Annotated in this window: 40 protein-coding genes (1 of these 40 only partly in view); 15 read left to right on the forward strand and 25 right to left on the reverse strand. The window is 50.6% G+C overall.

Translation table 11 applies throughout. The features are described 5' to 3' along the window. Positions 1-1,084: the 5' end (the start) of a SusC/RagA family TonB-linked outer membrane protein gene (locus tag DRJ53_RS12805; RefSeq protein WP_114236036.1), read on the reverse strand. 1,940 nt of this gene lie to the left of the window's left edge; 1,084 of the gene's 3,024 nt are visible here — the first part of the coding sequence; its start codon is at positions 1,082-1,084; the stop codon falls past the left edge of the window. A gap of 456 nt (positions 1,085-1,540) precedes the next feature. On the opposite strand from DRJ53_RS12805, the gene DRJ53_RS12810 reads away from it, so the two are divergent. From DRJ53_RS12810 to DRJ53_RS12820, 3 genes are read left to right on the forward strand one after another with little or no spacing between them, the layout of a single operon-like run. Further along, positions 1,541-3,232 carry a M1 family metallopeptidase gene (locus DRJ53_RS12810; RefSeq protein WP_114236114.1) on the forward strand — a complete coding sequence of 564 codons (1,692 nt, stop codon included), beginning with the start codon at positions 1,541-1,543 and terminating at the stop codon, positions 3,230-3,232. Between the two features lie 51 nt (positions 3,233-3,283). Then, entirely contained in the window at positions 3,284-5,476 is a 2,193-nt protein-coding gene (locus DRJ53_RS12815) for a S9 family peptidase (RefSeq protein ID WP_114236037.1), read from the forward strand. 27 nt (positions 5,477-5,503) lie between these two features. Continuing rightward, positions 5,504-6,736, forward strand: a complete 1,233-nt coding sequence (locus DRJ53_RS12820; protein WP_114236038.1) for a multiheme c-type cytochrome — start codon at positions 5,504-5,506, stop codon at positions 6,734-6,736. Positions 6,737-7,090: 354 nt separating this feature from the next. Here the strand turns inward: DRJ53_RS12820 and DRJ53_RS12825 are convergent, their stop codons facing one another. The 13 genes from DRJ53_RS12825 to DRJ53_RS12890 form a co-directional block, all read right to left on the reverse strand. Beyond that, entirely contained in the window at positions 7,091-8,038 is a 948-nt protein-coding gene (locus DRJ53_RS12825) for a sugar phosphate isomerase/epimerase family protein (RefSeq protein ID WP_162303868.1), read from the reverse strand. A gap of 295 nt (positions 8,039-8,333) precedes the next feature. Continuing rightward, positions 8,334-10,121 carry a DUF885 family protein gene (locus DRJ53_RS12830; protein ID WP_204743387.1) on the reverse strand — a complete coding sequence of 596 codons (1,788 nt, stop codon included), beginning with the start codon at positions 10,119-10,121 and terminating at the stop codon, positions 8,334-8,336. Between the two features lie 96 nt (positions 10,122-10,217). Continuing rightward, entirely contained in the window at positions 10,218-11,462 is a 1,245-nt protein-coding gene (locus DRJ53_RS12835; protein ID WP_114236040.1) for an NAD(P)/FAD-dependent oxidoreductase, read from the reverse strand. A gap of 25 nt (positions 11,463-11,487) precedes the next feature. Beyond that, positions 11,488-12,489 carry a 4-hydroxyproline epimerase gene (locus DRJ53_RS12840; RefSeq protein ID WP_114236041.1) on the reverse strand — a complete coding sequence of 334 codons (1,002 nt, stop codon included), beginning with the start codon at positions 12,487-12,489 and terminating at the stop codon, positions 11,488-11,490. A 62-nt stretch (positions 12,490-12,551) separates the two neighbouring features. Further along, positions 12,552-14,171 carry an aldehyde dehydrogenase (NADP(+)) gene (locus DRJ53_RS12845; protein WP_114236042.1) on the reverse strand — a complete coding sequence of 540 codons (1,620 nt, stop codon included), beginning with the start codon at positions 14,169-14,171 and terminating at the stop codon, positions 12,552-12,554. Continuing rightward, complete coding sequence (locus DRJ53_RS12850) at positions 14,147-15,100, reverse strand: dihydrodipicolinate synthase family protein (RefSeq protein ID WP_175580753.1); 954 nt, start codon at positions 15,098-15,100, stop codon at positions 14,147-14,149. The genes DRJ53_RS12845 and DRJ53_RS12850 overlap by 25 nt, the downstream gene beginning before the upstream one ends. Positions 15,101-15,461: 361 nt before the next feature. Then, entirely contained in the window at positions 15,462-16,769 is a 1,308-nt protein-coding gene (locus DRJ53_RS12860; RefSeq protein ID WP_114236044.1) for a malic enzyme-like NAD(P)-binding protein, read from the reverse strand. Positions 16,770-17,009: 240 nt separating this feature from the next. After that, the gene (locus DRJ53_RS12865; protein ID WP_114236045.1) at positions 17,010-17,864 is read right to left on the reverse strand and encodes a glycoside hydrolase family 16 protein; all 855 of its coding nucleotides are present in this window, start codon (positions 17,862-17,864) and stop codon (positions 17,010-17,012) included. A gap of 399 nt (positions 17,865-18,263) precedes the next feature. Continuing rightward, positions 18,264-20,675, reverse strand: a complete 2,412-nt coding sequence (locus tag DRJ53_RS12870) for a glycoside hydrolase family 2 TIM barrel-domain containing protein (RefSeq protein WP_241558541.1) — start codon at positions 20,673-20,675, stop codon at positions 18,264-18,266. 218 nt (positions 20,676-20,893) lie between these two features. Continuing rightward, positions 20,894-23,746 (reverse strand): TIM-barrel domain-containing protein, encoded by a 2,853-nt coding sequence (locus DRJ53_RS12875; protein ID WP_114236046.1) that lies wholly within the window; start codon positions 23,744-23,746, stop codon positions 20,894-20,896. Between the two features lie 214 nt (positions 23,747-23,960). Continuing rightward, positions 23,961-24,731 carry an SDR family NAD(P)-dependent oxidoreductase gene (locus tag DRJ53_RS12880; RefSeq protein WP_114236047.1) on the reverse strand — a complete coding sequence of 257 codons (771 nt, stop codon included), beginning with the start codon at positions 24,729-24,731 and terminating at the stop codon, positions 23,961-23,963. A gap of 16 nt (positions 24,732-24,747) precedes the next feature. After that, entirely contained in the window at positions 24,748-25,884 is a 1,137-nt protein-coding gene (locus DRJ53_RS12885; protein WP_123893548.1) for a DUF4861 family protein, read from the reverse strand. Between the two features lie 65 nt (positions 25,885-25,949). Next, positions 25,950-26,855 carry a diacylglycerol/lipid kinase family protein gene (locus DRJ53_RS12890; RefSeq protein WP_162303869.1) on the reverse strand — a complete coding sequence of 302 codons (906 nt, stop codon included), beginning with the start codon at positions 26,853-26,855 and terminating at the stop codon, positions 25,950-25,952. A gap of 58 nt (positions 26,856-26,913) precedes the next feature. On the opposite strand from DRJ53_RS12890, the gene surE reads away from it, so the two are divergent. From surE to DRJ53_RS12910, 4 genes are all read left to right on the forward strand, one after another. Beyond that, entirely contained in the window at positions 26,914-27,687 is a 774-nt protein-coding gene (gene surE, locus DRJ53_RS12895; RefSeq protein ID WP_241558543.1) for a 5'/3'-nucleotidase SurE, read from the forward strand. 241 nt (positions 27,688-27,928) lie between these two features. Continuing rightward, positions 27,929-29,092, forward strand: a complete 1,164-nt coding sequence (locus DRJ53_RS12900) for a zinc-dependent alcohol dehydrogenase (RefSeq protein WP_114236050.1) — start codon at positions 27,929-27,931, stop codon at positions 29,090-29,092. A 131-nt stretch (positions 29,093-29,223) separates the two neighbouring features. Further along, entirely contained in the window at positions 29,224-30,834 is a 1,611-nt protein-coding gene (locus DRJ53_RS12905; protein ID WP_114236051.1) for an alpha-amylase family glycosyl hydrolase, read from the forward strand. Positions 30,835-30,923: 89 nt separating this feature from the next. Beyond that, a complete protein-coding gene (locus tag DRJ53_RS12910; RefSeq protein ID WP_114236052.1) occupies positions 30,924-32,552 on the forward strand; it encodes an alpha-amylase family protein in 1,629 nt (542 codons plus the stop codon). A gap of 249 nt (positions 32,553-32,801) precedes the next feature. Here DRJ53_RS12910 and DRJ53_RS12915 read toward each other — a convergent pair whose 3' ends face one another. Both DRJ53_RS12915 and DRJ53_RS12920 read right to left on the reverse strand, forming a co-directional pair. Then, positions 32,802-34,526 carry a glycoside hydrolase family 13 protein gene (locus tag DRJ53_RS12915; RefSeq protein WP_206609783.1) on the reverse strand — a complete coding sequence of 575 codons (1,725 nt, stop codon included), beginning with the start codon at positions 34,524-34,526 and terminating at the stop codon, positions 32,802-32,804. Positions 34,527-34,602: 76 nt separating this feature from the next. Then, on the reverse strand, positions 34,603-36,741 hold the full coding sequence (locus DRJ53_RS12920; protein ID WP_114236054.1) for a glycoside hydrolase family 97 protein: 2,139 nt from the start codon (positions 36,739-36,741) through the stop codon (positions 34,603-34,605). A 129-nt stretch (positions 36,742-36,870) separates the two neighbouring features. On the opposite strand from DRJ53_RS12920, the gene DRJ53_RS12925 reads away from it, so the two are divergent. The 4 genes from DRJ53_RS12925 to DRJ53_RS12940 all read left to right on the forward strand — a co-directional run bounded on the left by DRJ53_RS12925 (position 36,871) and on the right by DRJ53_RS12940 (position 40,711). Continuing rightward, positions 36,871-38,100, forward strand: coding sequence for a glycoside hydrolase family 43 protein (locus DRJ53_RS12925; protein WP_241558545.1), 1,230 nt, complete (start codon positions 36,871-36,873; stop codon positions 38,098-38,100). Positions 38,101-38,320: 220 nt separating this feature from the next. Next, positions 38,321-38,869 carry a YceI family protein gene (locus DRJ53_RS12930; RefSeq protein ID WP_114236056.1) on the forward strand — a complete coding sequence of 183 codons (549 nt, stop codon included), beginning with the start codon at positions 38,321-38,323 and terminating at the stop codon, positions 38,867-38,869. A 10-nt stretch (positions 38,870-38,879) separates the two neighbouring features. After that, positions 38,880-39,815 carry a ring-cleaving dioxygenase gene (locus DRJ53_RS12935; RefSeq protein ID WP_114236057.1) on the forward strand — a complete coding sequence of 312 codons (936 nt, stop codon included), beginning with the start codon at positions 38,880-38,882 and terminating at the stop codon, positions 39,813-39,815. A gap of 257 nt (positions 39,816-40,072) precedes the next feature. Continuing rightward, a complete protein-coding gene (locus tag DRJ53_RS12940) occupies positions 40,073-40,711 on the forward strand; it encodes an alpha/beta hydrolase (protein ID WP_114236058.1) in 639 nt (212 codons plus the stop codon). Between the two features lie 28 nt (positions 40,712-40,739). Here DRJ53_RS12940 and DRJ53_RS12945 read toward each other — a convergent pair whose 3' ends face one another. Continuing rightward, a complete protein-coding gene (locus tag DRJ53_RS12945) occupies positions 40,740-41,465 on the reverse strand; it encodes a DUF72 domain-containing protein (protein ID WP_114236059.1) in 726 nt (241 codons plus the stop codon). Positions 41,466-41,817: 352 nt separating this feature from the next. Then, positions 41,818-44,343: an excinuclease ABC subunit UvrA gene (locus DRJ53_RS12955; protein WP_114236061.1), complete on the reverse strand. Its 2,526-nt coding sequence runs from the start codon at positions 44,341-44,343 to the stop codon at positions 41,818-41,820. A 167-nt stretch (positions 44,344-44,510) separates the two neighbouring features. Between DRJ53_RS12955 and treS the strand changes: the two genes are divergently transcribed. Next, positions 44,511-47,816: a maltose alpha-D-glucosyltransferase gene (gene treS, locus DRJ53_RS12960; RefSeq protein WP_114236062.1), complete on the forward strand. Its 3,306-nt coding sequence runs from the start codon at positions 44,511-44,513 to the stop codon at positions 47,814-47,816. Positions 47,817-47,907: 91 nt separating this feature from the next. On the opposite strand, the gene DRJ53_RS12965 is transcribed toward treS, so the two are convergent. Together DRJ53_RS12965 and DRJ53_RS12970 are read right to left on the reverse strand one after the other, a co-directional pair. Continuing rightward, complete coding sequence (locus tag DRJ53_RS12965) at positions 47,908-49,608, reverse strand: GMC oxidoreductase (protein ID WP_114236063.1); 1,701 nt, start codon at positions 49,606-49,608, stop codon at positions 47,908-47,910. A 62-nt stretch (positions 49,609-49,670) separates the two neighbouring features. Then, entirely contained in the window at positions 49,671-50,588 is a 918-nt protein-coding gene (locus DRJ53_RS12970) for a sugar phosphate isomerase/epimerase family protein (RefSeq protein ID WP_114236064.1), read from the reverse strand. A 200-nt stretch (positions 50,589-50,788) separates the two neighbouring features. Here DRJ53_RS12970 and DRJ53_RS12975 point away from each other — a divergent pair, with 200 nt between their 5' ends. Continuing rightward, entirely contained in the window at positions 50,789-51,196 is a 408-nt protein-coding gene (locus tag DRJ53_RS12975) for a hypothetical protein (RefSeq protein WP_114236065.1), read from the forward strand. A 108-nt stretch (positions 51,197-51,304) separates the two neighbouring features. Here the strand turns inward: DRJ53_RS12975 and DRJ53_RS12980 are convergent, their stop codons facing one another. The 4 genes from DRJ53_RS12980 to DRJ53_RS13000 form a co-directional block, all read right to left on the reverse strand. Then, the gene (locus DRJ53_RS12980) at positions 51,305-51,901 is read right to left on the reverse strand and encodes a YceI family protein (RefSeq protein ID WP_123893550.1); all 597 of its coding nucleotides are present in this window, start codon (positions 51,899-51,901) and stop codon (positions 51,305-51,307) included. Positions 51,902-52,132: 231 nt separating this feature from the next. Then, positions 52,133-52,927 (reverse strand): SDR family oxidoreductase, encoded by a 795-nt coding sequence (locus tag DRJ53_RS12990; protein WP_114236068.1) that lies wholly within the window; start codon positions 52,925-52,927, stop codon positions 52,133-52,135. A gap of 168 nt (positions 52,928-53,095) precedes the next feature. Beyond that, positions 53,096-54,205 carry an SGNH/GDSL hydrolase family protein gene (locus DRJ53_RS12995; protein WP_114236069.1) on the reverse strand — a complete coding sequence of 370 codons (1,110 nt, stop codon included), beginning with the start codon at positions 54,203-54,205 and terminating at the stop codon, positions 53,096-53,098. Positions 54,206-54,380: 175 nt separating this feature from the next. Next, entirely contained in the window at positions 54,381-54,863 is a 483-nt protein-coding gene (locus tag DRJ53_RS13000) for a pyridoxamine 5'-phosphate oxidase family protein (protein WP_114236070.1), read from the reverse strand. 143 nt (positions 54,864-55,006) lie between these two features. Between DRJ53_RS13000 and DRJ53_RS13005 the strand changes: the two genes are divergently transcribed. Continuing rightward, positions 55,007-55,660, forward strand: a complete 654-nt coding sequence (locus DRJ53_RS13005; protein WP_114236071.1) for a YdcF family protein — start codon at positions 55,007-55,009, stop codon at positions 55,658-55,660. 106 nt (positions 55,661-55,766) lie between these two features. Next, complete coding sequence (locus DRJ53_RS13010) at positions 55,767-56,630, forward strand: phosphatase PAP2 family protein (RefSeq protein ID WP_123893552.1); 864 nt, start codon at positions 55,767-55,769, stop codon at positions 56,628-56,630. Between the two features lie 50 nt (positions 56,631-56,680). On the opposite strand, the gene kduI is transcribed toward DRJ53_RS13010, so the two are convergent. After that, on the reverse strand, positions 56,681-57,568 hold the full coding sequence (kduI, locus tag DRJ53_RS13015; protein WP_240040786.1) for a 5-dehydro-4-deoxy-D-glucuronate isomerase: 888 nt from the start codon (positions 57,566-57,568) through the stop codon (positions 56,681-56,683). Positions 57,569-57,671: the final 103 nt, after the last annotated feature.

Genomic DNA, 57,671 nt, shown 5'->3' on the forward strand with positions numbered 1-57,671 from the left:
GGTTTACATCGAGGCGGCCAATGATCTGGCGGTTATCTGAGCGAAGGAAAATGCCCTGCCAGTCGCGGTAGTTGAGCGATGCGGTGTAGTTTGTTTGCCCGTTGCCACCTTGCAGCGTAAGGTTGTGGGTGTGGCTGATGGGTGTGCGGGTAATGGTTTCAAACCAATCAGTGTTGGCGCCATATTCGTCGTTTGAACCGGCTACATTCGAATAACCGGGCTTGGTTGGATCCTGGTCCTGGTTGAAGCCTTTTACGCCCTGGCTGATCAGGCGGCGGTAATCATCGGCATTCAGAAACTCCATTTTACGGGCAATTTGCTGCACCGTTACATAGCCATGATAGTTAAGAGTGGGCGGACGGTTGCCGCCTTTGCGTTTTACGGTAGTGATCAGGATCACACCATTGTTGCCGCGGGTACCATAAATGGCCGCAGCTGAACCGTCTTTCAAAACATCAATCGATTCAATGTCTTCCGGTGCCACCGTGTTCAGGTTGCCAGGGATACCATCGATCAATACAAGAGGTGCGTTGTTACCTAAGATACTGTTGGCACCACGCAAAGAAATTTGTGCAGTTGCATTGGGGTCGCCGCTGGGTGTGGCTACCGAGATACCGGCAACTTTGCCCTGGATCAGTTGTGCAGCATCACGGGCAAAGCCTTGTGTAAAATCTTCAGCCTTTACGCTGGACACAGCACTTGTAACCTCTCCCCTTCTTTGCGTGCCATATCCTACCACCACTACTTCGTTCATGCTGGCAATGTTTTTCTCCAACTGAATGGTGATCGAAGCCTGGTCTTTGATGGGAAACTCCTGTACGGCATAGTTGGCATACGACACAACCAGCGTTACGTTTCCTTCCACATTCAGGCTAAAGCGCCCAGCGGCGTCGGTGGTGGTACCAACGGAAGAATTTTTAACCTGAACCGATGCACCAGCCAGAGGTTCCTTTGTTGTGGCATCTGTAACTACGCCTGTTAAGGTGCGGTAAGCTACATAACCCGGTGGAACATAAGGAGCCGCATGCAGCGGTTGGTTAGTAAGCAAGGCACAAGCTAATATACATTGTACCATTCGTTTCATATACGATGACTTTAGGGGGTGAGAGGAAGTTCAATGAAACACTAAATTATGCGGCTTCAACAGCGATGTGCAGAAGCATATTATCCTGATGTTTACAAATTTTAACCCTTTACCCTGCTGCATAAATTATGGGCATTATTTGTGTAAAATGCTGCAACAAAAGCCGCTACAGGCGCCCATCACATCGATTTTCAGCAGCAACGTTCCAAGGTTAAAATATGGGCATTATTTGCAAAATGCGGCGCAGCAGTTTTCTTTAATGAATATTATTTTAGCAGGTTTAGCCTGCGGTAAAATGGATGGGTTGTGATGTAAATAAAGATGAGGAAAAGTGCAAGGATTTCTGCAGCAGGCCACTTCATTTTTATACCCAAACGCAACGCCGCCAAAACGCTACCGGTTCATATCTATATGTTATCTTGTCGCATTACTACCTTCATGATCAAACCCACCTATATGAAGCCTATTTATTGGTTGGCCGGCCTGGCCCTTAGTTGCGGCTTACAGGCCGCACAGGCACAATCCAAGCCCCAGACTTTTACCCGTGCCGATACCCTGCGCGGCAGCATTACGCCACAACGTGCCTGGTGGGATGCGCAGCATTACGCCATTTCGGTGCAGCCCGATTTTGAAACCAAATCTTTAAAAGGCAGCAACACCATCGGCTATAAAGTGTTGGATGAAAAAGGTGCTGCCGAAATGCAGATCGACTTGCAAACGCCGCTGCATATTGATAGTGCTGTGTTAAATGGCAAACAAAAGCTACGCTTTCGCAACGATGGCAATGCCTGGTTCATTGCAATGCCACAGCAAAAGAAAGGCGCAACCAATAAACTCACTGTTTTTTATTCGGGAACACCAAGGGAAGCTGTACGTGCACCATGGGATGGCGGCTGGACCTTTACGAAGGACTCACTAAACCGGCCCTGGATGACCGTTACCTGCCAGGGCCTCGGCGCATCGGTTTGGTACCCGTGTAAGGATCACCAAAGCGACGAACCGGACAGGGGCGCAACACTTACTATGATCGTTCATGATACATTGATGGCAGTAGGCAACGGACGATTGAAACAACAGCAAAAGCTACCCGGCAAGCTCGCCAGTTTTACATGGGAAGTAACCAACCCGATCAACAACTACAACATCATCCCGTACATCGGCAAATATGTTTCGTTTAAAGAAGTGTATCCCGGCGAAAAAGGCAAGCTGGATGTAACCTATTGGGTGCTGGATTACAATTTACCTAAAGCAAAAAGCTACTTAAAACCGGAGGTGCACAACACGCTGAAAGCATTTGAACACTGGTTTGGCCCCTACCCTTTTTATGAAGATGGCTACCAACTGATTGATGTGCCGCACACCGGCATGGAACACCAAAGTGCTGTGGCTTATGGCAACCATTACAAACCCGGTTACCGCGGCCGCGATGGCTCGGGCACGGGCTGGGGCATGAAATGGGATTTTATTGTGATCCATGAAAGCGGCCACGAGTGGTTTGGCAACAACATCACCACCCGCGACCTGGCCGACATGTGGGTGCATGAAGGTTTTACCAATTACAGCGAAACGCTTTTTGTGGACCATATTTTTGGCGTGCAGGCCGGCAACGAATACAATAGGGGCACCCGCCAGGGCATCCGCAATGATAAGCCCATCATTCCGCCCTATGGCGTAAATGCACAAGGCAGCGGCGATATGTATCCCAAAGGCGGCAACATGTTGCATGCCATCCGCCACAGCATGGCCAACGACGTCCTGTTCCGCGACATCCTGCGTGGTTTGAATAAAACATTTTACCACCAAACCGTTTCCAGCAAACAGGTGGAAGAATACATTTCAAAGCGGGCCGGTTTTGATTATACCAAAGTATTTGACCAGTACCTGCGCACAACGCAAATACCCAAACTCGAATTTTATGTAAGCGGCAATGGTCAAAAGCTTATCTATCGTTGGACCAATTGCGTAGCCGGTTTCAACTTGCCTATTTCCATGCAGAATGCTACTGTTTCTATGCGCATTGAACCCACAACAGGATGGAAAACATCCGAACTGAAAGCGGGCGCTGAAGCACTGTTTACAAAAGAAGCCATTGAGAAAATGTATTACATCGTTGCCGAGCCTTCGGAGGGCAAAACTGCATTGCGCTAAACACGCTGCGCCATTTCAGCAAACAACCATCATTCCCGATTCAATTTTATTATGCGTTATACAAAAATCCTTGTTGCATTTTTAGCTATTGCCACGGTCTGCCAGGTGGCCATTGCGCAATCTACCCGCGGCATGGTGTGGGCCAAAGAAGGCAACCGTTATTATGCCATTGAAGACAACGGTATTGTGGCCTATCAGTTGCCCGCCTTTACCAAAACAGTGGTTGCCGATTCGGGCACTTTAAAACCCGCAGCAGGCCAGCGTTCCATTCCCATCCGGTCGTTTGCCTTTTCAGATGATGGCAAAAAAGTATTGCTCTACACCAACACTAAAAAAGTGTGGCGGCTCGATACCCGTGGCGATTACTGGGTGAAAGATCTTGCATCCGGCACATTGAAACAATTGGGGCAAGGAAGGCCGGCATCATCACTGATGTTTGCAAAATTTTCACCGGATGCGAGCTCCGTTGCTTATGTTTCAGAGCACAACATTTTTGTAGAAGACCTTGCATCCGGTGCGATCAAACAACTTACCAAAGACGGCACGGACCGCCTCATCAACGGAACTTTTGATTGGGCTTATGAAGAAGAATTTGATTGCCGCGACGGCTTTCGGTGGAGCCCCAATAGCAAAAGCATTGCCTACTGGCAAATTGATGCGCGGCAGATCCGCAATTTCCTCATGATTAACAACACTGATTCGGTGTATTCGTTTACCATCCCGGTTGAATATCCGAAAGTGGGCGAAGCGCCTTCGCCTGCAAAAGTGGGTGTTGTCAATATTGCATCGGGGGCTACCACATGGATGCAGGTGCCCGGCGATCCGCAACAGCACTACATTCCGCGCATGGAGTGGGCTGCCAACAACACCGAGATCATATTAGAACAACTGAACCGCAAACAAAATGTAGCTAACATTTTTATTTGCGATGCTGCAAATGGAACCGCTAAAAAAATCTACACCGAAAACGACAACGCATGGATTGATGTAAAAGCCCGCTGGAGCGATGACTTTGCGGGCTGGGATTGGCTCAATGGCGGCAAAAACTTTTTGTGGGTTTCGGAAAAAGATGGCTGGCGCCATATTTACCTGCTCGACCGCAATGGTAAAGAAACACTCATCACCAAAGGTGATTACGATGTGATCTCGGTAAATGCAATTGATGCAAAAAACGGGTACGTGTATTTTATGGCGTCGCCGCAAAATGCAACGCAGCAATACCTGCACCGCATTTCGCTAAAAGGCGGCGGAAAGTTGGAGCAATTATCGCCTGCAGCGCAGCGCGGCACACACCAATACCGCACCAGCCCCGATGGTAGTTTTGCCATGCACAATTTTTCCAACCACCGCAACGAACGCTTGTCGGAATGGGTGCAACTGCCTGCGCATAAATCCATTAAAACGCTGGCGCAAACTGCAGCCGGCGGTGGCCCGAACGTAGAAATGTTTACCATCACCACTGAAGACGGCATTACAATGAACGGCTGGATGGTAAAGCCCAAAAACTTTGACAGCACCAAAAAATACCCGGTGGTTTTCCAGGTGTATGCCGAGCCCGCAGGCACAACAGTGCGTGATGCTGCAGGAATTGGCAACAATGGCCTTTACATGGGCAACATGGCCGACGACGGATACATTTACATGAGTGTGGAAGGCCGCGGAACGCCGCAACCGAAAGGTGCTGCATGGCGCAAATCCATATACCGGAAGATCGGTGTCATCAACATCCGCGACCAGGCAATGGCGGCAAAAAAAATAAGGCAATGGTCGTTTGTAGACAGCAGCCGTATTGCGGTGCATGGCTGGAGCGGCGGTGGCTCAACCACGCTTAATCTGCTGTTTCAATACCCTGATATTTACCAAACCGGTATATCCATTGCGCCGGTGCCCAACCAGTTGTTGTACGACAATATTTACCAGGAACGCTATATGGGTTTGCCGCAGGAAAATATGGAAGACTTTGTGGCCGGATCGCCTATTACACACGCCAAAAACCTGAAGGGCAACCTGCTGGTGGTACACGGCACCGGCGACGATAATGTGCATTACCAAGGCACCGAAATGCTGATTAACGAACTGGTGAAATGGGGCAAACAGTTTCAGATGATGAGCTATCCCAACCGCACCCACTCTATTAACGAAGGCGAAGGAACGAGCAGGCACCTGGCTGGTTTGTTCACCAAGTTTTTAAAAGAACAATGTCCCGGCGGACCTAAACGGGAAGGCGGCAACAAACAATATTGATCGCACAAAAACGCGTTTACTTTTAGCATGAAAAACAGGACCATGCGCAGCAACCGGGGTGTTTGGATGGTGACCGCTATTGCTGCGCTGGTAACCGTCTTTGTGCAATGCATGCAGCAGCCCGCAGCAGCCGGCACCGACCTGCGTGGTGCAGGCTACGCGGGTGCTGAGGCGTGCCGTAGTTGCCATGCAAATATTTACGACAGTTACCTGCACACAGCACATAACCGGAGCACAGCACCTGCAAACGAAGGCACGATCAAAGGCAGCTTTGAAAGGGATTCAAACGAGTATTACTACCAGCCGCATGTAAAGGTGGCCATGGAGCGCCGCGACAGTGGCTTGTACCAGGTGGCTTACCTCAATAACCAGGAGCAACAGGCATTCCGGTTTGATTTGGTTGTGGGCTCCGGCAGAAAGGCGCAAACTTTTTTGTATTACCAAGACGACAAGGTTTTTCAACTGCCCGTGTCTTATTTTGTGCCGATGCAGCGCTGGGCCAACAGCCCAAACTATCCGGCTAAGCAAGTGCGCTTTGACCGCAACATTCCCATTGGTTGTTTTGAATGCCACAGCTCTTATATCCGCCGCACCAATGTAAGTGCACAAGATGGCTTTCGTGTGGATCATTTCGATCAGGGCAAGATCATTTATGGCATCGATTGCGAACGATGCCATGGACCGGCTGCGCAGCATGTGCAGTTTCACCAGGCAAACCCAACAGAAAAAACAGCGCAGCACATACCGGTGCAGGCATCGCTTACACGCCAGCAGAAAATGGATGTTTGCGCCACCTGCCATTCGGGTTTGCGGGAGTCAATCAAACCAACATTCCGCTTTACACCCGGTGCACAGTTGTCCGAATTTTTACCGCCGGATACGACGAAGCCAGACCCGAATGCTATAGACGTGCACGGCAACCAGGTGCAGCTATTGCAGGCCAGCGCCTGTTTTGAAAATAGCATCACCATGGATTGTTCGTCCTGCCACAATCCGCATACTACTGAGCGTACAAACATGGCCGTTTTTTCGCAGCGTTGTATGAGCTGCCACCAGCAATCGGGCAATGCCTTTTGCCCCAAGGAAAAAGAGCTGGGTGCCGGCATCCGGGCCAATTGTATCGATTGCCATATGCCGGCAAAAGAATCGCATGTGATCTCATTGCAATCGCAGGGCAGCATGCAGCCCACGCCTAATCTGGTGCGGACGCATTTGATTGGGATTTACCCGGGAGAGGGGAATAGGTTTAAGAAGTTGTAGGGAACTGATCTTTGCTGCGAATGGGGTGTCAATCTTCTACTCGATCAGTCAATTGCAATAGGCTTGTGTAAAATTTTCTCTCGCAGAGAATGATACCTTCCTATACGCTTCTCGTATAAATTTCCACATGAGCATTTTTGCAACACGTTCGGCACCGCTGCTTGTCATCCTGAGCGCAGCGAAGGATCTGAACGTTGTGTTTTAGAAAATGTCAGCATTGGCGAGACACTTACAATTGTCAACATTAAAATTGAATGGAAACTCAGATCCTTCGCTGCGCTCAGGATGACAAAGGCAAGTGCATTTACATTTGCAAAGAGCTTATAAACAAAAGTGCTTTAAAAAAAATTAATATCACGGAAACAACTTTTCTTTCCTGATATAAGCAATCGACGAATCCACCGCGGCAAACACATCACCACCGTATTTATCCATTTCCAAAATATACCATTCCACACCTATCTCTTTGCCCTTTTGAAAAATAGGCTTGTAGTTAATCTTGCCCTGGCCCAGCGGTACCCAGTTTGATGCAGGCATATCAGGAGGCATAAAGTTGGCACCGGTAAAAACGCCGGTGGATACGGATGGTGCCATGTCTTTGATGTGCAAAAAGTCAATGCCGCCGCGGTATTGCTGCATAAATTGCACCGGGTCCTGCCCGGCATAAGCCACCCAATACATATCGGCTTCCAGCCGCACACAATTGCCATCAATGCGCTCCATAAAGCTGTCGAAAAACGTTTTACCACTGCCCATCGGCTGCAATTCATAGCCATGAATGTGATAATACAATTGCAGGCTCTCTGCCTTTGCCGCGGCGCAGGATTGTGTGAGCAAATCAGCAGCTTCGTTTACAACTGCCAGTGTTACCGTGTCTTCTTTTGTGTTCTTCAACCACGCAATGCCCACATATTTGGCACCCAGTTTTTTCGCTGTCTGCATGATCATGGCGGGATCGTTTCGCCAGTCTTTCATTTCGCTCCAATGGAGTGCAAACAGTTGCAGGCCCGCTGAATCCAATGCCGATTTAAATGCTTCCGGGTTGCCGGTGATATAAGGTGCATCAAAGCCTTCCACATAGTCAATGCCGAGCCCTTTGATCTTGTTTAATGTGCCCCGCACATCTTTCTGCAGTTCATAACGAAAGGTCCAGAGTTGTGCGGCAAGTTTGGGTTTCATGGCGGGCTTTTCCTGTGCGATTGGTGTTGAGGATTGAGGCGCATCGGCGCAGGAGAAAAGAATAGTGAGCAGGGAGAAAGCTACACAAAGAAATGCGTTGGTATTAAATACACCTTTCAGCATGAGTAGGGGCTTTGTTGGAAACAACTTATTACCTAATAAACAGGCAGAGTGGGTGATACTTGAATGGATTCGCATGGCATGCATTTAATTGATCAAGCGTGTACAAAGCTGTACGAATGAATAAAACTTTAAACAACGCGATCATTTAAAATACACATTAATTGCTTTGTTTCCAGATTGTCGTTTCTAATTAATAAACTTCCCAACACATCGTGCAGCGATAAACCATAAAAAAAGCAACGACCTTTTAGGCCGTTGCTTTTTTATACCATGATCAATAATAATATTGCTGCTTTTAAAACTGCTTCCCTTCTACTTCCCCACTTTTATAAAACTTCCATTTGGTCTTATAATCTTCCGTCAGCGGCTGGTTGGTAAGGATGGCACGGATCATTTCAACAGGCATTGCATTGAGGCGCATCACCGCATCGTGGTATTGTTTCGCGGTCATTTTGCCGCTATCCACCAGCTCCTTTTTCAATGCATAAAACTGGCGGCCGCCGGTAAGGTAAGCCAACTGGTACAGCGGCGGGTAACGGCCTACAAACGAACGGCGAACTTCGCCTTCTGCATTGGCCCGCTCATGCCCTACGCGGTCCACCAGGAAATCGATGCACTGCTGCGGCGTCCATTTGCCCATGTGGTAGTTGAGCGAAAAAATGATGCGGGCACAACGGTGCATGTGCCAGAACAACATACCGATGCGGTCTTCAGGGCTTTTGGCAAACTGCATATCCCACAACAGCAGCTCCCAATACAGCGCCCAGCCTTCGGTCCAGAACGGCGTGCTAAAGTTGCGATAAGTGCGGTGGCGGCTGTTCATAAAATATTGCAGGTTGTGGCCGGCAATCAATTCGTGGTGCACCGTTGCTTTCGAAAAATGCGGGTTGTTGCCCCGCATGCTCATCATGCGGTCGGCCTCGTCCATGGTATTGGTGGGGTACGAAATAATGATATCAAGCCCGCCCAGGAAAAACGGGTTTACCAGTTGGCGCTCCGGCGACATCATCATCATCCCCCATGTTTCTTCGGCCAGTGGCGGAATGGTAATGAGGTCATTTTTCTTTAAAAAACCAATCGCTTCATCGTACAATTTCAGGATGGCTTCAGGTTGTTTGCCGGCAGGCACATAACTGTTCTTTACCTTTTCCATCGCCGCTTTCCAGTCGGTACCAAAACCCATTTCCTTGGTAGCTTTCAGCAGCTCTTTATCGCACCAGGCAAACTCTTTGTTGGCAATATCAATCAACTCCTCGGGGCTATAAGGAATCATTTCGTAAGCCAGTTGGCGCACCAGCGCATCGCGGCCTGCAGGTTGGCCTACAATGCCGCTTTTATCCGGCGCAGTAAATGCAGCTGCTTTGCCTTTGATGTCTTTTGCATAACGGGCCAGCGTTGAATCAAGTGCCTGGTACGTTTTGGGTACTGACCAGGTAAACATCGGATCATAGCCATTGTAAAATTCATACACGCTGGTAGCCGCTTTGCGAACGCCTTCCACCGCTTCGGATGCGGTATATATATTTTCCTGCGTCAGTCCTTTTTCGTCTTTTAGTTTTTGCTGCAGTGCCGATACATCCCGCACAATAGCGGTCCATTCTTTTGCCAGTGCATCTGCATTGGGCTGTGTGCCACGGCGGCGCAGCTTTTCGGCGGCCCATATTTTATCTGCGAACGGAATCCATTGCTGGATTTTAGCGTACTCCTTTTCTTCATCGGCACCTTGCCGCAGCTTTTCTTCTAGGTCGCGTTTAAATAGGATATAATCCACCTTGCATTCCTGTGGCAAAGCCGTAAAAGATATTTGCGACAACTGCTTCAGGTAGTCGTTATACAGCTTTGCCAAACGAGCCCGCTTTTCAGGCGAGCCTATGCTGCCCTCACCGCCTGCGTTGCGAAAAGTGTTGCCGGTAGCAGGTGTGTAAAAACGTTGCACAGCGCGGAGGTCTGCATTGAACTGCACCATCATGTCGGGCATTTCCTGGCAGGGCACAAAAGAAGCTTTGGGTTGCGCCACCGCCTGCAACGCCACAAAAGAGCAGGCAATGAAAAAAGGCTTTTTAAGCAGGCCAAAATGGTTCATACAGATCGTTTAAACAGCGAGTCAATAAAAAGAAAACGGGTGCAAAAAACAAATGCATGTGCCACATAAGACACATGCATTCGATAAAGTTTTTTATCAGGAAAAACGATTGGCATCAAAGGCCGCAACATCTACCTGCGGCTTTTTACCGCCAGCTAAATCGGCCACCACTTTTCCGCTGGCCGGCCCCAAGCTCAGGCCCATCATGGCATGGCCACCGGCAATTATTAAGTTCTTGTACTTTTTGTTGTAACCCAGGTAGGGCAAGCCATCCGGAGAACAAGGCCTGAAGCCATACCACACATCTTTTTCGTTGGGCAACTCCAGTTTTATACCTGGGAAATATTTCGGCACCGATTCCACAATGCCCTGCACCCGGTTCATGTTGATGCGGCTGTTGACCGGCGCAATTTCCATAGTACCGCCATAACGCATGTAGCCATTCATGGGTGTGATGGCCACACGGGCTTCGCACAAAATGGCGGGAATATTGAGTTTTTGCCGCGGCTCGTTGTAGGTAAACGAGTAGCCTTTACCCGGCATCAGCGGAATGGTTACACCAGCCATTTTTGCCAGTTGCGGCAGCCACGATCCATTGGCCATCACAAATACATCGCCGTCAATTTCGCCTTTGTCGGTCACCAGTTTTTTTACCGCACCACCGCTGGTTACTACATCGGTTACTGTATGATTTTCTTTAAACACAACGCCTTTGTCTTTGAGGTGCTGTATTAATTGCGGCATCAGTTTGCCAGGGTATAAATGCGCATCACAACGGTAATGCACAGCGCCTAAAATATCGAGTTCTATGCCCGGCTCCCACTCCTGCACTTCCGATTTATTTAATGCAACAACATCCAGTCCCAGGCTCCTTGCCTTGTCAGCCAGGTGCACTTCCTCCTCACCTACTTTTTCAGTTTTGTAGTACATGAGAATGCCTTTTTTTTCATAGGCAAAATCAAGCCCCGGCTCCTCCTGCCATTCTTCGTACAACTGCTTGCTGTATTTATTGATCTCAAGCAGCGGAAGTGCCGAATCCTCCACATGCTTGGTGGTGGCGCTTTTTACAAACTTCAATCCCCAGTTAATAAGGCTTGGGCTCAGCGAAGGTTTTACATAAAAAGGGCTGCGGCTGTTGAACATCCAGCGGATGCCCTGCGCCACCATGCCCGGTGCCGCCAGCGGCACAAAATGACTGGGCACCACCATGCCTAAGTTGCCGTAGGAGCAACTGTCGGACAAGTCTGTTTTATCAACAACGGTTACATCCCAACCGTCTTTTTGCAAATAATAGGCGGCACTCAAACCAATGATGCCGCCACCGATCACTACTGCTTTCATGAAAGCTGTTTGAAAAATTAAAACGTTAGATCACCTGAAAGCCATGTGCATACGGGTCATCATCGTCGATGATGATGGTATTGTAACCGGTTACCACCGCCCAGCCTTCAATGCTGGGTACAATGGCCGGTTTACCGCCAATAGTTGTTTCCGCTTCGATGCGGCCAATGAACTTGGAACCAATGATGCTTTCGTGTATAAACTCGTCGCCTTTTTTAAGCTGGCCTTTGCCATACCACTGCGCCATGCGTGCCGATGTGCCGGTGCCGCAGGGCGACCGATCAATGGCTTTATCGCCATAAAAAACAGCGTTGCGTGCAGTGGAAGTTGGGTCCAGCGTGGCGCCGGTCCACATCATGTGGCTGCACCCCTTAATGTGCTCAATTTCGGGATGCACAAATTCATACTTTTCGTTGATGCGCTGCCGGCAGGTGCGGCTCCACGAAATGATCTGGTCGGCAGTGTAATGTTCGAGTCCCTTGAAGTTCGTTTGTGGATCAACGATGGCGTAAAAATTACCACCGTATGCCACATCAAATTTAATGGTGCCCAAATCAGGACATTCTACTTCCAAACCTTCGGCCGCCAGGAATGATTTTACGTTGGTCAGTTTTACCGACTTTACTTTTTTTCCTTCCTGCTTGTATTCGATCAACACCAATCCTGCCGGTGCTTCCATGCGCAGTTGGCCCGGTGTTTTTGGCGTTACCAATCCTTCTTCAATAGCAATGGTGATGGTGCCAATGGTGCCGTGCCCGCACATGGGCAGGCAGCCGCTTGTTTCAATAAACAACACACCAATATCATTCGCCAGATCAGAAGGTGGGTACAGGATGCTGCCACTCATCATGTCGTGGCCGCGGGGTTCAAACATCAGCCCCTTTCGGATCCAATCGTATTCGGCTAAAAAATGCAGGCGCCGTTCCATCATGGTGGCGCCTTGCAGCAACGGGCCGCCCCCTGCCACCAACCGCACCGGGTTGCCGCAGGTATGGGCATCTACACAAAAAAACTTTTTTGAAGCCATATAAAGGTGCCGGGCTTGCCGGCAAAAACAATTGAGTGAACAAAGCAGCGCAACCGTTGCGGTTACGCTTTTGCGGTTTGCATGGCCACGGCCAAGTCAACGGGCCCCCTGGTGAGCACGCTATTTATTTTGCGCATAATGCCTAGTGGGTTTGCATCTTTCAATGCATCGGGCAGATGCTCCTGCGGGCAATCCTGGTAGCACACGGGGCGCACAAAACGCTTGATGGCATCGGCACCAACAGAGGTGCTCCGCGAATCGGTTGTGGCCGGGAACGGACCGCCGTGTACCATGGCCTGGCCCACTTCCACACCTGTGGGCACACCGTTGAAAACTAAGCGGCCAACACGGTCGGTGAGCAAATCAATGGTTTCCGCAAAAACAGCTACATCGGTGTCAGTACCCATCACCGTGCCGGTAAGCTGCCCGTGCATGCTGGAAACGGCCTCGTTTAACTGGTGCACACTGCTGCAGCGAATGATGAGCGAACTGGGACCAAATACTTCTTCCTGCAGATCGGGGTTGGCAATAAATGTATCGGCAGCCACTTCAAACAGCGTAGCGGTGGCGGCGTATTCATTGGCGGCATCGCGGCGCTGCACCAGGGCACGTACACCCTGCAGCGCCAACAGTTTTTCAATACCCGAATTATAGCTGCCGCAAATGGTTTTATTGAGCATGGTGGCTTCGGGTGCAGCCTTCAGCAGGTCGGCAAGTTTTTGCACCAGCAGGTCGGTAGTGCTGTTTTCTAAAACAAACAACAAACCGGGGTTGGTGCAAAACTGGCCTGCGCCCAATGTAATGGATGCAGACAATTGCGCCGCCACTGTATCCCACTCCTGCTCCGATTTTTCGGGCAGCACCAGCACGGGGTTGATAGAACTCATTTCGGCATACACCGGAATGGGTGCCTTGCGGTCGTTGGCCGAGGCTTTATACAAAGCCATACCTGCACGGTACGACCCGGTAAAACCAATAGCTTTTACATCGGGATGCTTGGCCAGCATTTGTCCGAGGGTGCTGCCTTCACCAATAAGCGAAGAAAAAACGCCATCGGGCATGCCGCATTTTTGCGCAGCCCGCTGTATGGCACCAGCCATCAGTTCGTTGGTACCCAAATGCGAGGTATGTGCTTTTACAATTACGGGGCAACCCGCTGCCAATGCAGACGCGGTATCGCCGCCGGCGGTAGAAAAAGCAAATGGGAAATTAGACGCTGCAAACACCAGCACAGGGCCCAGTGGTTGCGCCACTTTGCGGATGTCGGCGCGGGGCAAAGGCTTGCGGTCGGGCAGCGCGGTATCAATCACGGCTTCCACCCAAGATCCTTCGCGGAGCAGTGCTGCAAACATGCGCAACTGGCCCGTGGTGCGGCCTTGTTCGCCCAAAAGGCGCTGCTGCGGCAGGCCGGTTTCCTGCATCGTACGCTCAATCAGGTCGGTCCCTAGGGCTGCAATTTCATCGGCAATGGTGTCCAGAAAGTGGGCACGTTCTTCGGGGGTTGTTTTTTTATAAACAGCAAAAGCGGCCCTTGCCTTTGCAAGGGCCTCCAATGCTTCTGCTTCGGTAGCGATGGTAAAATTTCCGGGCAAAAAATCGCCGGTAACGGTACTGAAGGCGCGGAGTGTTTCGCTGCCTGCAGCACTGGTTTTGTTACCTATGAGATTGCTTCCATGGAGCATACTTCTGTTGGTTGTAGGTTAAGATAATCGGGCAATTGCGGCCTGTTGTTCAGTGCTTCATTGATCACCGCCTCAACCGATGCCCGCTCGGCACCTTTGAGCCGCAGGCGAGGCTTGCGCACATACTCGGTACCAATGCCCGTGCTTTGCGCAGCCAATTTAATGTATTGTACCAACTTGGGATGAATATCGAGGTCCAAAAGGGGCATAAACCAGCGGTAGATCTTCAACGCCTCAGCCAGCTGGCCTGCTTTTACCAACCGGTAAATGGCCACCGTTTCCCTTGGGAACGCATCCACCAGACCGGCCACCCAGCCATCGGCACCGGCGCACAGGCTTTCCATCGCCAGCGGGTCAACACCACACAACACTTTATAGCGATCGCCAAAGCGATTGTGCATGCGGATCACATTCGATGTATCGCGGGTCGATTCTTTTACCGAGCAAATGTTGTCCACCTTTGCCAGCTCCTCGAACATTTCGAGGGTGATCATGATCTTATAATCCACCGGGTTGTTGTAGAGCATAATGGGCAGCGAAGTGCTGGAAGCAACGTCCTTGAAGAACTGCACGGTTTCCGCATCATCGGCTTTGTAGCGCATGGGCGGCAGCAGCATCAGGCCATCGGCGCCGTTGGCCTCGGCATCCTGTGCAGCCTGTACGGCCACACGGGTTGCCTGTTCGGCAATGTTCATGATCACCGGTGTGGTGGCCCCCACCAGCTCTTTTGCATATACCAGCAGGGCATCTTTTTCCGCGTTGGCAAGTGTGCTTGCCTCTCCCAGCGATCCACCCAGGATGATGCCATCCACGCCGGCCGCTATTTGGGCCTGTGTATTCAGCTTAAAGGTTTCAAAATCGATGGACTCATCTTCATTAAAGGGTGTCAGAACAGCAGGGTACACGCCCTTCCAGGTAATATTGGTCATAATTTGCTTTTTACATTGAAACAAAACTAACACCGCCCCACGGGTTTAGGTGTTCAGCAATTAATGCATTGTTTACATATTTTAACTGGCCCACATTATAAAGAAAAAACATCCGTGTAAACAGGCCAAAAAGCCTTGTGGCGGGCAATTGGATAAATGACTTCAATTTTAATGCACCTAATTTAAGAGATTCGATAATTACGGCAGTTGACTTACAGCAGGAACCGTCAATATTCAATTGAGGCTTTTTTGTTGCTATGTAAAAATGCCACCGCCGCATGCTACCATACACCATAATAACAAAGGCCGGAGCTATTGAGCCCCGGCCTCGTCTAATATTAAATCATCACTGATTGTTCTGCTACAACTGGCCTGCCAGGCGCTTGCCGCGGGCTGCCAGTTCCTGCTCGTATGCAGCCCAGTCGGTAATCTTTTTCCGCGCTACCCCCGACTCCACAGCAGCCATCGCTACCTGTAGCGAAACGGTTGTGAGTAGCCGCTTATCGGTGGGTTTGGGAATAATATAAGTGCTGCCGTAATGCAGGTGCGGTTCGTGGTAAGCCTCTTTCACATCGGCGGGTACGGGCTCTTTTGCCAATGCGGCAATAGCTTTTACCGCAGCCATTTTCATGGCTTCGTTGATGGCTGTGGCCTGGACATCCAGCGCACCGCGAAAGATGTATGGAAAGCCCAGTACGTTGTTTACCTGGTTGGGAAAATCGGAGCGGCCTGTGGCCATAATCACGTCTTTGCGGGTAGCAACCGCCAGCTCATAACCAATTTCCGGATCAGGGTTTGCCATGGCAAAAACAATGGGCCGCTCGGCCATCGACAGCAGCATTGGTGCCGTTAAAATATTAGCCGATGAAAGACCTACGAATACATCGGCGCCGGGCAAGGCATCTTCCAACGTATGTATGTCGCGGCTGGTGGCAAATTCAGCTTTGGTGGTATCCAGTCCTTCCCTGTCGGCACGAATCACACCCTTGCGATCGAGCATCACAATGTTTTCTTTTTGCACGCCCAAGGCACGGTACAACCGGCAGCAGGCAATGGCAGCGGCACCGGCTCCGTTTACAACCAGCTTTATTTCGTACAAATGTTTTTGCTGCAGCTCGCAGGCATTGAGCAATGCTGCTGCGGAAATAATGGCCGTGCCGTGCTGGTCGTCGTGCATTACCGGGATGCCCAATTCGGCCTTCAACCTGTGTTCTATTTCAAAGCATTCTGGCGCCTTAATGTCCTCGAGGTTGATGCCGCCAAAAGTGGGTGCCAAAATTTTTACAGTACGCACAAATTCATCTACGTTGGTGGTATCCAGTTCCAGGTCAAACGCATCTACATCGGCGCAGATCTTAAACAGGAGTGCTTTGCCTTCCATTACCGGTTTGCTGGCTTCGGGACCGATATTGCCCAACCCCAATACGGCGGTGCCATTGGAAATAACAGCCACCAGGTTTCCTTTGGCGGTGTATTTATAAACATCATGTATGTTTTCGGCAATCTCCAGGCAGGGCACTGCCACACCCGGTGAATAAGCCAGCGACAGATCGCGCTGTGTTTTGGTGGCCTTGGTGGGCAATACTTCAATTTTACCGGCCCTGTTGTCCGAGTGATATGCTAAAGCAGCTTCCCTGTCTTGTTCAGGGGTGTGCAACGTGTTTTTCATAAGCCTTACTTAGTGAACCTCCTGCACCAGGAGTTCGATCTTACTGTTTAAAAAAACCTGCAAACCACATACAGCGGCGCAGGCAAAGGGCTGCAAACATATAAAAAAATAAATGCCCGGAACTTGAGTTTGCGCATCCATGCAAACGAGCAAGCAGCGCTGGCGGGATGACCAGCGTTAGGTGCGCATTGTTTTAAAATGTTTGCTGTTTAAAAAAGCCAAGCGCATGCAAAAACGCCATTACTTTTTCTGATACACCCTAACATAGTCTACTTCAAAACGCGAAGGAAAAGTGGTGTTTGATGGATCGCCGCCATTGTCGCCACCAATAGCCAGGTTGAGCAACATGTAGTGTGGCTGCTTAAAAGGATTGATGCCGGAACCATCTTTATTTTCCAGTTGGCTTAGTGGCACTCGGTTCAACAAGATATCATCCACATACAATGCGACGGCTGTTTCATCCCAATCCATGCGCCATATGTGAAAAGAATCGGCCCAGGCCTTTCCGCCCAATGAGTCTACCGAAAATGTTTTGGTAGACCAATGCGCTTTGTAAGGCGTTGCAGTGCCGGTGGCCACGTTGGCCAGCAACATGCCGCGGTAATATTCCATGATGTCGATCTCGCCATTGGAGGGCCACTGTCCCCGAACACCGAGGGTCCACCATGCAGGCCAGATGCCTGCACGAGCATCGATTTTTCCACGCATCACAAAGCGGCCGTACTGCCACTCGTGCCGGCCCCTTGTGTTGATGCTCGACGATGTGTATTCAATGTTTTTGCGGCGCTGCCGCCAATTATCGCTGCCTTGCTGAAACGCAGGATTGGCCTTGTTTTCGCGGCGTGCTTCAATGGTTAGCATGCCACTGCTGCAGGTTGCATTTTGCGGCTGGTACCATTGCGCTTCATTGTTGCGCACAAAGCCTTCTTCGTGGCGCCATTTGCTGCTATCGGGCGGACCGCTTCCATTGAATTCATCTGCCCAAACCAATTGGTATCCATCGGTTGCATAGGCATCGTTGCGGGTGGCTTTTTGTGCGGTGTTGCAGGCGCTGAATAGTATGGCGGCGGGAAGCAGGTATTGTAAGAGGTGCATGTCAAACGTTGTTGTTCTTTGTTTTGCAAAACAAATTTTAAAGTAAAGAAATAATTGTAAAATGAGCGGAAGTAGTTGGTGCTGGTTGATGTAATGCATGCTATTGATGCCCGGCTATTTATATCTGCAATTTTTTTTGCAGGCTCACTTCGTGATGCATGTTGGCTTTTTACTTGCCTAAAAAAGGAAAAAAAGGGCATCCGCAACCAATGACAGCGTGGGTGCGGATGCCTTCCCCAATGTAGCTATTGTGCTATTGTGATAAAGCGTTATTGATTTTTGTTCAGCTACTTTTAAATGGTGTCGAAATTGTTTTCACTACACCTTCGCTGATAGTTGTTATTGCATTCTTTATTTAAAAAATAAAACCCGGAGTAAAACTGGCACTGGCTAACTTTTTCATTTCGCAGTCAGTTGCACAGTAGTGTCTTGCAAACCCGCAGCGGTGGCTGTTACAGTTATTTTTCCCGGTTTTCCGGTCGATTGAATGATGCACAAGACCTTTCCTTTTGCGGCTTTGTGTTGCGTTGCTTTGAATGGCTCCATGCTAACCGGGCTGCCATTATCTACAGCGGCAATAAAGCCTGCGCCGGTTACTGTAAACTGCACCATGTTGTCGGCATAGGGAACCGGCACACCATCGGCATCGAGCACTTCAACAGTGATAAAAGAGAGAGCAGTTCCATCGCTTTTAATCACTGTCCGGTCGGGTTTTGCAATGAGGCGTGCAGGTGCACCTGCAGTTTTTACTTCTTTTACCAGCACAGTGTTGCCGCCTTTTTTCGATACCGCTCTCAGTGTGCCCGGCTGGTAAGGCACCCGCCATTTCAAATGCAGCGCACCATCCCGCTTTGCCGCCACACCAAATGATCGATCATTTACAAACAACTCCACGGCATCGGCATTATTGTAATAGGCCACCACATCAACCGTGTCGCCGCTCTGCCAGTTCCAATGCGGGTACAGGTGCAATACGGGTTTGCTGGTAAAAATGCTTTGATAGAGATAGTACACATCTTTTGGAAAACCTGCCAGGTCGATGATGCCGAAGTAAGAACTGCGTGCCGGCCAGGGATAAGGTGTGGGCTCGCCCAAGTAATCAAAACCGGTCCAGATATACATGCCTGAAACATGCGGGTACCGCAACAATTCTTTGATGCTTTCTTCATGCGTGGAGCCCCAAGGCGCACTTACATGGTCGTATGCCGACACAGTAAAATCGGTATTGCCGCCATTTGGTATCGGCTTGTCCCAGGCTTCGGGCCACCTGCGGATGGAGTCGGCAGGCACCAGGTCGAAGTGGCCGCGTGTTTGCAGCGCCGATGTACTTTCCGTAACAATAAAAGGCTTGCCCGGCCAGCGTTGCAGCGCACTACCCCACTCCTGGTGGTGGTAATTATACCCTACCAGATCAAAGGCTCCGGACTGCAGTAAAAAATTATGTAAGCCAGTTTCGTTATTGGCTGTTGTAACGGGCCTCGTGGTATCCAATGCACGAACAATGGCAGCCAGTTCGCGGCTGATGTTGCGGCCACTGCTGTCGCCCTTGGCTGCATCGCCCCACTGTTCCGGAATTTCGTTGCCTACACTCCAAACAAAAATCGAAGGATGGTTGCGGTCGCGGCGGATAAAGTCTTCGAGGTCCTGCTTGTGCCACTGGTCCCAGGCCAGGTGATAATCAAATGGATTCTTTGCTTTGGCCCACATGTCAAACATTTCGTCCATCACGATAAAACCCATTTTATCGGCAAGCTGCAGCAGCTCCGGCGCAGGCGGGTTGTGCGATGTGCGGATGCCGTTGCAACCCATGGCTTTTAGCAACTCTAATTGGCGCTCCAATGCCCTAGTATTAATGGCAGCACCCAGCGCACCCAGATCGTGGTGGTTGCATACACCCAATATTTTCAACGGCTTGCCATTCAGGAAAAAGCCCTTGGCCGCATCAAAATAAAAACTGCGGATACCGAAAACTGTTTCATATTCATCCAACACCTTACCTGCTGCAACGATCTGCGACACCGCTTTGTACAGGTATGGCCGCTCCACCGACCAAAGCTGCGGCGTTTTGACCTTTATCTGTTGTTCGTTTTTCGGCTGTGCATCAACGGTAGCCGTTGCCACTTTGCGGCCAGATGCATCAAAAATGGTAGTGACCAATTGCGCGGCTGTATTTGTGTTTGCAGCAACATCAGTGGTGATGGCAATTGTGGCTTCAGCATTGGTTACTTTAGGCGTGGTGATGAACGTGCCCCAATGTGCAATGTGCGCCGGGTTGAGGCTGGTGAGCCACACGTTCCGGTAAATGCCTGAGCCACTGTACCAGCGTGAATTGGGCTGCTTTGAATTATCCACTTTTACCGCGATGACATTTGGCTGGGCGCCATAACGCAAGTGCGGCGTCAGTTCGTAGCGAAACGAAATATAGCCGTTGGGCCGTATGCCCAATGAGTGCCCATTAATGAACACTTCGCTGTTGCAATACACGCCGTCAAATTCAATAAAGACCTGCTTGCCCTTTTCGGTTTCGGGGAGGGTAAATGTTTTGCGATACCAGCCCAGGCCGCCCGGCAATGCGCCACCACCGGTGCCGGCAGGATGGTCTTTGCTGAAACTTCCTTCAATGCTCCAGTCGTGCGGTAGTTGAAGCGTACGCCAAGATGCATCATCAATGGCAGGATCGCTAAAAGCCGCTGTGCTATCCAGCTTAAATTTCCAATCCGCATTGAACGATTTCCGGCCCTTGTGTTGTGCCGATGAATGCAGAAAAGCAAACGCGATACAAAAAGCCAACAGCATACAAAATTTGTACATACCCATTCATTTTTGGTGTGCAAAAAATCGGCGTTGGCGTTCGTTTCAACAACCGGCAGAGTATCCGGCGTATATCATTTTCTTGGTGTAATTTTTAGTCAATGCTGCAATGATTATCTGCTGCAAAAAGGGCCATCGTTTTTACCGAACACATTCAAGCAACCGCAGTAGCCCATTTGTTTACTGGCACGAAAACCCTTGGTACAAACTCGATGTAGCTACAGTTTAACCGTAATTTTCTTCCCTTCATAAACTACCGCTTTATCAGCTGGTGCTTCGAGATTAAAAGGCTTCGCAGCCGCTTTTAAAAATGCTTTGATGCGAATAAATCTTTTAGCGATCATACCGGGAAAGCTTCCCTTTCGATCGCCAATAGTGAGTGTTCCTGCGGCTTCGTTGTAAGTAAATGGAATCGTCGAAAACTGGCCCTTTTCATAATCGTAAGTAGTGCCGCCATCTTCATACAGGGTAAAGCTTCCATCCTTTCCACGGTATACCTGCAGCGTCAGCGTATCCGCAGGTTTTTCGTCGGTGTATTGCAGCTCCGGACCAAAAGGAATAATGGCACCTTCAGGCACAAACAGCGGCATGCGTTCATAGGGTGCAGCAGCAGTAACCATTTGTCCTCCAGCTTGCCAGGCACCGGTGTAGAAGTTGTACCAGCCTTTGCCTTTGGGTAAATAAACGGTCCGGCTTTGCAGCCCCGAAGCCCACACCGGCGCTACCATCAGCGAAGGGCCAAACAGGTACTGGTCATCAACAATCCATACAGCGCTGTCCCCGCCAAAATCCATGGCCAGCCCGCGCATAATAGTGCCATCGCCGTGGTATGCATTGCCCGCCAGCGAGTACACATAAGGCATCAGCCGGTAGCGCAGTTTGTTGTAGTACAGCATGCTTTGATAAGCTGCATGGTTTTCCGGCGCTATGTTAAACACCTCGCGAAAAGGAAATTGTCCATGAGCCCGGAACAAGGGCACAAAAGCGCCGAACTGGAACCACCGGGTTTGCAGTTCGCGCCAAGCTTCGGTGTTGGCAGCGGTTGGTTTTTCAAAATGCGCCGGCACCACAAATCCGCCAATATCCATGGTCCAGTAAGGCAGGCCCGACATGGAGAAATTAACGCCGGCCGCTACCTGTGCTTTCAGGTCGTGCCAGGTGCTGCCAATGTCGCCGCTCCATATGGCTGCGGCATAGCGCTGCGAACCCGCAAAGCCCGAACGGGTTAGTAAAAACACCCGCTTGTTGGGGTCGGATGAACGCTGGCCTTCGTAAATGCCTTTGGCATTTTGCAGCGGGTATGCGTTGAGGTATTCGGTAGCGGTACCCAGCGCAGTGGGCTGCATTTGCAGCTTGCGTTTTTGCGGCGATACGTTCGATAAAATATCTGGCTCGCTGGCGTCCATCCACCAGGCATCAAATCCCTTGGTGTATATTTTTTTATAAATAAGATCCCAGAAACCTTTGCGGGCATCTGCGTTAAATGCGTCGTAGAAAGTTGACGTGTAGCCTTTCCCAATCCAATCGCGCTGCCGGTCGGCAATGTTGCGGCGGTACAACCAGCCTTTTTCATTGAATGCATGGTAAGCCGGGATGCCTTCGTAAAACTTGGGCCACACCGAGATCATGATTTTAGTGTTGTATTGCCGGTGCAGCGTATCGTTCATGCCCTCGGGATTGGGGAAACGTGTTTCATCAAACTCCTGGCTGCCCCATGCGTCTTCTTTCCAATAACTCCAGTCGAGCACAATATTATCCAATGGAATGTTGCGTTTGCGAAACTCGGCCACCGTTGCCAGCAGTTCTGCCTGTGTTTTATACCGTTCACGGCTTTGCCAAAAACCCATCGCCCATTTGGGCATGATGGGCGCCTTGCCGGTAAGCGTACGATAACCCGCAATAACGGAATCCATGTTTTGCCCGCTGATTACATAATAATCAACCTGGCGACCTGCTTCTGATGCGAAGCTAAAATTGTTGCGGGCTTCTGCTGCTACCGGCTCCTGCCATTTTACCGCCAGGTACGATTCAGTTCCTTCGGGTATCCATTCCATGCGCAGCTTTACTTTTTTGCCAGGTTGCATATCAATAGGAACCAGTGCAGGTGCAGGGTTCCAGGCTTTGCGCCAGCGATCGAGCACCAAACTATCGTTGAGCCACAACCGAATAGTACCGCCATACACAAACCTGAGTTGGTGCCGGCCCGAAAGGCCACTTTGGATGCTGCCTTCCCAAGCCACCACGCCGGTGGCTGGTGTAAATTGGGCAGGCAATACCTTAGCAGACTCACCCAAAAACTCCATGCTGATCTCCGACTCGGCACGTTCCATCAACGAAACTTCGGGCTTTGTTTTATCGTTGCTGTAGGTGGCCGTCAGCCAGCCTTCTTCGCCATTTTTTGAAAACAGTTTCAGGTCGGAAAGGGGACGCAGCGGCCGTACATCGCCGGCTTTGGTCAGCGAGTAATTGTCCCACAAAATGCCATAGCCCTTTGTAGAAACTAAAAAAGGAACAGCCACTTCCGTATTGTTTTGAAAAAACTGCACCTGCTGCCCGCGGTAATTCATCACGCCATCCTGGTGTTGTCCAAGGCCATACCATGCTTCATTAGCGGTGGCTGTAAATGTTTGCGCCACGCTGTACATGGGCTCGCCTTCATGCACCACGGGCTTTATCTCGCGGCCATTGTCGGCTGCTTCGGCAACAAGCTTTTTGCCAGCCGCATCAAAAAACTGCACGGCGCCGGTGGCCAGGTTTACTTCAGCGGCAATCTTTGCCGCTTTTATGCGAACAGCGCCTTTGCCCTGCGTCACGCTGAATGTTTGCGATTGCGCCCACTGATAATTGACCACGAGGCTTTGAGTTGCGGGCAAATCCTTTTCGGGACTAGACGAAACACGAATGATGTTGGGCGCAACCACCTGCAGGCGCACTGCAGTCGCGTTGCCGGATGGCTTTTGTTGCGGGTAAACAATTAGGCCGTCTTTTGTTTTAACGAAAGGAGCTGTGGATTGGGCAGCAACAGCAAGCGCACTACACAACAGTAGCAGCATAAAGAAGTATCTGGACATGGGCAATCAGTTTAGCAGAGGGGCGCAGTTACGCCGGTGCAACAAATCTACCTAACAGGGATGGTCCGGCGGCCAAATCATTGTTGGCACCGGGGCTGACCTTTGTTAACTTTTCATTGAAACAGCCAACACTTTTACCAAAATAAAAGCAGCGATTAAAAGAAAACGAATGCCCAACTCGTGCCCCATCGATGATTCAAGACATGCAATAAGATCATCGCCCCATCCATCCGCCATCAACCGTAAGAATAGTTCCGTGCACATAATCCGATGCTGCGGAAGCCAGGAAAAGAAGCGGGCCTTGCAGGTCTTCGGGGTTGCCCCAGCGTGCAGCCGGGATGCGGCTCAATATGGCGGCACTCCGCTCCTTGTCGGTTATCAGCGGCTGCGTATTGTCGGTGGCAATATACCCAGGCGCAATAGCATTTACGTTCACGCCTTTGGCTGCCCATTCGTTGGCAAATGCTTTCACCAGTGATGCAATGGCGCCTTTGCTGGCAGCGTATCCCGGCACATTGATGCCGCCCTGGAAACTAAGCAGCGATGCCGTAAAAATGATCTTGCCACTACCCCGTTCGATCATACCCTTGCCTATTTCGCGGGTTAGTATAAACTGCGCCGACTGGTTTACCGCAATCACCGTATCCCAATATTCATCGGAATGTTGCGCGGCAGGCTGCCGCAAAATGGTACCCGCATTGTTGACCAAAATATCAACATTCGCATGTTGCGCCTTCACTGCTTCTATAAACCGGTAAATGGATTGCCGGTCGGCAAAATCGCATTGGAAGGGATAAAACTTTTGGCCCATGCCCGTCACCGACTGTCCCACGGCACCGCCATCTCCGGGCATGCTGGCCGATACGCCAATGATATCAGCGCCGGCCGCTGCAAGTGCCTCCGCCATGGCTTTACCAATGCCGCGGCTGCAACCCGTTACCAATGCTGTTTTGCCCTTGAGGCTAAATTTTTCCAGGATGTTCATATGCTAATGTAGGATGCTATTGAATGGAAACAACCAGCGGCTGCTGCAAGTTGGTGCGAAAGGTTTTCACATGCGCAAACCAATCTTTTGCCGATGCAATTCTGCCTCCCTTATCCCAGGCCGCGCCATGGTAATACACAAAAGGTTGCTGCGGTGCTGCTACCGAATGGGCCAGCAGGTGAGTCTTATCCACCTGCATCCCGGCTACCAACGTCTGCATTATACAGGCCACACCAGTAGTTCCATCATTGCCATGTTGCGCCTCCCAATACGCCAGCAAACCTTCCTGCTCATTCAGTAACATAGCACCCGCCTCTTTTCGTTTAATGATGCCTGTTACTACCGGTAAAACTTCGTTATCGTTGGTGACAAAATTCACCTCAGTGCGGGTAAACTGGCTGCCGGCATCAATGGAAACGTTTTTGGTCATGCGCAGCTTTTTGTTGCCGGCCTTCCATTCATCGTACACCAATTGAAACGTGGAGCGCAGCGGCCCGTTGTCTAAAATCTTCCAACTGCTGAAGGTGCCTGCGTAGCGAATGGTATCAGCCATAAATGGCGCAATGCCTCCGGCACCCAGCGTGAGGCCCACATGGTAATAGTCCAGCCCATCGCCGGCATCTTCGTGGTAGTTGCCCCGCCTGTATCTTTTGTTGATCACGAGGCTGTCGGTGCGCTTTACCCAAACATCAATACCAAAAGCCATTTCGTTGGGTGTTTGTTCCAACGCTTTTCCATAAACACGGAACGCAATGCGGTCGTTTTCCCAGGCAAAATCATCTTTCCGCTCAGGCACAAAGCGGCAATATGTTCTGGACGCAATTGGCGCCCGCTTGCCCTTTACCAACTGCAGGTTGATGGCGCCTTTTGCCGGCACGGCAACATATACCAACAACTGCTGCACACTGTCCGTGCCGTTCGATGCTAGTTGAACAGGATACTCCTTTTTAGTTCCAGCGTTTACCACTTTAAAAAATGCAGTATCAAGGTTTGGATAATGCTGCAACACGGTGCGCCAGGGAAAAGCCACCACTTCTTCACGGGCATGGGCACTTTTGTTGGTGATCGTGATCACACCCTTTTGTGCCCGTAAAAAGGCGCAGGTAAACAGCAGCAACAGGATCATTGCAGCTCGCTTGGTATTGTTTGCCATTGTTGCTGTAAAATAGGCATCAATCGCTGCATGGCAGTCATTGCTTTTCCACAAAATGCTACTTGCTACTCCGAAGGATTTTGGGGTACCAAAAAAGAAAGTGCACCGGGCACCAGCTCAATCGACACATCAATGCCCTTTTCCAGTTGCACCATTTTATCATCCACATGTATGCGGGTGCCGCCCCAGTTGATGTTGATCTTTTTTCCTTTCAAGGTGTGGAAATGATAAGCTTCGGTTTCTGCTTCCATGCGGCCTTCGAGGTATTCCGAAAACTTTTCGCGTTGCGCTTCGGGAATCAGCACCACTTCAAACTCGCCATCGCCGGGATCGGCCAGCGGCGAGAGCATTACATTGGGCCCAATGGATTTGATGTTCATCACCTCAACCATGTAAAACTTGCCCGAGTGGTCGGTGCCGTCAATTTCAAGGTGGCAATGCCGCGGTTCGTACTCCCACAATATGCGGTGCATTTGTTTTAATGCCTCGGCCAGCTCGGCTTCCGGTGATTCATATTCCCTTTCGTTTTCTTTCATGTACTCCATCAGGTACGGGAAAATGCCGAAGCCCATACCTTCAATGAAGTACGACATGTCGGGCACGTTGGTTACTTTTCCCGCATCAACGTGTTGCACCGTAGCGCCGTGCCAGGCTGCAATGGCCGCGGCAGTATCAGGGTTTGCATTGAACGTTTTGGCAATATTGTTGGCCGTGCCCAGGGGCAACACACCAATCGGTGTGGCATTGCTGTCCGCCTCCTTTAGCAGGTGGCGGGCCACTTTGCCAATGGTGCCATCGCCGCCGGCCACGGCAATAATATCGGCTTTGGTGTCCGCTTTTTTCCAGCTATCTTTTTTGGCCGAGTGGTAGTCAACCTCCCAGCCGGCGGCGGTTAGCTGGCTCACCAGTTCTTCTTTGCTGTGCGCTTCATCGCCGGCTGTAGGATTATGGATCAGGAGAACTTTTCCCATGCGCTTTTTTACGGCTATTGCAGGCCAAAAGCATACCACCCCAAAACATGGCACAAAAATGTTGGTAGTGGATGCAATGAAGATCCTGATCACAAACGACGACGGCATTTACAGCCCCGGGCTGGCTGCGCTTGCCAAAGTGGCCAAGCGCTTTGGCGAGGTTACCGTAGTGGCCCCCGATGTGGAGCGTTCTTCGGCTTCGCATGCCATTACATCGCACCTGCCCATTTCATTCAAGAAGGCAAAGATTGACGTGGACGGCATACAAGCATTTAAAGTAAATGGCACGCCTGCCGACTGTGCCGCACTGGGCCTGCACCTTTCGAAAATAGACCTGGTTTTGTCGGGCATCAACATGGGCCCCAACCTGGGTAATGCCATGTGGCACTCGGGCACGCTGGCGGCCGCCAAACAAGCGGTACTGCTGGGTGTGCGGGGCATTGCACTGAGCACACCGGTAGGCAAGGACGACCCTGACTTTGAAGCCTTTGAAAGCTATGTGGAAGAAACCCTGCACCTGCTGACCAAAGACGATGCGCTGACGCTGTATAATGTAAATTTTCCGCCCAAACCCAAAGGCATCATGTGGACCCGCCAGTCGAACCGGATGTACGACAACCAGATTGTGCCCAGCGTGGACCCCATGGGCCGCAAGCACTACTGGTTTACCGTGATACCGCTGGAGGCAGCCGAAGAAGGCACCGACCGGTGGGCTGTAGAAAATGATTATGTGTCCATCACCCCGCTTCGGTTAGACCTCACCGATGAGGCATTGCTGCAACAACACCTTAAGGAAAAGGGCGGCACTGCACAGGCCAAGGGGCAGCAATAAATAGGTTTTTTTGCCAAAAAACTGAACCAACGGACCCGCCCTTTGTAAACAGGTATGACACAAGATTACTTGTCACCACTGCCCTAGTGCAAGCCTTTTTGGTTTTGCAAAAAGATCAAAAGCATCATCCCTGCCCTTTGCTTTCCACCACCTGTTTGCAACAAGTATTTGCATACTGGCGCATTTGTTCGGGTAAAAAAATAACAGCATAAACGCCTTTTAACAACCCAAAAAAACAACAATGAAAGCAGCACGGATTCATGGTCCCAGGAATGTACAATGCGACAACGTAGAGGACCCCAAACTCCAGGACGACCGCGATATTATTTTAAAAGTAACAGCCACCGCCATTTGTGGCTCCGACCTGCATATTTATTCAGGCGGGTTGCCGCAGCCCCGCCCCATGACGCTAGGCCACGAGTTTATGGGCATTGTGGAAGAAGTAGGCAAAGGCGTAACCAACCTCAAACGCGGCGACCGCGTAGTGGTGCCCTTCCCCATTGCCTGCGGCCATTGCTTTTTTTGCAATCATCATTTGCCCGGTCATTGCGAGAACTCGAACCCCGAGCACTACGGTCCGGAAGGCGGGCTGCTCACCGAAAAAGGCGGCGCCCTTTTTGGCTACACCGACCTGTACGGCGGCTACGACGGCGGCCAGGCCGAGTATGTGCGGGTGCCTTATGCCGATTTTGGTCCCCGCATTGTACCGGATAACCTGAGTGATGAGCAGGTGCTTTTTCTCACCGATATTTTTCCAACAGGCTATACCGGCATTGATTGGGGCGAAGTCAAAGGCGGCGAAACGGTGGCCATTTTCGGCTCAGGGCCGGTGGGCATTATGGCGGCAAAAAGTGCCTGGCTGCGCGGTGCAAAAAGAGTGGTAATCATTGACACGCTGCAATACCGCCTGGACAAAGCCAAAGCCTCGGCCAACTGCGAAACCATTTTGTGGGAAGACGGCGCCAAAGGTGTGGTGGAACAAATAAGGGCCATGACCGAAGGCCGCGGTGCCGATGTATGCGTGGAAGCAGTTGGCTTTGAGCCCGACCGCAACCTGCTGGACCGTGCCAAGGCGGTGATCAACCTGGAAAAAGGTTCACCCAAGGTGCTGGAAGCCTGTATGAGTGCAGTGCGCCGCGGCGGCATTGTATCGGTGCTGGGCGTGTACCCCACCACTTACGACAATTTCCCCATCGGGCAGTTTTTTGATAAAGGCATCACGTTGAAGGGCGGACAGGCACCGGCACACAAACACATCGACACGCTGCTGAAATATGTGCAGGAAGGCAAAGTGCGCCTCGACGACATCATTACCCACCGGTTACCCCTAACCGAAGTGGCACATGCATACAAGATCTTTAAAGACAAGGAAGAAGATTGCGTGAAAGTGGTGCTGACACCATAATCGATCGTTATAATCATTTACCAAAACGCCATACCTGGCCGGGATACTTTCCTGCCGGGTATGGCTTTTTTATAAAAAATGGCTGCGGCAGTTGGCTGTGGCAATTTGTTTTCACTAAAAGCATTCAGGATATGACCCATGAACAACTATTGTGGTGGCAGTCGGGCATTATTTACCAGATCTATCCCCGCTCTTTCCAGGACAGCAACGGCGATGGCATTGGCGACCTGCAGGGCATTATTCAACGGCTTGATTACCTGCAATGGCTGGGTGTAACGGCCATCTGGATTTCGCCCATCTATCCATCGCCCATGGCGGATTATGGTTATGATATTTCCGACTACCGCGGCATTCACCCGCTGTTTGGCAACATGGACGATTTTGACCAATTGCTGCAAGAAGCACATAATAGAGGACTGCGCATTATACTCGACCTGGTGCCCAATCATACATCTAACCAGCATCCGTGGTTTTTAGAATCCCGTTCTTCGAAAGAGAATCCCAAACGCGACTGGTATATATGGGAAGATGCCCGCCCCGATGGAACGCCACCCAATAACTGGCTGTCGGTTTTTGGTGGGCCGGCCTGGGAATGGGACGAGCAAACAGGGCAGTATTATTATCACGCATTTTTAACCGAACAACCCGACCTGAACTGGCGCAACCCCGAAGTGCAGCAGGCTATGCTCGACGTGATGCGGTTTTGGCTGGATAAAGGTGTGGACGGCTTTCGAGTGGATGTGATGTGGCATATGGTAAAAGACAAGGAGTTGCGCGATAACCCTGTGAACCCGGACTACCAGGTGCATATGGCCACTTACGAACAGCTCACGCCTATTTACTCCACCGACCAGCCCGAAGTGCACGACTTGGTGCAGCAAATGCGTGCCGTGCTCGACAGCTATGGCGAACGCATGATGATCGGTGAAATTTATTTGCCCATACAAAAGCTGATGACCTACTACGGTCCTGATAACAACGGGGCACACCTGCCATTTAATTTCCTGCTGTTGTCGATGCCTTGGGATGCACAAAAAATTGCATCGGCAATTGATGAATACGAACATGCGCTGCCGCAGCGGGGCTGGCCCAACTGGGTGCTGGGCAATCACGACCAGCCGCGCATTACCAGCCGTGTGGGGACTGAACAGGCACGCATAGCCGCAATGTTGTTGCTAACCCTTCGGGGCACGCCTACCATCTATTACGGTGAGGAAATTGGCATGCGTGATGTGCCCATTCCGCCCGATGAAGTGCAGGACCCGCAAGGGCTGAACATGCCCGATAAAAACCTGAGCCGCGATCCCGCCCGTACGCCCATGCAGTGGGATGGCGGCGAGTTTGCAGGTTTCTCGGCCACGCGGCCATGGCTGCGCCTGGGGCCGCAATACAAGCGGCCGCATGTGGCGGCGCAAAAAGAAGACCCGCACAGCCAACTGCATTTTTATAAAAAACTGATTGCCCTGCGCCAAAGCCAGCCTGCGCTGCTGGTGGGCGATTATATACAGGTACATGCCGACCACCAGGCACTGGCTTATATACGTGAGGCCAGCGGTGCGCCTGCACTGCTGGTGGTGCTGAACCTGAGCCACAAGCCCTGCTACCTGGCCATCCAGCACCGAACCATTTCGGGCCGTGTGCTGTTTGCAACAGATGAAACACTGGTAGGAACTGCGGTGGTCAACCGCATACAACTGGGTGGTGATGAAGGAATGATTGTGGAGCTGGACGAAGACGAATAGCAAAGCAGATATAAATGTAAAAACTGCAGCTTTCAGTTGCGCATCAACGTGGTAACGCCGAAAATGTGCATGCAAAAAAATATAAGCCTATGACAGACGAATTATGGTATAAAAACGCGGTAATCTACAGCCTGGACCTGGAAACCTTTATGGACGCCAACGGCGACGGCATTGGTGATTTTGAAGGCTTGTGCGACCGGCTGCATTACCTACATGCTTTGGGTGTGGACACCATTTGGCTGGCGCCGTTTCAGCCCACACCGAATAAAGACAATGGTTACGATGTGCAGGATTATTACGGTGTGGACCCGCGGCACGGTTCCAATGGCGATTTTGTTTCATTCATGCATCAGGCCAAAAAGCTGGGTATTAAAGTGATCATTGACCTGGTGGTGAACCATACATCAGACCAGCACCCGTGGTTTAAAAATGCCCGCAGCAGCAAGGATGCACCCTACCGTAACTGGTATGTATGGGCCGACAAACGCCCTTCGAACTGGGACGAGGGCATGGTGTTTCCCGGCGTGCAAAAAGCCACCTGGACAAAAGACAAGCAAACCGGCGCATACTACCACCACCGTTTTTACCCGCACCAACCCGACCTGAATACGCATAACCCCGAGGTACGTAAAGAGATCCGCAAGATCATGGGATATTGGCTGCAGCTGGGCGTTTCCGGCTTTCGGGTGGATGCCGTTCCGTTTATTTTGGAAATGCCGCAGCCGGGCAAAAAGAACCCGGTGATGAAGTTTGAATACCTTGAAGAAATGCGCAACTTTTTGCAATGGCGCAGCGGCGATGCAGTGCTGTTGGGCGAAGCCAATGTGCTGCCGGAACAAACCAAGAACTATTTTGGCGAACGTGCTGAAGGCATCCACATGATGTTCAATTTTTACGTGAACCAATACTCATTTTACACGCTGGCTACCGGCGATACGGCGCCACTCATTAAAGCATTGGAAGACACAAGGGTGGCACCGGGCATCAGCCAGTGGGCTAACTTTTTACGGAACCACGATGAGTTGGATATCGACCGGCTACCAGATGACCTACGGCAGCGTGTGTTTGAGCAATTTGGCCCCGAACCGCACATGCAGTTGTACGACCGCGGCATCCGACGCAGGCTGGCGCCCATGCTGGGCAGCCGTGCCAAAATAGAGCTGGCCTATAGCCTGATGTTTTCGCTGCCCGGTACGCCGGTAATGCGCTATGGCGATGAAATTGGCATGGGCGATGACCTGGACCTGAAAGAGCGGGATGCGGTGCGTACGCCAATGCAGTGGTGTGCAGAAGAAGGCGCCGGTTTTTCTACTGCACCTAAACTAGTGCACCCTGTTATTGACAAAGGCTTTTATTCATACCAGCATGTAAATGTTGCCGACCAGCGCCGCGACCCACAATCCTTGCTCAACTGGATGACCTCGCTGATCCGGCTGCGCAAGGAGTGCCCGGAAATTGGTATGGGCAATTGGGAAATACTCGACGCCGGCGTACCCACGGTGCTAGCTATGCGCTATTCGTGGAAGGGCAATGCGGTGATGATGGTGCATAATTTTGGCGACAAGCCGGTTGAGATAAAATTACCTGCAACAAAAGGAGCCAGCGAACGCCTGGACGACCTGATGGACCAGGATTCGATTGAAGGCAACAGCGCAAAAAAGTTTACCATTGGAATGACGGCATACGGATACCGATGGTTCCGGGTAAAAACGTTGTAAATATAATGGGCGGCCTGATGCCGCCCATTATATTTATGGCAATAAAACTAAATGTTGGAGATGCGAAGTTTTTTTATTTATGGAAACAAATTAAATGAATCAGTCCATCGAACAATTTCAAGTCAGTTTTCGTCACTAAATAAAATGCTGTTGGTCGGAACTGCGCAACACGAAAAGTGCGAAACGCCGGTTTAACACGCAAGTTTGCTCTTCAATTATCAACGTGTTATTTTATTTTAAAAAGACTTTCTATTTCAAAACCAATGCAGCCATTGGCGCAATCACTAGTTTTGCCGTTCGCTGTTTTTTACCCGACACCAATTCCTGTACGCTTTTATTTCCCATCCAACGGCTTGCGTCCAATTGCTGCGCCCTACTTGACCTGTTAATCACCACCCAGATCTTTTCACCATTCAGCTCACGTGTAAACAGGACCAATCCCTTCGCTGCATCATCCCACACAAATTGCGCACTGCCCCGTTGCAACGCAGGTTCGCTGTTGCGTAGCTGCGCCAGCTTTTGATAAAACCGGAAAAGCTGCGGATCAAAATTGTTGTCGTCTGCAGGTCGGGCTGCCCCAAATGGATGATGCGTTTCCTGTTCAAACTGCATATCGGCCCACACCATCGGCTTGCGATCGTCCGGATCGTCGGCGCCCCACATGCCAGCTTCGGTACCGTAATAGATCATCGGTGCGCCGGCCCAGGTAAATTGGAAAGTTGCCACCAGCTTCTGAACATTGCGTTCCGCCGCAGTTGGCTTGCGCACCAAAAAACTATCCCGCGGGTGGCCCCTGCGGTCGTACTCGCGGCCGGGGTTCACAATGAGGGAAGCCAGCCGCGGTGCATCGTGGCTGTCCATCAGGTTTTGCAGCGCATGTGCCGCACCTGTTGGATAATCCATTTCTATTTGTTGCAGGCGGCGAATGAATTCTTTTGTATCAATACTGCCATCGATCAAAAAATCTTTGGCTGCATAAGCAAAGCGGTAATTCATCACAGAGGTAAACAAATCACCGGCTATAAATTCCGCCGCTTTTTCGGTCCATATTTCCGCAACGGTAATGGCCTGCGGGTTGATCTGTCGCACCAAGGCATGCCATTCTTTCCACCACTCCTTGCCTACTTCTTCGGCCACATCCAGCCGCCAGCCATCAATGCCATCTTCGGGGTTGCCGTCGCCGTTGGGGTCCATCCACCGGCGGGTTACAGAAAAAATATGATCACGAACGGGGGGCATCAGTGTTTCCCGCTCTTCCTTAAAAACCGGCAGGCTTTTAAATCCCCACCAACCTTCGTAATCAAACTCATTTTTGTTTGCAGTTTGCGCATCATCAAACGACTTCACCACGTACCAATCCTTATATTTCGACTGCGCTCCGTTCTGCACTAAATCTTGGAACGCCCAAAACTCGGTACCCGTATGGTTCCATACACCATCGATCACCACTTTGATGTTGCGCCGGTGGGCTTCTTTTATCAAATGCAAAAAAAGCGAGTCGGCCGATGACCAGCGCCAGGTGGCCGGGTTGCCATGATCTTCCGTTGCAAACAGCGCTTCATCCGCTTTCGGGTCCGGTCCAAAGTTGCGGTCGATATGGTGATAGTACGACGCATCGTATTTGTGCAGCGATTGCGCATCGAAAACAGGATTGAAATAAATGGCACCAATGCCCAGGTCTTTTAAATAATCCAGCTTATCGATCACACCTTGCAGGTCGCCGCCATAGCGCCGGTTGTTTACATAAGTATAAAAATCCGTAGCGCCATTTTTCGCCCATTCTTCTTGCTGGTACCAATCAGCTGTCCACACAGAAGGGCGCCAGCCCGCAGGCCCCTGTGCCCGTTGTGCTGTGGGCTGGTTGGTGCTATCGCCATCGCGAAAACGCTCCGGGAAGATTTGGTACCACACTACGCCATTGGCCCAGCCGGGTGCTTTGTACTCCGGAGGCTTTTGCGCAAATGCATTGAACATACAGCATTGTGCAAAAAGCAAACAAGCGGCAACTATTTTAGGGTGCATATTTTTCAGTTCAAATACGTGTTGGCGTTTACAACTTTTTCAAACCTTTTGTCTGTCCTTTTTCAGCAGCTTCAATGCTGATGGCATAACCGCCACCTGCAGCAACCCATTGGGCTAGTTTTGATTTGCTCGTCACCACGACTTTACGAATGTTATATGCCTGCGGTGCTGTTTTGTAATGCGCATTTTTAGCATCGGCATAAATGGTGGCGATGTATGTTTTGCCCGGCTCTAGAAAATCGAAACTGATTTGTGATGTACGTGGATCATTGCCACCCACGCTGCCCACAAACCATTTGCCGGTGCCTTTTGCTTTGCGGGCCACGGTAATATATTCGCCGGGCTCGGCCTCCAGGTATTTGCTGTCGTCCCAATCAACGGCTACATCTTTTATAAACTGAAATGCATCGGGGAAACGGTCGTAGTGTTCAGGCAAATCGGCCGCCATTTGCAGCGGGCTGTACAGCGTTACATACAGCGCCAGTTGGTTAGCCAGCGTACTGTTTACATGCGATTTATTTTCGGGGTTCAGCTTGCTGATGTCCATTTCAAAAATACCCGGTGTATAATCCATAGGGCCGCCCTGCAACCGCGTAAAAGGCAGTATGGTAACATGGTTGGGCTTCGATCCGCCAAATGCCTGGTACTCGGTACCGCGGGCCGATTCATTCCCTATCAGGTTGGGCCAGGTACGGGCAATGCCCGTGGGGCGCACTGCCTCATGCGCATTCACCATTATTTGATATTGCGCTGCTTTTTCCAACGCATACTGGTAATGGTTCACAATCCACTGGCTGTAGTGGTTTTCGCCACGCGGCAGTATGTCACCCACATAACCGCTTTTTACTGCATCATACCCGTTCGCCTTCATAAACTTGTACGCAGTATCCATATGCCGTTCGTAGTTGCGCACCGATGAAGAAGTTTCATGGTGCATGATCATTTTCACACCTTTTGATGCGGCGTAATTGCGGATCTCCTGCAGGTTTAAATCAGGATACGGTGTTACAAAATCAAACACAAAATCTTTTGAGTTGCCAAACCAGTCTTCCCAGCCAATATTCCAGCCTTCCACCAGCACAGCATCAAAGCCATGCTGTGCTGCAAAATCAATATAGCGTTTTACATTGGCAGTGGTGGCGCCGTGGCGGCCATGCGGTTTGGCCTTGGTGTAATCAGTGATGCCCAGTTGCACGGCAGGATACTCGTCGGTGTATGACCAGGCCGATTTGCCGGTGATCATTTCCCACCACACGCCTACATACTTCGTGGGTTTGATCCAAGACACATCTTTGATCTTGTTGGGCTCATTGAGGTTGTAAATAAGTTTCGAAGCCAGTATCGTGCGGGCATCGTTGCTCACCATCACGGTGCGCCAGGGCGTGGTGCAGGGCGCCTGCATATAACCTTTATCGCCATTTACATCCGGCGTGAGCCACGACTGAAAAACCATCGTCGTGTCGTTCAGGTTCAGGTGCATGGCGGCATAGTTGATCAGCGCGGCCTCATGCAGGTTGAGATACAATCCATCGGCTGTTTTCATCATTAGCGAGGTTTGCACGCCTGTGGGCGAAAACGAAGTTTGCGATAAATTATCGGTCACCGATTTGGCCATTAGTGCCCTGATCTCGGAAAGCTTTGACGTGGTATAATCATACTCCTGCGTATCGTAGTCGCCGGCAATCCAATACGCCGTATGATCGCCTGCCATGGCAAACTCGGTGCGTTCTTCTTTTATTACAAAATATGACAGGGTTTTTTGCTGCGGAAACTCGTAGCGAAAGCCAACGCCTTCATCATACAAGCGAAACCGAATGATCATTTGCCGCGCTGTTTCGCCTTGCGTCAGCGTTACAGCCAGCTCGTTGTAGTGGTTGCGAATGGAACTTACTTCGCCCCATACCGGTTTCCATGTTTCGTCGAAAACAGTGGTGGCAGTATTGGTTACGGTAAAATCATTTAAAAGGGACTTTGCATCGCCTTTTAAATGCAGCCCCAGCTTGCTGGGTTTGATCACTGGCTTTCCCTTGTAGGATAATGTGTAGGACGGCACGCCACCATCGAGCAACGTGAATTGCAGCGCCACATTTTTATCAGGTGAAAGAAGTTGCTGCGCCTGTACTGCCGTAGCAAAGAATAAAGAAAAAAGCAAAATTGTCCTGAGCATAACCAAACTTTTTTAAGTCAAACAAAACGGCAGCGCCATGCAACATGCAGCCGCCAAATGGCAAAGCAAGGCAACTTCAGCAATTCCTGCATCACAAAACTGCCCGGCCTAATCAAAATCATATGCAGCATGCAGCGGAGTCGCGGCCCTACATACAATTTACTTACATTTATTGACCACAAACAGGTACACCCCATGAGCCATACCTCCCTTTTTTCCCTGTTATTTTTTGTGTTGCTTGCGGCACCGGCCGATGCACAACAGGCGCAGGCCAAGCCGGCAGCAACCGCCACATTTACCAACCCGCTTAAGGTGCAGTTTGGCGACCCTTATGTTTTATATACAAACGGAACTTACTATATGTATGGCACGGGCGGTGCCGATAAAGGTTTTGCAGCCTACTCATCGGCCGACATGGTAACATGGAAGCCCGAGGGGCAGGTTTATTTTCATAACAACCCGAATGGATGGAGCGATCCGAAAGCTGCTTGGGGCGGTGCTTACTGGGCACCGGAAGTATACGATGTGCAGGGCAAATATTATATGTTTTACAGTGCACAATGGAAAGAGAATCCAACCAACGAGGAAGAAAATTTTCGAATAGGCGTAGCCGTTGCAGACAAGCCAACGGGCCCGTTTATAGACCTTGCAACAAAGCCCGTTTTTGATCCCGGCTACCCCATCATCGATGCCAATGTTTTTTTCGATACCGATGGCAAAGCATATCTCTATTATTCCCGCGCCTGTTACAAACACCCGGTGGAAAGCGAGATTGCCGACATGGCCCGACAGAAAGGATGGTATAAAGACATTGAAGAAAGCTGGGTATATGGCGTGGAACTCAAGCCGGACTTTTCCGGTGTAATTGGCGAACCCGTCATGTTGCTGCGTCCGCCGGTGAGCCTCAAAGACAAACAAGCTGAATGGGAAAGCCGCTCAGTTACTTCACGGGAGGTAAACCGCCGCTGGACGGAAGGTTCTGTGACGTTTAAGAAAGATGGCTTGTATTATATCATGTATTCGGCCAACCATTTTGGCGGGCAACATTATGCCATTGGTTATGCTACCGGCAACTCGCCGCTGGGGCCTTTTAAGAAAGCTGCCAACAATCCCGTGCTGCAAAAAAACACAGGCAAAGGCGGTGCCGTTTCCGGGACGGGGCACAACAGCATTGCGTACTCGCCGGATGGCAAAGAAATGTTTTGCGTTTACCATGGCCGCACGGCAAAAACCGGCAACGAACGGGTGGTGTTCATTGACCGCATGCAGGTAGCCAATGGTAGACTAACCATTGCGGGCCCCACTACCGCACCGCAAAAATTACCATCGGGTGTTGCGCAGCCTGCAGGTAAAAAATAATATTGTAAACTTTTGCTTTACCTTGCTGGTGCATTGCGCCAGTCGTATATAGCCGCCCTATTGTTTGTGAACAATGCAACACATGGCGAGCTGTTTACAAATAGTACTGCAGCACTGCAAAATCCATTGATCTAAGTCAGTAATATTTCTTGCTTTGCCTCAACGGAGTGAGGCGGCATGTGGGAGTAGTTTTGCTGTATCAAATTAAAACAACACAAACATGGCAAACATTCAATGGGCAATTGACCCCACACACTCCGAAGTACAATTCAAGGTAAAACACCTGATGATCACTACCGTTACCGGCTATTTCAAAAAGTTTGATGCCGTAGTGGAAACCGAAACCGAAGATTTTGCAACTGCAAAAAAAATCGAGTTTACTGCTGATATCGACTCTATTGATACCAACAACGAACAGCGTGATACCCACCTGAAATCGGCCGACTTTTTCAACGCCGAAGAACACAGCCAACTGCGCTTTGTGGGCAACCGTTACGAAGGCAGTGGCGACGAAGCCAAACTGCACGGCGACCTTACCATTCGCGGCATCACCAATCCCATTACATTAAACGTTGAGTTTGGTGGCATGGTGGTAGATCCATACGGTCAAACCAAAGCTGGCTTTACTGTAACCGGTAAAATTAGCCGCAAAGAATTTGGCCTTACCTGGAATGCCGTAACTGAAGCCGGCAGCGTAGTGGTAAGCGACGACATCCGGATCCTTTCGGAAATTCAGCTGGTAAAACAAGCAGTAGCAGAAACCGTTTAACTGGTTTAACATGGAACAAAAAATATTGGGCCTGCACCATATTACCGCCATTGCGACGGATGCGCAGCGCAATTATGATTTTTATACAAAAGTGCTCGGCCTGCGCCTGGTAAAGAAAACCGTGAACTTCGACGACCCGGGCACTTACCATTTTTATTACGGCGATGCGGTTGGTTCGCCGGGCTCTATCCTTACGTTCTTTCCATGGGAGGGCATTCGTAAAGGACATGTGGGCACTGGCATTGCATCGGAAATCGGTTATGCGGTACCGAAAGGCAGTTTGCCTTTTTGGGCCGACCGGCTGGGCACACAAAAAGTAAAGCAGGGCAAGATCGGCGAACGGTTTGGCGAGCAATACCTGCCGCTGGAAGATAGCGATGGATTGTTGCTGCAGTTGGTTGAGGCGGCCGAACAAGATAAACGGGCACCCTGGACAACAGACGGCCTCGATGCCAACGTTGCCATCAAAGGTTTTCACGGCGTGGTGCTAACGGTACGCAACCTGGCGCCCACTGCAAAAGTACTCACCGATGTGTTGGGCTACCGGCTGTTGCAGCAAGAAGGCAACCGTTTTCGATTCATCACCGATGCCATTGCGACCGCAAATATTGTGGACGTGATGGAAGAGCCCACCGGCCACGGCGCGGTGAATGCTGGCGGCACAAACCACCACATTGCGTTCAGGGTACCGAACGAAGAGGTGCTGATGGCATTCCGCGAAAAAGTATTGCAGGCAGGTTTGCACATCACGGAAAAGATCGACCGCAATTATTTTTATTCGCTGTATTTCCGCGAGCCCGGCGGCATCCTGTTTGAAATAGCAACCGACAATCCCGGCTTTGTAACCGACGAAACCTTCGAGGAACTGGGCAAAAATTTAATGTTACCAGTCCAATATGAAGGCAAAAGAAAGCAAATTGAAGCGGTATTGCCAGTGCTACGCTAATGATGTTGGTTAGCAACAATGACCACGTGATAATTTATGTGTAGATGATGAACAACCGCGATATTTAAAATGATCTGCTGAAATTCATCAAAGTAACATATAAACTGAATGAGGCACTATCCCGGAAACAGGCCAGCCCTGATTCCGGGCCTGCTTTTTTGCCGCATTTTGCAAGGGCAAAAAAGTAAGGACACTTAAAGATGATTCGCTTATTGCAAATGTGTGTGCTTATTTAAAAAACGTAAAACAACAAACCAATGCACCAGCGAAATATTCAGGCAGCCGGCAAGGCAGCCGGCCCTGATACCAAGGTATTGATCATGCTGCACGGACGTGGCGGCAGCGCAGCAGACATTTTATCACTTGCCGCCTACCTCGATGTGGAAGACTTTGCGCTGGTGGCACCGGAGGCGACCGGCAACACCTGGTATCCTTATTCATTTTTAGCACCACCGGCGCAGAACGAGCCCTGGCTTTCATCAGCACTGGAATTACTGGACGAGCTGGTTACCGATTTGTACCAAAAAGGCGTTGAACCGGAAAACCTGTATTTCCTTGGCTTTTCGCAGGGTGCCTGCCTTACGCTTGAATTTGTTGCCCGCAATGCGGAAAGGTACGGCGGTGTGGTGGCGTTTACCGGTGGGCTGATTGGCGACCAGGTGTACGCTGAAAATTATGATGGTGATTTCGTCAACACGCCCATTTTCATTGGCACCAGCAACCCCGATCCGCATGTACCCCTGGAGCGGGTGCAGGCCACTACCAGTATATTAAAGGAGCTGGGCGCCAACGTTACAGAAAAAGTTTACCCTGGCATGGGACATACCATTAGCCAGGATGAAATTGATTGGGCCAACAAACTTGTATTTAACCCTGAACATAAAACGGCTGGATAAGCAACAATTTGCAAGGTAAAAATGCAAGCTATTGTACCATGCCCCGCAGCGTTATCGAGTTGCGCACCGCATTGCCTTCTCCATCGTTATTGAAATAAACAAACACTTCTTTGCCCATCGCTTCCCATTCTGCAATGCGTTGGGCCCACCACCACAGGTCGGTGTCGGAATAAGAACCGCCGTATAAAAAATTAGTATCAGGGCCGTGCATCCGGAGGTACACGAACGGAGCAGTGGCCCGCAAAATGCAAGGCAGATGCGCCCCACTCATGATGCAATAAGCGGCGCCGTGTTGTTCCAATAAATGAAAGATCTCTTCGCGGTGCCAGCTTTCGTGGCGGAACTCGAATGCTAAACGCATCCATGGCGGCACCAATTGCAAAAAGTAACGCAACCGCTCATAGTCTGCTGCAAATTTTGGCGACAATTGCACCAGCAACACCGCTCTTTTATCGCCCAACTCGTGCCAGCAGCGCTTCATGCGCTTCACCCAGCTTTCAGGTGCATACAACCGCTTTACATGCGTGAGATAGCGCGGTGCTTTTACACTCATTAAGAAATGGGGCGGCAGCCGCCGCTGCCAGCTTTTGAACGAAGCTTGTTGCGGCCACCGGTAAAAGCTGCTGTTCAATTCAACGGTTTGAAATTGCTGCACAAAATAACCAAGGCGGTCCCAAAGCCTTGTACCATGCGGGTATACAATGCCCTGCCAATGATCGTAGCTCCACCCTGATGTTCCGATGTGCACACTCATTCAAATACAATTTATAGTACCTGCTGGATAGAATAACAGCGTCGTTGATGTTGTCATGCTGAGCGCAGCGAAGCATCTGAGTTCTGGGCCAATTGTGTTTACCCAAAAGAGGCCTAATGACCTGATAAGACAGTATTTAGCATCAACAATGTGATGCAAAAAATACCGAACGTCGAAAACTTTCGTTCTGAATATACCTTTAGTTTGACGAAATGCATTCGACACAACATTCAGATGCTTCGCTGTGCTCAGCATGACAAATGCAAAGTGCCGGCGTTTTTGTAATGAGCACATTATGAAAAGTACAAAGTTTCCTTTAAGAAAACACTCAAACACTACTTTAACTCCGCATCTACTTCCCCAACCTGCTTGCTAAATACTTAGCCGTTTTGCTCTTTTTATTTTGAATAATTTTTTCCGGCGGCCCTTGTACCACAATGGTTCCGCCCTCCGATCCTGCACCTGGCCCCATGTCCATCACCCAATCCGATGCAGCCACAACATCCATATCATGTTCCACCACGATCACGGTGTTTCCTGCATCCACCAACCGATTCAGTTGCACAATCAATTTCGCTACATCCGACGGATGCAGACCTGTGGTAGGCTCGTCCAGGATATACAAAGTGTTGCCCTTACCCAGGCGTTGTAGTTCGGTGGCCAGTTTGATGCGCTGTGCCTCGCCGCCGGACAGTTCCGTTGCGGGCTGCCCCAACCGCAGATAACCTAAACCAACTTCCTGCAACACATACAGTGCACGACTTACAGCAGGATCTTCGCTGAAAAAATCCGCTGCTTCATCTACCGTCAACCCCAACACCTGCGCAATGTTTTTGTCTTTATAAGTTACCTCCAGCGTTTTTGCATTAAAGCGGGTGCCGCCGCACACAGGGCAGGGCGCATATACCGATGGCAGAAACAACAACTCCACCATCACAAAGCCTTCCCCTTCACAATTCTCGCAACGACCTTTTCCAACGTTAAATGAAAAACGGCCCGCGTCATATTTCCGGGCCTTCGCCATTTTAGTGCCAGCAAATAATTTACGCACTGTATCGAACAAGCCGGTATAAGTTGCGAGGTTGCTGCGTGGAGTTCGGCCAATGGGCTTTTGATCAACGCGAACCAATCGTTTAATGCCCTCCATCCCGGCTGTTATCTTGCCCCCCAGCGTTTTTGCTTCGGAGGCATCCAGCACATCTCCTTCTTCTTCCTCGGCAGGCAACTCGTGTCCAAGACAGTCGGCTACGAGCTCCACCAGTGCGCCACTTACCAGGCTGCTTTTACCCGAACCCGAAACACCGGTTACACTAGTGAGCACACCCAATGGAAAAGCCGCATCCAGTCCTTCAATGTTATTGCGGCAAATGCCTTTCAATTGCAACCAGCCTTTTGGCACTCTTAGTTTCCGCTCCCAAGTATCTCCATCAGCAAACAAATATTTTCGTGTATGCGACGCCGTTATATTTTGTAAACCATCAGGCGGACCGCTGTACAGCACTTCGCCGCCCCTTTCGCCTGCGGCGGGCCCTACATCCACAATCCAGTCGGCATGGCGAATCACATCCAGTTCATGCTCCACTACAAACAGGGAATTGCCACCCGCCTTTAATCCATCCAGTGCCCGCAGCAGCGCCTCAGTATCGGCGGGGTGCAAACCGGCAGACGGCTCGTCGAGCACATACACCACGCCATACAACTTGCTTCGCACCTGCGTGGCCAGCCGCAACCGCTGCAACTCGCCGGGCGATAGTGTTGGCGTGCTGCGTTCCAGCGTTAGGTAGCCCAGTCCAAGATCGAGCAACACCTGAAGGCGGCCTACCATATCTTCGGCAATGCGCTGGGCCACCATTGCTTTTTCTTCGTGGTGCTCCGCTTCATGTTTTCTAATGCCTGCAGCGGTGCCATTTGCATACGGTAAAAAAATAGCGTGCAATTGTTTTAGCGGCTGCCGCGATATTTCGGTGATGTCCAGACCGGAAAATTTCACCGACAATGCTTCCTGCCGCAATCGCTTGCCGCCGCAGGTGGGGCATTCCGACGGGATCATGTACTGCGCAACACGTCGCTTCATGAGGGCGCTTTGCGTGTTGGCAAAAGTGTGCAACACATAACGGCGGGCACTGGTAAAAGTACCCATATAGTCGGGCGGCATTTTTTGTCTGATGGCCCTTTTTACCTGCTCCTTGTCGAAGCCGGGATACACCGGCACTTGTGGCTGTTCTTCGGTAAACAAGATCCAGTCGCGGTCTTTTTTCGGCAGGTCGCGCCAGGGAATATCTACATCGTAACCCATTGTGGTGAGAATATCACGCAGGTTTTGCCCACCCCAGGCTAGCGGCCATGCAGCAATGCCCCGTTCGCGAATGGTGAGCTTATCATTGGGCACCATGCTTTTTTCAGTAACCTCATAAATCCGGCCCAGGCCATGACATTGCGGGCAGGCACCTTCGGGGGTGTTTGGTGAAAAGCCTTCGGCGTAAATGATGCCCTGACCTTTTGGATAATCGCCGGCACGGCTGTACAGCATGCGCATCAGGTTGCTTAGGGTGGTAACAGAGCCCACCGAAGACCGGGTGCTGGCGCCGCCGCGTTGTTGTTGCAGGGCCACGGCAGGCGGCAACCCTTCAATGCTATCCACCACCGGTATGGGCATTTGGTGAAACAGGCGCCGCGCATAGGGAGACACGGACTCGAGGTACCGGCGCTGTGCTTCGGCATAGAGTGTTCCAAATGCCAGCGATGATTTTCCCGAACCCGAAACGCCGGTAAACACCACCAGCGCATCGCGGGGAATGGACAGGCTCACATTTTTCAAATTGTGTTCCCGGGCACCCCGCACATGTACAAAGCCATCCTGCTTGTTTTGTTGCTGCATGCTCTATCTGCCATCAAATGATGTGCCCTCAAGTGGTACATGAGTAATATTTACCGGCAGCAAAAACGTTGGTTTTACCTAAAATAAATCTGCCGGCATGTAAAAAGTTTGGCTGTCGGCGGCTTATGGCACACAAATTATGCACTTAGTGGAACAGCCTACAACATATGGAAAGAACCACAGTAATAGACGATAAGCTGCATTGGTATAAAGATGCGATCATATACGAACTGCACATCAAGGCATTTTTCGACGGCAACGGCGATGGCATTGGCGATTTTGAAGGCCTGCTGCAAAAACTCGATTACCTGCAGGAACTGGGGGTAACCGCTATTTGGGTATTGCCTTTTTACCCGTCGCCGCTGCGCGATGATGGCTATGATATAGCAGATTATTACAGCATCAACCCACGCTATGGCACCATCGAGCAGTTTCAACAGTTCCTGGACGAGGCGCACAAACGCAACCTGAAAGTGATCACCGAATTGGTGGTAAACCACACATCTGACCAGCACCCGTGGTTTCAGCGGGCACGCCGGGCGCCCAAGGGTTCGCCGGAACGGGATTATTATGTTTGGAGCGACGACCCCACCAAGTACAAAGATGTGCGCATCATTTTTACCGACTACGAAGCTTCCAACTGGAGTTGGGATCCCGTGGCGCAGCAATATTACTGGCACCGCTTTTTTCACCACCAGCCCGACCTGAACTTTGATAACCCGCTAGTGCAGGAGGAGATCATTAAGGTGCTGGATTACTGGTGTACGATGGGTGTTGACGGTTTCCGGCTGGATGCCATTCCATACCTGTTTGAGCGGGAAGGCACCAACGGCGAGAACCTGCCCGAAACGCATGCATTCCTTAAAAAGCTCAGGGCGCATATTGATGAACGTTACCCCAGCGTTTGTTTCTTGGCCGAAGCCAATATGTGGCCCGAAGATTCAGCCTCTTATTTTGGTGATGGCGACGAGTGCCACATGAACTACCATTTCCCCGTAATGCCGCGAATGTTCATGGCGCTGCAACGGGAAGACCGATACCCCATCACCGATATTTTTGACCAGACACCCGAGATCCCCGAAAATTGCCAGTGGGCCATTTTCCTGCGCAACCACGATGAGTTGACGCTGGAAATGGTAACCGACGAAGAGCGGGATTATATGTATAAAGTGTATGCAAAAGACCCGAAGGCAAAGATCAACCTGGGCATACGCCACCGGCTGGCACCCCTGATGGAAAACGACCGCCGCCGAATTGAGCTGATGAACTCGCTGCTGTTTTCGCTGCCCGGCACGCCGGTTATTTATTATGGTGATGAAATAGGCATGGGCGATAACTTTTACCTTGGCGACCGCGACGGCGTTCGTACGCCCATGCAATGGTCGCCCGACCGGAATGCAGGATTTTCAGACACCAATCCGCAGCGGTTGTACCTGCCCGTTATCCTCGACCCCCAATACCACTATGAGTCGGTAAACGTGGAAACGCAACGGGCCAATACATCATCCTTATTTTGGTTCATGAAGCGCATCATCAATATGCGCAAAAAGTTCAAGGCGTTCAGCCGCGGTAACATGAATTTTATTCATGTGGACAATCCAAAAGTGCTGGCATTTACCCGCACTTATGAAGATGAAACGCTGTTGATTGTTACCAACCTCTCCAAGTTTGCGCAGCCGGCTGAAATTGAGCTCAATGACTTTAAAGGCTATATCCCGGTGGAGGCATTTAGCCGCAATAAATTTCCAGCCATCCGCGATGGTGTGCCTTACTTTTTTACGCTGGCGCCACACTCCTACCAATGGTTTGTGTTGCAGAAAAAAGGCACCGAAACAACGTCCGAAGTGCGGCATCCGCATATTGCGCTTAATGATGACAGTGAGCTGCTCAACAGCACGGTGGTGGAGCAGTTGCAAAACGAAATTTTACCCCAGTTCATACAACGCATGGACTGGTTTACCGGCAAAGACAAAAACCTGTACAGCACCGCCATCATTGCCCGCACCTCGCTGCCCATGGGCGAAAAGGACGTGGACGTCGTATTGGTGGAAGTAGGTTTTGAAAGTGCCCTGCCCGAATACTACCAATTGCCGCTGGTGTACTGCAACTACGAAGAAGGCCGGGAACTGTCTGTAAATCATCCCGATGCCATTGTGGCCCGCATCAGCGGTGGTGGCCGCGACGGGTACCTGTGCGATGCGGTGTACACCACCGATTACCAGCACCAGATATTGGCTGCACTCGGTACGGGCAAACGCTATATGGAAAGCGGCGCTCTTGTTTTTTCATCGGTGCCGGAAGTACAACAATTTTTGACACAGGACATCGAGCTGCAATCGAAAGTGCATACCACTTCGGAGTTGCACACGGCTATTATTTATAATAACCGCTACTTTTTAAAAGTGTATCGTCGCGTGGATCGCGGCATGCACCCCGATGTGGAGATCACCCGTTTTTTAACCACACATGCACCCAACCTCACTACCAAGTATGCTGGCAGCATGGTGTGGCACCTCGGGCAAACCGAGTTTTACCTGGGCATGTTGGAGCACCTGGAAGAAAACCACGGCGACGGGCACCGTTACATGCTGGAGCGCATTGCCAACCTGATTGAACGCATATTGGCCCGCGACCGGTCGATGCTGGCTGCTTACCCGCAACTGGGCACACTTTCGGACCCCGTTGGTTTTGATGAACTGCCTGAAAATATCAAGGAATTTTTAGGCACCAATGCATCAGACGTGGCCCGCAATGTTGGTTATGGTTTGGGCAATATTCATAAGACGCTTGCCAGCAGCACGGAACCGAGTTTTGTTCCAGAAGAATTTTCGCTGCACTACCAACGGTCGCTTTTTTCATCCATGACATCGCTGGTGCGGGAAACAGTTCAGGCCATTCAAAAAAGCACGGGACTGCCCGCCGACTTGCAGGCTGAAGTGGAAGCATTAGCGGGGCAACGCGAAGAATTGCTGGAGCGGTTGCGCCGCATTTACAGCAAAAAATTCGACGTGGCTAAAATCAGGATTCATGGCAACCTGGGCCTGTCGCACATACTGCTTACGGGCAAGGACCTGGTGATCCATGATTTTGGCGGCAACCCAATGCGGCCCTACAGCGAACGTATATTGAAACGTTCTCCGCTTAGGGATGTGGCCACTATGATCCGTTCGTTTTATTATGTGGCGTACGAAGGCTTTTTAACCTCGTCGCACATACCTGTTGAAGAACAAAGCAGCCTGTTGGCCTTTGCTGATTTCTGGACGCACTATATGAGCAACTTTTTGCTAAAGGCTTATATAACCGAAACAACGGGCAGTGGTTTTTTCCCGGAAGAAAAAGCGGAGTTCGATATTTTAATCCAAACGTTTTTGCTGGAAAATGCATTGCAGTGGTTCAATTTCGAAATGGCGCACCGGCCCGAACGGGTGATCATTCCGTTGCGCATTATTCAAAGCATCATGAAGAAAAATTGATCCCGTCGGATCAATATTTCGATGCATTAAATAAAACAAAAAAGCCGCTGCAAATGCAGCGGCTTTTTTTATTAAATGCGTTTCGACAAAATTAAAGGTTCATGCGCTTCAACTCCTTCACTGCATAATCGCAAGCCCTTGCCGTTAGCGCCATATAGGTAATGGAAGGATTAACACAGGAACCCGATGTCATGCAGGAGCCGTCGGTGATGAATACGTTGGGCACTTCGTGCATTTGATTAAAACCGTTGAGGACAGAGGTTTTCGGGTCGCGGCCCATGCGGGCAACGCCCATTTCGTGGTTGGCATTGCCGGGAAAAGACATGGTACCTTGCGCCTTTACATTCTTATACCCAGATGCTTCCAACAGTTCTGCGCCGGTTACCAGTATGTCGTCGAACATGGTCCGCTCATTTTCCTTAAAGCTGCAATCAACTGAAATGAGCGGCCTGCCCCATTGGTCTTTTTTATCCCTGTTGAGTGTAACGCGGTTTGCTGCATAAGGCAAACATTCGCCAAAAGCATACAGCCCGATGCGCCACGGACCGGGCACGGTAAGCGCTTCTTTTAATTCAGCACCGATAGCCGCATCACCAGCCTGTGCCCCACGCGATGCGCTGCCACCAAAATGATAACCCCGCACAAAAGCAGGATGCTTTTCTGTTACGTTGCGGAACCGCGGAATATAAATGCTGGTGGGCCTGCGGCCATAATAATAACTGTCTTCAAAACCATCTACGTCGGCGCTGATGTTGATGCCCTTGAAATGGTCCATCAGGTTGCGGCCCACCTGGTCGGAGCCATTGCCCAAGCCATTTGGAAAACGCGATGAAACCGAGTTGAGCAAAATGGCGGCGGTAGCTACGGTAGCCGCATTCAGGAATACAATGTTTGCATAAAATTCTTCTGTTTGCCTACTTACCGTATCAATGATCTCCACACCGGTTGCACGTCCATTTTCTTCATCGTACAACACGCGGTTTACCAGCGAATGCGGCCGTACCGTAAGGTTGCCCGTTGCATATGCAGCGGGAATAGTGCTGGCATTGGTACTGAAATAAGCACCATACGGGCAACCGCGGTGGCAGAGGTCACGGGCCTGGCAAGTGCCCCGCCCTTTTACAGGCTTGGTGAGGTTGGCCGTGCGGCCCATAATCACGTGGCGGTCCTTGAACTTTTGCGCTACCTGCCCTTTAAAATGCTGCTCCACGCAGTTCATTTCAAACGGCGGCTGAAAATTTCCATCGGGCACTACGGCAATGCCATCGCGGTTGCCGCTAACACCCACAAACGATTCAACGTAATCGTACCAGGGCGCAATGTCTTTGTAGCGAATGGGCCAGTCCACACCATGGCCATCTTTGAGGTTGGCTTCAAAATCCAGGTCGCTCCACCGATAACAGGCACGGGCCCACAGCATGGAGCGGCCACCTACAATATCGCCGCGGATCCAGTCAAAGCGGCTTTTTTCTTCGTATGGATTTTCAAGGTCGTCGATGTAAAAATGCTTGTTGTCCTCCCGCAGCGAATAGTGGCGGGCTTGTATGTGGTGGCGCCGTCGGTCTTCCTCGGTCAACGTCATGCGGTGCGCAAACTCCCAAGGTGCTTTTGTAGCCGTTGGGTAATCGCCGTGTTCCACGTTGCGGCCACGATCGAGCAGCAGCACTTTCAGCCCTTTTTCACACAACTCTTTTGCGGCCCATCCACCGCTGATGCCCGAGCCAACAACGATGGCATTGTATGTATTTTTTTTCACCGACTCGGTATTGAGATAGGGTGGATCGTTTTGCATGCTGTTAAAACGTTTACTTGAAATATTATTTGTGTAAATACTAAAAACGGGCAGCCTGCAGGCTATCGGTCAAGATATTGTTTAATAACACCGGGAAAATGTGCCAGTGCAATCTCGGGTTCGGCAATATCGGGGTGCCAGAGCTTTTCCCATTCAAAGCTATAAAAGCCGCCGTAGCCGCCAGCAGCCAATGCACGAACACCATCGAGCACCGGGATCTCCCCTTCGCCAAACAACTTGTATGCAGGTTTGCCTTCCACCAGTTGTGCATCTTTCAGGTGCACGTGCCTGATGTACGGCTTGAGTTTTTGATATGCATCGGCAGGCGCCTCTTTTGTTACCACCCACATATTGGTTACATCCCAAATAAGGCCTACCTGCTTGTGTGCGGTTGCCTGCATTATCGCCACCAGGTCGTTGATGTACACCACATCGCCATGTGTTTCCAGCAACACCGTTACCCCTTTGCCTTTTGCATAATCGCCCAATTCTTTCAGTCCCGAAACGATCAATGCAATGGTGGCGCTTTTATCTACGTCTTTGGGAAAATTGTTGGGAAAAACGCGAACATAAGGACAAGAAAGTTGCTGCGCCAGGTCAATGAAACGACGGCCATCCGCCAGGTTTTTATCCCGCTCCGCACCGGGCGGAAAATGCAGCGTCGCTGAGGAACCAATGCCTACAAACTGCAATCCGGCCGCTTTCATCATGGCCATTGTTTTACGGCGTGCTTCGGCGGTGCCGAATTCGGGGCATTGCGGTAAATCCATCTGGCGTTGTATGCCGCGAACCTCTAAACCCTTGTATCCATGCCGCGCCGCAAACGACACAATTTTATCAAACGACCAGTCGGGGCAACCCAATGTTGAAAACGAAAGTTTGGGGCTTTCTGCAACGGCCGCAAACGATGGCCTGACGGCAAGCGCAGCCAGCATCAGTGCGGAGGATTGCAAGAATTTTTTTCGGGTGATGGTGTTCATGGCAAAGCAGCCGCTTGTTGCTGCCACCCCAAGATACAATAGCACCCGCAATGCACCGGCGCATGGGTAATATTTTTACATAAATGAGTCCTTTTTTACTACAACCATTGCGTTGCAAAACTTTGCGGCAGCAGCTAGGCCTGCGCAAGGTCATAATGAATGCACGGGCACTTCCTTATCTTTAGCCCTCTTACTCAGGCATGAAAAAAGTCATTACTTCCGGGCTCATCGTTGGTTTGATCCTTTTTGTTGTTAGCTATGGCGGGCTGTTTTTGGCCATCCGTTTTTTCCCCGAACTGTTTGTGATGTACAACAACCCGCTGTTCAATTCGGACGGCAGCCGCGACCTGCTGTTTTACCTGCACGCCTTTATTATTGCGCTGGCGCTGTCGTGGTTTTGGGAACGATTCAAAGGCTTGTTTCCCGGGCCGTTTGTGTTGCGTGGACTGGAGTTTGGGCTGGTTTATGCGCTGGTGGCACTTTTGCCGGTGATGTGGATCACGTTCAGCTCGCTGGACATCACCTTTCTGATGGTAGCCAGTTGGTTTATTTATGGCCTGGTGCAGGCAGTGCTGGCTGGGATCATTTTTGCTAAAATCAACCCGTAATTTTTTAAAAACCAACAGCTCAAATAAGTAAAAAGGCAAAATTAAAAAGTCAAAAATTAGGGGCTCATTATTCCCGCTTTTGACTTTTTAATTTTGCCTTTTGAATTTCTATTCGATCACTTTTATTTTCAGATCAAACACCACGTTCAGTTCGTTGTTGGTTTTGATCATGCCACCCAATTTACGCGGCGGTGCAATGTTGAAATCGGAAAAATTTACCTGCTGCGATCCTACCAGGTTGAGCACGCCCCTATCGGCTGCCACTACTTTGTAAGCCACTTCAAATTGTTTGGACACACCTGCCAGTTCAATATGCACCATCCCTTTGGTAAATGCCTGGCGGGTACCGTTTTCGGGGTATTTATTGATGGAAACAAAACGGATCACGAGGTACGGATGCTCTTTCGACTTGAGGGTTTTCCGCAGGTCGGCGGTCATCACCGGGTTGTGGCAATCAAACTGCTGCACATCCAGTTTGATGTGCCCGTTCAATTGCACAAAAGGCTTTCCGCCCTTTACCACCATGATGGTATCGGGGCGACTGTAATTGGCAATAACACAGCTGAAATTGTTTACGTTGGTGCTGCCATCCACCTTGAGCGAACACCCGCTGGTAATGACCCAACGGGTTAACGCCGGTTTGCCGTGCTGAAAACCACAGCACAGGCAAAGCACCATAAATAAAACAAGCAGCCGGAGTTTCATGCGTCCATTACATTTTTCCTGACATCATGGTGCCGATTTTACAACTGGTAAAAGCATCGCTGGTGGCATGTACTCAAATAATCAAAAACCACCTGCAAAATGCGCCGGCATCAAGGGGCAAGATTAAAGTAATTATGGGGCAAAAACGTTTACTTAAATCAAACGCCAGCACCAAAAACAATAACCTTAATCAGGAACAAACGTGACGAAAAACGGTGCTTATTGTCGTACCTATTGTTTGCCCGCGCCAATGGCCCGGTCGAGGTGCACATAGCCGCCGTCCACATGAATGAGTTGGCCGGTGGTGTGGCTCGATACATCAGACAGCAGGAAGGCCACCATGTTGGCAATTTCGGTGGCAGTGGTCATGCGTTGCTCCAGCGGAATGCGGGCGGTGATCTCCTTTAATTTTTCATCGCCATCGGGCATTGATTTGATCCACGAATCATACATCGGCGTGTAACACTCTGCCACGATCACCGCATTGACACGGATGCTGTAGGGCAGCAACTCCACCGCCCATTCGCGGGTCAGCGCATTGCGGCCGCCGTTGGCCGCAGCATATGCAGATGTGCCGCCCTGGCCGGTTTCCGCCGTTTTTGAAGTGATGTTTACAATGGCGCCTTTTGATTGTTTCAGGTAAGGCAAAGCATAGTGCGCCGCCAGGTAATAATGCACAAGGTTGCTGTGCAGCGATTCCATAAAACGCTGGTACGATCCGTGTTCCAGGTTCACGCCATCATTGAGGCCGGCATTATTCACCAGCCCGTCGATGCGGCCATAAAGGGCAGCAGCTTCAGCCAAAGCACGTTCCACTTCTTCGGGTTTGCTCAGTTCCACAGTTACCGCATGTGCGGTCCCACCGGCTTGCGCTACTTCCTGCACGGTGGCGGCGTTGTCCTCAGCATTGCGGCCAAGTATAACCGCAATAGCACCTTCGGCTGCCAGCACCTGCACAATGCCCTGCCCGATGCCTTTGGCACCGCCCGTTACGAGTATTACTTTATCTGCTAAATGTAGGTTCATACAATCGTTGGTTGTAGTGTTGGCAAAATGGGCCTTGCCCGTTGCGATAAAGATACAGGTGGCGGTGCAATGAAGTTTTGATGGAATGGAAAAAGTAAAAAAGCAACATCAAAAATGGAAAAATGCTATGCTGTCCGTTATCCTATTTGAATATTGCCTTTTGAATTTTTACTTGATTAAGATCTTAAAAAACGGCAGCAACTCCTCCGCCAGTATTGCATGGTCCTCCACGCTGGGATGGCCGGTGCAGCCCCTTGCGTTCATGGGTTTAAACAGGTGAACGGCAAGCTTTTTTGCCTGCGGATTGGCAGCGTCAACCTGTTGCTTCACTGCGGCAAGGCAGTTGTGCAGCGTTTGCCGTGCGGAGCCTTTTATCATAGGGCTGCTGAGCAATGCAATTTGCGCAGCAGGATATTTCGATTGCACCAGTTGTACAAATTGGATATAGTTGCGGACAAATGCAGCGCTATCGAATGGCAGTCGCTTTTTAACGCCATCACCGTTGCTGAAATCGTTTGTGCCCAGTGCAATGCTCACTACCTGCGGTGCGTATTTTGTAAAATCCCAGCGACCCTTATCATCGGGCTGAAAACTGGTGGATTCATACACTTGTGGCATGGTCGGCCCATCGCTGTTCCAATTGCGGTAAATGCCAATGCCGCTTACACTGCTCATGATAAACTGTATGCCGAGTGCACGGGCTACTCTTGGACCGTAAGCGTAGTAGGCATTGTGTTGGTCGTGGTACACGCCGGTGCCGCAGGCCACTTCCGATGCGTCTGCGGCAGCGCCACAGGTAATACTGTTGCCAATAAACTCAATGAGCGGTGCTGCCTTTTTTTGTAATGGCTGAATGTTCGTTGCAGTAATTTTTGCAATAGCAATAGGACCAGTATGAGCTTCCGTGGCTTTGTATATCCATACCGTATGCTTGCCCGTTTTTGCGGCTCGCAGTATAATGGTGGTATCCTTACCACCAAACACTTTGATGCGGTGACCGTACGATCCGTCCATTTCAAACTGCAGGTAATTGTGCCCCTGGCTCGAAGGCAGCCGTGCATCGATCCTGCATTCAGTGCCTTCAAAACTAAAACCAAAATGCGCCGCCGAACTGATCAACTCCAACTGGCCGGCACTATTCAGCAACGTACGGCCATACGGCTGCAATGCACTGGCAGCAATAGTTTCTGTAGCAGGGTTGCTCCTATTAACTGCAACACAACCCGATATACACAAAGAAAAAAGCAACAAGGAATATAGCAAAAGGGAACGCATCATGTCCGCTAATTAATATCGGCCCAAGGTAGTGAGCCGCAGGATAGCAGGTGCAAAAAAGTGGGTGCAAATGCTCGCAACCTGCCCAACAAATGTTGCAGGCTACCATTATGGTACCTGCATGCAAGTGCGCAGCGAAATGTGTTAGTCGCGCCGCAACAATAATGAAACGATCACTTTAAATACCTGCCAGTTCATGTTCAGATCTTTTCCACAGCCATTTTTTCTTCAGGCCGTTGTGTGTTTCGGAAAGTTTAATGCAGTTTAACTGCACTGCGTAAATATGCCCGGAAATGGCCACAGCAAAAGGATAACGCTTGTAATAGAGCCGTGCAGCCCGCAGGGCCGCATACTGATCATCCGGCAAAACTTCGCCGGTAAACTGCACGCCACGCGTATCGAGCGGTGTTAATTTAGCGGGTAAAATGGTGCCTGCCACCCGCCTGTTCTCGGCAATCATGCGGGCATGTGCCGTGTCGGGCGATGATTTAAAATACAACCATCCATTCGCCTCGTCGTAGGCGCAATAACAGTTGAAGCAATAAGGAAACCCTTCTGCATCCACGCAACATACCGAAGCCAGTTTTTGCTCATGTAAATATGCTGTGATGGTTGCGTCCATATATGGCGGTTCGGGGTTTATGGCTACAAAGAGCGCCATTTTACCCACCAAAAAATTTGACCTGTATCATGCTTGGAGGCGGCATTTATCAGGTCGCAGCTTAAGTTTCCTAGTGGTTGTTGTACTTGTAAAAAAATCCCGCAGCAAACGCGTTTGCACAAAACCGCCTAATTTGGACGGTAATGGAAATCACACCCGAAGTATTAACGCTGGCCCAAAAGATTTGGGATTACCACCATGTAAACCACCAGCTGGTGCCATCCGACTGCATCCTCACGCTGGGCAGCCACGATACCCGTGTGGCCCATCGTGCCGCAGAATTGTACCACCAGGGCTGGGCGCCGCTGCTGATTTTTTCGGGTGGACTTGGCCGCCTTACCGAGGGCATGTGGACGGAAAGCGAAGCAGCCCGTTTTGCGCGGATTGCCGTGGAGGCAGGTGTGCCACCGGAAGCCATTTTACTCGAAGACAAATCGACCAACACCGGTGAGAACATACAATTTGTGCAACAACTGCTGCAGCAAAAAAGGTTAAACCCGCAACAGTTCATCGTGGTGCAAAAGCCGTATATGGAGCGACGCAGCTATGCCACGTTCAAACAAAACTGGCCCGAAAAAAGCTTTGTTGTTACCTCGCCGCAGATCCGTTTTGCCGACTACCCGAATGACGAGATCAGCATAGAGCAGGTAATCCAGATCATGGTGGGCGACTTGCAGCGGATCAAAATTTACCCGCAAAAAGGCTTCCAGGTGTACCAGGAAATTCCGGAGGATGTGTGGGCCGCATACGAGCAATTAGTGGCCATGGGTTTCAGTAAACAACTGGTGCGGGAATAGCGCTGTTTTGGCAGCACTGAATTAAGGCTTTGCCAAATGTTCCGGAGTGTTAAAGACTCTTTTGGCTGCGGCGCCTAATTTTGCGGCGCTAACAACACCATTTCCATTGATAAATATTACAAAATCGACCCTTATAAAAAGCAGCAGCTTACTGCTGGTGTTACTCCTGTTTTTTTGTGTGCCGCTGATGGCACAGGAGGACACAGCATTGATTGAAACACCAGATTCAAGCCGTGTTATGAATGCATCAGTAAAGGATGCTTCGCAAAGTGTTTGCTCAAAATTGAAGGGGCAAATAAAATCACTCATTGCGCCGCAGCCAATCACGTTGCGCAGCATGGCGGTGCCAGCGGTGCTGCTTTCCTATGGCGCACTTTCGCTGACCAGCAACGATGTGAAAGCATTTAACCGGTCCATCCGCAACGAGTTGTCGGCGCACAGTCCCGGCAAAGAAATCCGTTTTGATAGCTACGCAAAATACCTGCCCGCCGTTGCGGTGTATGGCCTGAACATCGCCGGTGTAAGGGGCAGGCACAACCTGGTGGACCGCACCATGCTGTACGGGTTTTCGAACCTGATTGGTGGCGGTATAACGGCATCGGCTAAGCGCATTACCGGCGTGCTCCGCCCCGATTCTTCCGACCGTTATTCCTTTCCCTCTGGGCATGCCACAGGTGCATTTATAGCCGCTGAATTTTTGCGTCAGGAATATAAACACCGCTCACCGTGGTATGGTGTGGCCGGTTATGCAGTGGCTGCGGGCACGGGCTTTTTGCGGATGTACAACAACAAACACTGGTTCAGCGATGTGGTGGCCGGTGCAGGTGTAGGTATCCTTTCCACACGCATAGCGTATTGGCTATACCCGGTTGTAAAAAATGCAGTATTTAAAAACAAGTCCATACAAACTGTTATTGCACCCAGCTATGGACAAGGTGCCTGGGGCTTCACGGTTGTATCCAATTTTTAAAATAAACGCCCCGTTGTGTTGGGGCGTTTTCAATGTATAATATCGGCCCGCTATCGCAGGTCTTCAATGGCCACGGGGTCCATATCGGTATAGTTATAATTCTCACCGGCCATGCCCCAGATAAAACCATAGCTGGCCGTGCCGCAACCCGAATGGATGGACCAGGGCGGCGAAATAATAGCCTGGTTGGCGGCCACCACCAAGTGCCTTGTTTCATGCGGTTCGCCCATCAGGTGCATTACCCGCTGGTTGGGCGCCACATCGAAATAGAAATAAGCTTCCATGCGTCTTGAGTGCACATGCGCAGGCATCGTGTTCCAAACCGAGCCAGGTTCCAAAATGGTAAGCCCCATCACCAGCTGGCTGCTTTGCAGGCCTTCGGCGTGTATGTATTTGTAAATGGTGCGTTTATTGGAGGTCAGGCCATCGCCCACCGTTGCGGGCATTGCTTCAGCTTTCGAGCACTTTTTGTTATCGTAGCGTTGGTGCGCCGGTGCCGATAGCAGGTAAAAAAATGCAGGTGCGCCGGCATCTTTGCTGCGCAACAAAACTTCCTGCGTGCCTTTTCCCAAATAAAGTCCGTCGAGTTTTTCCAGATCATATTCCACGCCATCGGCGGTTACGCGGCCGGGGCCGCCCACATTGATGATGCCCAACTCGCGGCGTTCCAGAAAATATTCGGCCCGCAGTTCGGGATGCGCTTCCAGTTTGAGTGTATGCTGCACCGGGCAGGCACCGCCAATGATCACCCGGTCGTAATGCGAATAAGTGAGTTGAATGGTATCGGCAACATCGAGGTGCTCTATTAAAAAATGCTGGCGCAGTTCGGCGGTGGTCATCCGGCTTACTTCTTTGGGGCTGTGGTGGTAGCGTATCTCCATATCGAGTCCCGAACTTTTCGCGGCCGCTTTTTCCGCAGGCAGTGGTGCACTGTTCATGTGGCGAATGGGTTTGATGAAAAGGGTGAATACGCGGCATTTTTTACCGCGAACAATGGTACGCCAAAAAAATGATTACCACCGAAGGTCTAATGCGCAGCAC

The sequence above is a fragment of the Paracnuella aquatica genome, from assembly GCF_003332885.2.
Taxonomy (GTDB): Bacteria; Bacteroidota; Bacteroidia; order Chitinophagales; family Chitinophagaceae; genus Flavisolibacter; species Flavisolibacter aquaticus.

What these genes read in the sequence shown, in the direction of transcription:
- DRJ53_RS12810 (WP_114236114.1), top strand. Translation starts at nt 1,541, where the DNA reads ATGAAGCCTATTTATTGGTTGGCCGGCCTGGCCCTTAGTTGCGGCTTA.
- DRJ53_RS12815 (WP_114236037.1), top strand. Translation starts at nt 3,284, where the DNA reads ATGCGTTATACAAAAATCCTTGTTGCATTTTTAGCTATTGCCACGGTC.
- DRJ53_RS12820 (WP_114236038.1), top strand. Translation starts at nt 5,504, where the DNA reads ATGAAAAACAGGACCATGCGCAGCAACCGGGGTGTTTGGATGGTGACC.
- DRJ53_RS12825 (WP_162303868.1), bottom strand. Translation starts at nt 8,038, where the DNA reads ATGCTGAAAGGTGTATTTAATACCAACGCATTTCTTTGTGTAGCTTTC.
- DRJ53_RS12830 (WP_204743387.1), bottom strand. Translation starts at nt 10,121, where the DNA reads ATGAACCATTTTGGCCTGCTTAAAAAGCCTTTTTTCATTGCCTGCTCT.
- DRJ53_RS12835 (WP_114236040.1), bottom strand. Translation starts at nt 11,462, where the DNA reads ATGAAAGCAGTAGTGATCGGTGGCGGCATCATTGGTTTGAGTGCCGCC.
- DRJ53_RS12840 (WP_114236041.1), bottom strand. Translation starts at nt 12,489, where the DNA reads ATGGCTTCAAAAAAGTTTTTTTGTGTAGATGCCCATACCTGCGGCAAC.
- DRJ53_RS12845 (WP_114236042.1), bottom strand. Translation starts at nt 14,171, where the DNA reads ATGCTCCATGGAAGCAATCTCATAGGTAACAAAACCAGTGCTGCAGGC.
- DRJ53_RS12850 (WP_175580753.1), bottom strand. Translation starts at nt 15,100, where the DNA reads ATGACCAATATTACCTGGAAGGGCGTGTACCCTGCTGTTCTGACACCC.
- DRJ53_RS12860 (WP_114236044.1), bottom strand. Translation starts at nt 16,769, where the DNA reads ATGAAAAACACGTTGCACACCCCTGAACAAGACAGGGAAGCTGCTTTA.
- DRJ53_RS12865 (WP_114236045.1), bottom strand. Translation starts at nt 17,864, where the DNA reads ATGCACCTCTTACAATACCTGCTTCCCGCCGCCATACTATTCAGCGCC.
- DRJ53_RS12870 (WP_241558541.1), bottom strand. Translation starts at nt 20,675, where the DNA reads ATGTACAAATTTTGTATGCTGTTGGCTTTTTGTATCGCGTTTGCTTTT.
- DRJ53_RS12875 (WP_114236046.1), bottom strand. Translation starts at nt 23,746, where the DNA reads ATGTCCAGATACTTCTTTATGCTGCTACTGTTGTGTAGTGCGCTTGCT.
- DRJ53_RS12880 (WP_114236047.1), bottom strand. Translation starts at nt 24,731, where the DNA reads ATGAACATCCTGGAAAAATTTAGCCTCAAGGGCAAAACAGCATTGGTA.
- DRJ53_RS12885 (WP_123893548.1), bottom strand. Translation starts at nt 25,884, where the DNA reads ATGGCAAACAATACCAAGCGAGCTGCAATGATCCTGTTGCTGCTGTTT.
- DRJ53_RS12890 (WP_162303869.1), bottom strand. Translation starts at nt 26,855, where the DNA reads ATGGGAAAAGTTCTCCTGATCCATAATCCTACAGCCGGCGATGAAGCG.
- surE (WP_241558543.1), top strand. Translation starts at nt 26,914, where the DNA reads ATGTTGGTAGTGGATGCAATGAAGATCCTGATCACAAACGACGACGGC.
- DRJ53_RS12900 (WP_114236050.1), top strand. Translation starts at nt 27,929, where the DNA reads ATGAAAGCAGCACGGATTCATGGTCCCAGGAATGTACAATGCGACAAC.
- DRJ53_RS12905 (WP_114236051.1), top strand. Translation starts at nt 29,224, where the DNA reads ATGACCCATGAACAACTATTGTGGTGGCAGTCGGGCATTATTTACCAG.
- DRJ53_RS12910 (WP_114236052.1), top strand. Translation starts at nt 30,924, where the DNA reads ATGACAGACGAATTATGGTATAAAAACGCGGTAATCTACAGCCTGGAC.
- DRJ53_RS12915 (WP_206609783.1), bottom strand. Translation starts at nt 34,526, where the DNA reads ATGTTCAATGCATTTGCGCAAAAGCCTCCGGAGTACAAAGCACCCGGC.
- DRJ53_RS12920 (WP_114236054.1), bottom strand. Translation starts at nt 36,741, where the DNA reads ATGCTCAGGACAATTTTGCTTTTTTCTTTATTCTTTGCTACGGCAGTA.
- DRJ53_RS12925 (WP_241558545.1), top strand. Translation starts at nt 36,871, where the DNA reads ATGCAGCGGAGTCGCGGCCCTACATACAATTTACTTACATTTATTGAC.
- DRJ53_RS12930 (WP_114236056.1), top strand. Translation starts at nt 38,321, where the DNA reads ATGGCAAACATTCAATGGGCAATTGACCCCACACACTCCGAAGTACAA.
- DRJ53_RS12935 (WP_114236057.1), top strand. Translation starts at nt 38,880, where the DNA reads ATGGAACAAAAAATATTGGGCCTGCACCATATTACCGCCATTGCGACG.
- DRJ53_RS12940 (WP_114236058.1), top strand. Translation starts at nt 40,073, where the DNA reads ATGCACCAGCGAAATATTCAGGCAGCCGGCAAGGCAGCCGGCCCTGAT.
- DRJ53_RS12945 (WP_114236059.1), bottom strand. Translation starts at nt 41,465, where the DNA reads ATGAGTGTGCACATCGGAACATCAGGGTGGAGCTACGATCATTGGCAG.
- DRJ53_RS12955 (WP_114236061.1), bottom strand. Translation starts at nt 44,343, where the DNA reads ATGCAGCAACAAAACAAGCAGGATGGCTTTGTACATGTGCGGGGTGCC.
- treS (WP_114236062.1), top strand. Translation starts at nt 44,511, where the DNA reads ATGGAAAGAACCACAGTAATAGACGATAAGCTGCATTGGTATAAAGAT.
- DRJ53_RS12965 (WP_114236063.1), bottom strand. Translation starts at nt 49,608, where the DNA reads ATGCAAAACGATCCACCCTATCTCAATACCGAGTCGGTGAAAAAAAAT.
- DRJ53_RS12970 (WP_114236064.1), bottom strand. Translation starts at nt 50,588, where the DNA reads ATGAACACCATCACCCGAAAAAAATTCTTGCAATCCTCCGCACTGATG.
- DRJ53_RS12975 (WP_114236065.1), top strand. Translation starts at nt 50,789, where the DNA reads ATGAAAAAAGTCATTACTTCCGGGCTCATCGTTGGTTTGATCCTTTTT.
- DRJ53_RS12980 (WP_123893550.1), bottom strand. Translation starts at nt 51,901, where the DNA reads ATGAAACTCCGGCTGCTTGTTTTATTTATGGTGCTTTGCCTGTGCTGT.
- DRJ53_RS12990 (WP_114236068.1), bottom strand. Translation starts at nt 52,927, where the DNA reads ATGAACCTACATTTAGCAGATAAAGTAATACTCGTAACGGGCGGTGCC.
- DRJ53_RS12995 (WP_114236069.1), bottom strand. Translation starts at nt 54,205, where the DNA reads ATGATGCGTTCCCTTTTGCTATATTCCTTGTTGCTTTTTTCTTTGTGT.
- DRJ53_RS13000 (WP_114236070.1), bottom strand. Translation starts at nt 54,863, where the DNA reads ATGGCGCTCTTTGTAGCCATAAACCCCGAACCGCCATATATGGACGCA.
- DRJ53_RS13005 (WP_114236071.1), top strand. Translation starts at nt 55,007, where the DNA reads ATGGAAATCACACCCGAAGTATTAACGCTGGCCCAAAAGATTTGGGAT.
- kduI (WP_240040786.1), bottom strand. Translation starts at nt 57,568, where the DNA reads ATGAACAGTGCACCACTGCCTGCGGAAAAAGCGGCCGCGAAAAGTTCG.